This is a genomic window from Embleya sp. NPDC025285, assembly GCF_055558835.1.
Window position 1 is genome coordinate 1 of sequence record NZ_JBVHLU010000075.1, and the last position, 56,745, is coordinate 56,745.

At 71.8% G+C, this 56,745-nt stretch carries 50 protein-coding genes and 1 pseudogene (1 of these 51 only partly in view); 26 read left to right on the forward strand and 25 right to left on the reverse strand.

The window, feature by feature from the left end; genetic code table 11:
* The 11 genes and pseudogenes from ACZ4FV_RS36345 to ACZ4FV_RS36395 all read left to right on the forward strand — a co-directional run.
* Positions 1-141 (forward strand): annotated as a pseudogene (locus ACZ4FV_RS36345) (YciI family protein); the annotation flags it as partial.
* A gap of 8 nt (positions 142-149) precedes the next feature.
* Entirely contained in the window at positions 150-1,295 is a 1,146-nt protein-coding gene (locus tag ACZ4FV_RS36350) for an RNA polymerase sigma factor (protein WP_402237226.1), read from the forward strand.
* Between the two features lie 684 nt (positions 1,296-1,979).
* Positions 1,980-3,821: an asparagine synthase (glutamine-hydrolyzing) gene (gene asnB, locus ACZ4FV_RS36355; RefSeq protein WP_465324722.1), complete on the forward strand. Its 1,842-nt coding sequence runs from the start codon at positions 1,980-1,982 to the stop codon at positions 3,819-3,821.
* 110 nt (positions 3,822-3,931) lie between these two features.
* Complete coding sequence (locus ACZ4FV_RS36360) at positions 3,932-5,197, forward strand: cytochrome P450 family protein (RefSeq protein ID WP_465324724.1); 1,266 nt, start codon at positions 3,932-3,934, stop codon at positions 5,195-5,197.
* Positions 5,198-5,313: 116 nt separating this feature from the next.
* A complete protein-coding gene (locus ACZ4FV_RS36365) occupies positions 5,314-6,384 on the forward strand; it encodes an L-tyrosine/L-tryptophan isonitrile synthase family protein (protein ID WP_395865123.1) in 1,071 nt (356 codons plus the stop codon).
* Between the two features lie 214 nt (positions 6,385-6,598).
* Complete coding sequence (locus tag ACZ4FV_RS36370) at positions 6,599-7,681, forward strand: iron-siderophore ABC transporter substrate-binding protein (RefSeq protein ID WP_395865121.1); 1,083 nt, start codon at positions 6,599-6,601, stop codon at positions 7,679-7,681.
* Positions 7,682-7,703: 22 nt separating this feature from the next.
* A complete protein-coding gene (locus ACZ4FV_RS36375; protein ID WP_465324728.1) occupies positions 7,704-8,741 on the forward strand; it encodes a FecCD family ABC transporter permease in 1,038 nt (345 codons plus the stop codon).
* Positions 8,738-9,793 carry a FecCD family ABC transporter permease gene (locus ACZ4FV_RS36380; protein ID WP_395865116.1) on the forward strand — a complete coding sequence of 352 codons (1,056 nt, stop codon included), beginning with the start codon at positions 8,738-8,740 and terminating at the stop codon, positions 9,791-9,793. The genes ACZ4FV_RS36375 and ACZ4FV_RS36380 overlap by 4 nt, the downstream gene beginning before the upstream one ends.
* Positions 9,772-10,608, forward strand: coding sequence for an ABC transporter ATP-binding protein (locus ACZ4FV_RS36385; RefSeq protein WP_402237108.1), 837 nt, complete (start codon positions 9,772-9,774; stop codon positions 10,606-10,608). Before ACZ4FV_RS36380 ends, ACZ4FV_RS36385 begins: the two co-directional genes overlap by 22 nt.
* A gap of 78 nt (positions 10,609-10,686) precedes the next feature.
* Entirely contained in the window at positions 10,687-11,505 is an 819-nt protein-coding gene (locus ACZ4FV_RS36390) for a class I SAM-dependent methyltransferase (RefSeq protein WP_395865112.1), read from the forward strand.
* Between the two features lie 694 nt (positions 11,506-12,199).
* Positions 12,200-12,613, forward strand: a complete 414-nt coding sequence (locus ACZ4FV_RS36395; RefSeq protein ID WP_402237111.1) for a YybH family protein — start codon at positions 12,200-12,202, stop codon at positions 12,611-12,613.
* Between the two features lie 54 nt (positions 12,614-12,667).
* Here ACZ4FV_RS36395 and ACZ4FV_RS36400 read toward each other — a convergent pair whose 3' ends face one another.
* Positions 12,668-14,425: a hypothetical protein gene (locus ACZ4FV_RS36400; protein ID WP_465324734.1), complete on the reverse strand. Its 1,758-nt coding sequence runs from the start codon at positions 14,423-14,425 to the stop codon at positions 12,668-12,670.
* Positions 14,426-14,499: 74 nt separating this feature from the next.
* On the reverse strand, positions 14,500-14,994 hold the full coding sequence (locus ACZ4FV_RS36405; RefSeq protein WP_395865106.1) for a MarR family winged helix-turn-helix transcriptional regulator: 495 nt from the start codon (positions 14,992-14,994) through the stop codon (positions 14,500-14,502).
* A 163-nt stretch (positions 14,995-15,157) separates the two neighbouring features.
* Between ACZ4FV_RS36405 and ACZ4FV_RS36410 the strand changes: the two genes are divergently transcribed.
* A complete protein-coding gene (locus ACZ4FV_RS36410; protein ID WP_402237115.1) occupies positions 15,158-16,000 on the forward strand; it encodes an NAD(P)H-binding protein in 843 nt (280 codons plus the stop codon).
* Positions 16,001-16,080: 80 nt separating this feature from the next.
* Complete coding sequence (locus tag ACZ4FV_RS36415) at positions 16,081-16,500, forward strand: MarR family winged helix-turn-helix transcriptional regulator (protein WP_465324737.1); 420 nt, start codon at positions 16,081-16,083, stop codon at positions 16,498-16,500.
* Between the two features lie 38 nt (positions 16,501-16,538).
* On the opposite strand, the gene ACZ4FV_RS36420 is transcribed toward ACZ4FV_RS36415, so the two are convergent.
* The 13 genes from ACZ4FV_RS36420 to ACZ4FV_RS36480 all read right to left on the reverse strand — a co-directional run bounded on the left by ACZ4FV_RS36420 (position 16,539) and on the right by ACZ4FV_RS36480 (position 31,538).
* A complete protein-coding gene (locus ACZ4FV_RS36420) occupies positions 16,539-17,972 on the reverse strand; it encodes a M1 family metallopeptidase (RefSeq protein WP_465324740.1) in 1,434 nt (477 codons plus the stop codon).
* Between the two features lie 82 nt (positions 17,973-18,054).
* Positions 18,055-18,573 (reverse strand): nucleoside 2-deoxyribosyltransferase, encoded by a 519-nt coding sequence (locus tag ACZ4FV_RS36425; protein ID WP_331771768.1) that lies wholly within the window; start codon positions 18,571-18,573, stop codon positions 18,055-18,057.
* Positions 18,574-18,682: 109 nt separating this feature from the next.
* A complete protein-coding gene (locus ACZ4FV_RS36430) occupies positions 18,683-19,300 on the reverse strand; it encodes a class I SAM-dependent methyltransferase (RefSeq protein WP_395865095.1) in 618 nt (205 codons plus the stop codon).
* A gap of 44 nt (positions 19,301-19,344) precedes the next feature.
* On the reverse strand, positions 19,345-21,231 hold the full coding sequence (locus ACZ4FV_RS36435; protein ID WP_465324743.1) for a hypothetical protein: 1,887 nt from the start codon (positions 21,229-21,231) through the stop codon (positions 19,345-19,347).
* Between the two features lie 90 nt (positions 21,232-21,321).
* Positions 21,322-22,638 carry an MFS transporter gene (locus ACZ4FV_RS36440; RefSeq protein ID WP_395865092.1) on the reverse strand — a complete coding sequence of 439 codons (1,317 nt, stop codon included), beginning with the start codon at positions 22,636-22,638 and terminating at the stop codon, positions 21,322-21,324.
* Positions 22,635-23,876 (reverse strand): ATP-grasp domain-containing protein, encoded by a 1,242-nt coding sequence (locus ACZ4FV_RS36445; protein WP_465324746.1) that lies wholly within the window; start codon positions 23,874-23,876, stop codon positions 22,635-22,637. Before ACZ4FV_RS36445 ends, ACZ4FV_RS36440 begins: the two co-directional genes overlap by 4 nt.
* Positions 23,873-25,051 (reverse strand): DegT/DnrJ/EryC1/StrS family aminotransferase, encoded by a 1,179-nt coding sequence (locus tag ACZ4FV_RS36450; protein ID WP_402237127.1) that lies wholly within the window; start codon positions 25,049-25,051, stop codon positions 23,873-23,875. The genes ACZ4FV_RS36445 and ACZ4FV_RS36450 overlap by 4 nt, the downstream gene beginning before the upstream one ends.
* Positions 25,048-26,214 (reverse strand): arginine 2,3-aminomutase, encoded by a 1,167-nt coding sequence (blsG, locus tag ACZ4FV_RS36455; RefSeq protein ID WP_395865087.1) that lies wholly within the window; start codon positions 26,212-26,214, stop codon positions 25,048-25,050. Before blsG ends, ACZ4FV_RS36450 begins: the two co-directional genes overlap by 4 nt.
* A gap of 222 nt (positions 26,215-26,436) precedes the next feature.
* A complete protein-coding gene (gene blsF / locus ACZ4FV_RS36460) occupies positions 26,437-27,489 on the reverse strand; it encodes a CGA synthase-related protein (protein WP_465324748.1) in 1,053 nt (350 codons plus the stop codon).
* Positions 27,477-28,466 (reverse strand): cytosylglucuronate decarboxylase, encoded by a 990-nt coding sequence (gene blsE / locus ACZ4FV_RS36465; RefSeq protein WP_395865082.1) that lies wholly within the window; start codon positions 28,464-28,466, stop codon positions 27,477-27,479. Before blsE ends, blsF begins: the two co-directional genes overlap by 13 nt.
* A 70-nt stretch (positions 28,467-28,536) precedes the next feature.
* The gene (locus tag ACZ4FV_RS36470; RefSeq protein ID WP_395865079.1) at positions 28,537-29,745 is read right to left on the reverse strand and encodes a hydroxymethylcytosylglucuronate/cytosylglucuronate synthase; all 1,209 of its coding nucleotides are present in this window, start codon (positions 29,743-29,745) and stop codon (positions 28,537-28,539) included.
* Between the two features lie 211 nt (positions 29,746-29,956).
* Complete coding sequence (locus ACZ4FV_RS36475; protein ID WP_465324787.1) at positions 29,957-30,901, reverse strand: endonuclease/exonuclease/phosphatase family protein; 945 nt, start codon at positions 30,899-30,901, stop codon at positions 29,957-29,959.
* 217 nt (positions 30,902-31,118) lie between these two features.
* Positions 31,119-31,538, reverse strand: a complete 420-nt coding sequence (locus ACZ4FV_RS36480) for a MerR family transcriptional regulator (RefSeq protein ID WP_395865077.1) — start codon at positions 31,536-31,538, stop codon at positions 31,119-31,121.
* A 28-nt stretch (positions 31,539-31,566) separates the two neighbouring features.
* On the opposite strand from ACZ4FV_RS36480, the gene ACZ4FV_RS36485 reads away from it, so the two are divergent.
* The 7 genes from ACZ4FV_RS36485 (at position 31,567) to ACZ4FV_RS36515 (ending at position 37,431) form a co-directional block, all read left to right on the forward strand.
* Entirely contained in the window at positions 31,567-32,382 is an 816-nt protein-coding gene (locus ACZ4FV_RS36485) for a methyltransferase domain-containing protein (protein WP_402237135.1), read from the forward strand.
* 325 nt (positions 32,383-32,707) lie between these two features.
* A complete protein-coding gene (locus ACZ4FV_RS36490; protein WP_395865073.1) occupies positions 32,708-32,836 on the forward strand; it encodes a lasso RiPP family leader peptide-containing protein in 129 nt (42 codons plus the stop codon).
* A 239-nt stretch (positions 32,837-33,075) separates the two neighbouring features.
* Positions 33,076-34,896 carry an asparagine synthase-related protein gene (locus tag ACZ4FV_RS36495; protein WP_465324755.1) on the forward strand — a complete coding sequence of 607 codons (1,821 nt, stop codon included), beginning with the start codon at positions 33,076-33,078 and terminating at the stop codon, positions 34,894-34,896.
* A gap of 16 nt (positions 34,897-34,912) precedes the next feature.
* Positions 34,913-35,173, forward strand: a complete 261-nt coding sequence (locus tag ACZ4FV_RS36500) for a lasso peptide biosynthesis PqqD family chaperone (protein WP_465324757.1) — start codon at positions 34,913-34,915, stop codon at positions 35,171-35,173.
* Between the two features lie 2 nt (positions 35,174-35,175).
* Complete coding sequence (locus tag ACZ4FV_RS36505; RefSeq protein ID WP_465324760.1) at positions 35,176-35,598, forward strand: lasso peptide biosynthesis B2 protein; 423 nt, start codon at positions 35,176-35,178, stop codon at positions 35,596-35,598.
* Positions 35,595-36,611 carry an ATP-binding cassette domain-containing protein gene (locus ACZ4FV_RS36510; RefSeq protein WP_402237144.1) on the forward strand — a complete coding sequence of 339 codons (1,017 nt, stop codon included), beginning with the start codon at positions 35,595-35,597 and terminating at the stop codon, positions 36,609-36,611. Before ACZ4FV_RS36505 ends, ACZ4FV_RS36510 begins: the two co-directional genes overlap by 4 nt.
* Positions 36,612-36,615: 4 nt before the next feature.
* Positions 36,616-37,431, forward strand: coding sequence for an ABC transporter permease (locus tag ACZ4FV_RS36515; protein ID WP_402237146.1), 816 nt, complete (start codon positions 36,616-36,618; stop codon positions 37,429-37,431).
* Between the two features lie 62 nt (positions 37,432-37,493).
* On the opposite strand, the gene ACZ4FV_RS36520 is transcribed toward ACZ4FV_RS36515, so the two are convergent.
* Positions 37,494-37,931 carry a DUF6314 family protein gene (locus tag ACZ4FV_RS36520; RefSeq protein WP_395865061.1) on the reverse strand — a complete coding sequence of 146 codons (438 nt, stop codon included), beginning with the start codon at positions 37,929-37,931 and terminating at the stop codon, positions 37,494-37,496.
* A 74-nt stretch (positions 37,932-38,005) separates the two neighbouring features.
* Positions 38,006-39,676 carry a helix-turn-helix domain-containing protein gene (locus ACZ4FV_RS36525; protein ID WP_465324765.1) on the reverse strand — a complete coding sequence of 557 codons (1,671 nt, stop codon included), beginning with the start codon at positions 39,674-39,676 and terminating at the stop codon, positions 38,006-38,008.
* A gap of 344 nt (positions 39,677-40,020) precedes the next feature.
* Between ACZ4FV_RS36525 and ACZ4FV_RS36530 the strand changes: the two genes are divergently transcribed.
* Positions 40,021-40,161: a hypothetical protein gene (locus ACZ4FV_RS36530; RefSeq protein WP_402237152.1), complete on the forward strand. Its 141-nt coding sequence runs from the start codon at positions 40,021-40,023 to the stop codon at positions 40,159-40,161.
* Between the two features lie 35 nt (positions 40,162-40,196).
* Here the strand turns inward: ACZ4FV_RS36530 and ACZ4FV_RS36535 are convergent, their stop codons facing one another.
* From ACZ4FV_RS36535 to ACZ4FV_RS36550, 4 genes are all read right to left on the reverse strand, one after another.
* A complete protein-coding gene (locus ACZ4FV_RS36535; protein ID WP_465324767.1) occupies positions 40,197-41,420 on the reverse strand; it encodes a serine hydrolase domain-containing protein in 1,224 nt (407 codons plus the stop codon).
* A 548-nt stretch (positions 41,421-41,968) separates the two neighbouring features.
* Positions 41,969-42,247 (reverse strand): hypothetical protein, encoded by a 279-nt coding sequence (locus tag ACZ4FV_RS36540; RefSeq protein ID WP_078981015.1) that lies wholly within the window; start codon positions 42,245-42,247, stop codon positions 41,969-41,971.
* Positions 42,248-42,645: 398 nt separating this feature from the next.
* Positions 42,646-42,846, reverse strand: a complete 201-nt coding sequence (locus tag ACZ4FV_RS36545) for a hypothetical protein (RefSeq protein WP_402237157.1) — start codon at positions 42,844-42,846, stop codon at positions 42,646-42,648.
* A gap of 171 nt (positions 42,847-43,017) precedes the next feature.
* The gene (locus tag ACZ4FV_RS36550) at positions 43,018-43,767 is read right to left on the reverse strand and encodes a DNA-binding response regulator (protein WP_395865053.1); all 750 of its coding nucleotides are present in this window, start codon (positions 43,765-43,767) and stop codon (positions 43,018-43,020) included.
* A gap of 383 nt (positions 43,768-44,150) precedes the next feature.
* Here ACZ4FV_RS36550 and ACZ4FV_RS36555 point away from each other — a divergent pair, with 383 nt between their 5' ends.
* Positions 44,151-44,456: a hypothetical protein gene (locus tag ACZ4FV_RS36555; protein WP_395865051.1), complete on the forward strand. Its 306-nt coding sequence runs from the start codon at positions 44,151-44,153 to the stop codon at positions 44,454-44,456.
* Positions 44,457-44,542: 86 nt separating this feature from the next.
* Here the strand turns inward: ACZ4FV_RS36555 and ACZ4FV_RS36560 are convergent, their stop codons facing one another.
* From ACZ4FV_RS36560 to ACZ4FV_RS36570, 3 genes are all read right to left on the reverse strand, one after another.
* A complete protein-coding gene (locus ACZ4FV_RS36560; RefSeq protein ID WP_465324774.1) occupies positions 44,543-46,261 on the reverse strand; it encodes a carboxylesterase/lipase family protein in 1,719 nt (572 codons plus the stop codon).
* A 148-nt stretch (positions 46,262-46,409) separates the two neighbouring features.
* Positions 46,410-49,709 carry an ATP-binding protein gene (locus ACZ4FV_RS36565; RefSeq protein WP_465324776.1) on the reverse strand — a complete coding sequence of 1,100 codons (3,300 nt, stop codon included), beginning with the start codon at positions 49,707-49,709 and terminating at the stop codon, positions 46,410-46,412.
* Positions 49,710-50,048: 339 nt separating this feature from the next.
* On the reverse strand, positions 50,049-51,203 hold the full coding sequence (locus ACZ4FV_RS36570) for a tryptophan dimethylallyltransferase family protein (RefSeq protein ID WP_395865045.1): 1,155 nt from the start codon (positions 51,201-51,203) through the stop codon (positions 50,049-50,051).
* Positions 51,204-51,721: 518 nt separating this feature from the next.
* Between ACZ4FV_RS36570 and ACZ4FV_RS36575 the strand changes: the two genes are divergently transcribed.
* The gene (locus tag ACZ4FV_RS36575; protein WP_402237169.1) at positions 51,722-52,744 is read left to right on the forward strand and encodes an MBL fold metallo-hydrolase; all 1,023 of its coding nucleotides are present in this window, start codon (positions 51,722-51,724) and stop codon (positions 52,742-52,744) included.
* 154 nt (positions 52,745-52,898) lie between these two features.
* Positions 52,899-53,981 (forward strand): winged helix DNA-binding domain-containing protein, encoded by a 1,083-nt coding sequence (locus ACZ4FV_RS36580; protein WP_395865041.1) that lies wholly within the window; start codon positions 52,899-52,901, stop codon positions 53,979-53,981.
* A gap of 99 nt (positions 53,982-54,080) precedes the next feature.
* Here ACZ4FV_RS36580 and ACZ4FV_RS36585 read toward each other — a convergent pair whose 3' ends face one another.
* Positions 54,081-54,725, reverse strand: coding sequence for an HNH endonuclease family protein (locus ACZ4FV_RS36585; RefSeq protein WP_395865039.1), 645 nt, complete (start codon positions 54,723-54,725; stop codon positions 54,081-54,083).
* A gap of 537 nt (positions 54,726-55,262) precedes the next feature.
* On the opposite strand from ACZ4FV_RS36585, the gene ACZ4FV_RS36590 reads away from it, so the two are divergent.
* Together ACZ4FV_RS36590 and ACZ4FV_RS36595 are read left to right on the forward strand one after the other, a co-directional pair.
* The gene (locus ACZ4FV_RS36590; protein ID WP_402237174.1) at positions 55,263-56,441 is read left to right on the forward strand and encodes a serine hydrolase domain-containing protein; all 1,179 of its coding nucleotides are present in this window, start codon (positions 55,263-55,265) and stop codon (positions 56,439-56,441) included.
* Between the two features lie 303 nt (positions 56,442-56,744).
* Position 56,745, forward strand: a 1-nt sliver of a protein-coding gene (locus ACZ4FV_RS36595) for a hypothetical protein (RefSeq protein ID WP_465324784.1). The gene runs 701 nt beyond the window's last position; only 1 of the gene's 702 nt is visible here; the start codon is cut by the window's right edge — 1 of its three bases falls inside, at position 56,745; its stop codon lies beyond the right edge, outside the window.

The following is a 56,745-nucleotide window of genomic DNA, read 5'->3' on the forward strand; positions in this document are numbered from 1 at the left end:
GTGATCGACGTCGAGAGCTACGAGCGCGCCGTCGAACTGGCCGGGGAGTTGTCGGCCGCCCCCGGGGCGGGCGGGCGCCCGATCCACGAATGGCTGGAACTGCGCCCGTTTCTGGGCACGCACCCCACCGTCACGGAGTGACCCCACCGATGGACGAAGCCCTGCTCCGGAGCCTCACGCCGGGCGTACTCGCCGTCCTCGTGCGCCGCGGAGCCGACTTCGCGGCAGCCGAGGACGCCGTCCAGGACGCCCTGGTCGAGGCACTCCGCGTCTGGCCGGCCGACCGGCCGCGAGATGCGAAGGGCTGGTTGGTCACGGTGGCCTGGCGCAAGTTCCTGGACGCCACCCGCTCGGATGCCGCCCGCCGTCGGCGCGAGGACCGCGTCGACGAGGAGCCGGCACCCGGGCCCGCGCCCGCGGCGGACGACACCGTCCAGCTCTACTTCCTGTGCGCCCACCCCTCGCTGACGCCCTCCTCCGCGGTCGCGCTCACGCTGCGCGCGGTCGGCGGGCTGACCACCCGCCAGATCGCCCAGGCCTACCTGGTGCCCGAGGCGACCATGGCGCAGCGCATCAGCCGGGCCAAGCGCACCGTCTCCGGCGTGCGGTTCGACCGGCCCGGCGACGTCGCTACCGTGCTTCGTGTGCTCTACCTGGTCTTCAACGAGGGCTACTCCGGCGACGTCGACCTCGCCGCCGAGGCCATCCGGATCACCCGGCAACTCGCCGCCGCGATCGACCACCCCGAGGTCGCCGGGCTGCTCGCCCTGATGCTGCTCCACCACGCCCGGCGGGCCGGCCGTACCGCGCCGGACGGGAGCCTGGTGCCGCTCGCCGAGCAGGACCGCGGTCGGTGGGACACCACGTCGATCGCCGAGGGCGTCGTGATCCTCCAGGCGGCGCTCGCCCGGGACCGGCTGGGCGAGTTCCAGGCCCAGGCCGCGATCGCGGCGCTGCACGCCGACGCGCCCACCGCCGAGGAGACCGACTGGGTGCAGATTCTCGAGTGGTACGACGAACTCGTGCGCCTGACCGACAGCCCCGTGGTCCGGCTCAACCGCGCGGTCGCCGTCGGCGAGGCGGACGGACCGCGCGCGGGCCTGGCGGCGCTCGCGGCGCTGGAGGACTCGCTGCCTCGGCACACCGCGGTGGCGGCGTACCTGCACGAGCGCGACGGCGACCCGGCGACGGCGGCACGGCTGTACGCCGAGGCGGCCCACAAGGCGTCCAACCTCGCCGAACGCGACCACCTGACGCGCCAGGCCGCCCGGCTCAACTCCCGCCGAGGTCGCTGACGGGTCGCGCCGGGGTCGCGCCGGGGTCGCGTCGGATTGCGACGGGATCGTCCCGCGGTATTCGGCGCGGCCCTCGCGGCCTCGGGGCCGGAACGGTCGGCGTACGGTCGAAGCCTGCGGGCTTGAACGGTCCGCCGCCCCGCGAGGGGTGCGCCTGGGGGCGGCGGACCGTTCGTCTCGCCGCCGGACCTGGTTGGGGGGCAAGTCTCCGGCAGCCTGAAGAATGTAGCGGTCCGCTCCGACACCGCACGTCCCGGCGGACCGGACCGGGCCGGTCGCCCGGTTGCCCCTCGCCGCCCCGCTGCCCCTCGCACCGCCCCGAGCCGCCTTCCGCGCCGCGCCCCGCGCCGGCCGATCCGTCCGACGCGGCCTTTCTCCGGCGTTGACCCTGGCCGCCCGTGGTGCGCCGAGACGTGCGCCTTCGCGCCGTCGCCGCCGCGGGCCGGACCGAGCCGCGCGGGAAAACGGTGCCGAGTCCGGAACCGGAGGCGATCGCCGCCCGACTACTCGGATGCGTGTGCGGACGTGTGTGCGTGTCGGTGGTGCGATGGCTCCCTCGTCGCCGCCCGTGCGGGCGGATCGCCGCGAAGATCGAGACCGAGATCGACAACACGGGCCCGCCCGTCCCATCCCGAACCGATGTGACGGCTTCGCCCCGTCTCCCGACCGAAGGACGGACCACGTATGTGCGGTATCACCGGCTGGGTGTCCTTCCGGGACGACGCGCGGCCACGGCGCTCGACCCTCGACGCGATGACCGCGACGCTCGCCCGGCGCGGACCGGACGCCGGTGGTGCGTGGCTGGACGCCCATGCCGCCCTGGGACACCGGCGATTGGCCGTACTCGACATCGCGGGCGGCCGGCAACCCATGACCGACCGGCGCGACGATCCCGAAGTGGTCCTCGGCTTCAGCGGCGAGGTGTACAACCATCACGAACTGCGCGCGGAACTCCGGTGTGCCGGGCACGAGTTCCGCACGCGCAGCGATACCGAGACGGTGCTGCGCGCCTACCGGGAGTGGGGCCAGGGCTGCGTCGACCATCTGGAGGGCATGTACGCGTTCGCGATCTGGGACGTCCGTCGGGCACGGCTGGTACTGGTCCGCGACCGGCTCGGCGTCAAACCGTTGTACTGGGCGAAGGTCGAGGGCGGGATCGCCTTCGCCTCCGAGCCCAAGGCGCTGTTCGCACATCCCGAGATCGACCCTTGCGTGGACGCGGACGGGCTGCGCGCCGCCTACGGCCTGCTGTTCGACACCGGGCCGACCGTCTGGACCGGGATCCGCGAGATCGCGCCCGGCTCGATGTTGACCTTCGACCGCGACGGCATCCGCGAGCGTGCCTACTGGCAACTGGCGATACAACCCCACCACGACGATCGCGACAGCACCGTCGAGCGGGTGCGCGACCTGGTCGAACACGCCTGCCGCAGCCAACTGGAGGCGGACGTGCCGGTGTGCAGCCTGCTCTCCGGCGGCCTGGACTCCACCGTCGTCACCGCGCTGCTCGCCGACGAACTGCGTCTGCGGGAAAGCCCCGACGCGCGCATTCGCTCCTACGCGGTCGACTACACCGACCAGGCCCGCTCGTTCACCGCCGACGTGCTGCGCACCGGGCACGACACCCCGTTTGCGGCGGAGGCGGGCCGGTTCATCGGCACCGACCACGACACCGTCGTCCTGGACCCGCTCGCCCTGCTCGACCTCGACCACCGCCGTGCGGTCGTCGCCTGCCGCGACTCGCCGATCGGCGTGGGCGACATGGACACCTCGCTGTACCTGCTGTTCGGCGAGATCCGTCGGCACTCCACCGTCGCGCTCTCCGGCGAGGCGGCGGACGAAGTCTTCGGTGGCTACCCGTGGTTCCACGATCCGGCCGCGCTCGCCGCCGACACCTTCCCCTGGTTGCGGGTCACCGGCGACGAGGCCGCCATGCCGCTGCACCCGGATCTGTCCCGAACCCTGCGGATCGGCGAGTTCCGGGCGGACACCTACCGCGCCGCGCTCGCCGCCGTCCCGCACGCGGACCACGAGGACGCCGGCGAACATCGGCTGCGCGAACTGCGGCACCTGTCGCTGACCCGCTGGCTGCGCCAACTCCTGCACCGCAAGGACCGGTTGAGCATGGCCCAGGGACTGGAGGTGCGGGTGCCCTACTGCGACCACCGCCTCGTCGAATACGCCTACAACGCGCCGTGGTCGCTGCACACCTTCGACGGTCGGGAGAAGAGCCTGCTGCGGGCCGCCGCCGGCGACACCCTGGCCCCGCCCTCGGTGCTGCGCCGAGCCAAGAACCACTACCCGGCCACCCACCACCCGGACTACAACCGCGGCCTCCAGGACCTGGCCCGCGAGGCGCTCGACGCGCGCGGCGGCGAGATACGCGGCATCGCCGACGAGACGGCCATCAAAGCCTGCCTCGACGCCCCCGCCGACCGGCTCCCGTGGGGCCATCGGCTGCGCCTGGAACGTGTCGTCGACCTGGCTCTGTGGCTCGACGAGTACAACCCGCGCGTCACGCTCTGACCGCCCCCGCCGCGCCCCCCGCGCCCCGCGCGCACCCCGCACCCACCGCGTCCCGCACACCCGCCGCGCACCCGACCCGCCCCACGACCTCGTCAGGAAGGCGAACACCCGTGACCCAGGCCGAATCCGGCGCGAACAGCCTCGAACCGGTGGAACCGGTGGAACCGGTGGAACTGTACGGGGCCGAGTACAAGCGTGACCCGTACCCCCTGTACACCAAGCTCCGCGACGCCGGCCCCGTTCATCGGGTGCGCTTCCCGAGCGGGGTCGGGGCCTGGCTGGTCACCGGATACGACGCGGCGCACGCGACGCTCAACGACCCGCGTCTGGGCAAGAACCACGACCTGGGCAACGACCGGTGGCGGGCGCTGGCCTCGATCATGCCCGAGCCGCAACACGCCCAATTGCAGGTGCACTTGCTGCACCAGGACCCGCCCAAGCACACCGCGATGCGGCGCCTGGTCACCGACGCGTTCGCGCCGCGTCGGATCGACGCGCTGCGACCGCGCATCCAAGAGCTGGCCGACATCCTGGTCGACGCCATGCCCGCGGACCGGGGCGCGGACGTCGTCGCGTGCTTCGCCGCCCGCTTCCCGTTCCTGGTGCTGGCCGAAGTCATCGGTCTCCCGGCCGAGTCGGCCGCCGGATTTCGCCGCGAGTGGTGCAAGGTGGTCCAGCCGGTGGGTCCCAAGGACCCCGGACGCGCCGCCTACGAGGGCCGGTTGCGCGCGCTGCAGGCCTACATCGCCGACGTGGTCGCCGACCGGCGCGCGAACCCGGACGACGGGCTGCTCGCGCGACTGGTCGCCGCGCACACCGCCGGCGAGCTCACCGACCACGAGCTGGACTCGATGGTCTTCCAACTCCTGGTCGCCGGACAGGAACCGGTCACCAATCAGATCAGCACCGCGCTGATGACCCTGCTGCGCCATCCCCGACACCTGGCCCGGCTCCGCGAGGACCCCACCCTGCTCCCCGCCGCGGTCGAGGAACTGCTGCGGTACGACAGCGCGTTCGAGCTCACCACGTGGCGCTTCCTCGGCGCGGACGACGACCTGCACGGCACGACGGTGCCCGCCGGCGACTCGGTGATCGTCTCGCTGTGCGCGGCCAACCGCGATCCCGCACGTTTCCCGGACGCCGACACCCTCGACTTCGACCGCAGCCCCAACCCGCATCTGGCGTTCGGGCACGGCATGCACTTCTGCCCGGCCGCCGCCCTGGCCCGGGTCGAACTCCAGGTCGCCCTCGGCACCCTCCTCGCGCGCCTGCCCGGCCTGGCGCCGGCGGTACCGGTCGAGGACATCGCGTGGATTCCCGCCGTCCTCGCCCGCGGTGTCGACTCCCTCCCGGTCACGTACACCGAACGCGTCTGACCCGAGCACCCGAACCCGCCACCGCCGCCCGGGTCGTCCCGCCCGTGCCGCCCCCACACCGCCCGCCGCCCGCGCCGAGGCGTCCTGCCGCCCTGCCCCCGTGGAGAAGCCGACCCATGCACGCCACCCACCCCCACGATCCCGCGGACCGCGCGAACACGTCCGCGACCTGCGCCGCGATCCTGAACCTCCTGCTGCCGCACCGCCGCGCGACGGAGGAGGAACGCCGCACCGCGACCGAGGCCGGAGCCGGCGCCGCGGACACGGGCGGGGTGGTGGGCGAATCGGTCGCGGACTTCCCCATCCAACTCGACCGACTCGCCCGTTTCGTCGGGCGCGACGAACCCGTCGTGTTCACCCTGCCCGGCTTCCCGTGCAAGTCGCCCAACCCCGCCAAGGTCCTGGGCACGTTGCCCGACGAGGGCGAACGCCTGAGCCTGGCGTTCCTGCACCGCCTGTGCGCGGCGATCGCCGCCGTACACCCGCCCGGTGCGCGGATGGTCATCTGCTCCGACGGCCACGTCTTCGCCGACCTGATCCACGTGCCCGACGGGCACATCGACGCCTATGCCGACGAACTGCGCGCGATCATCGCCTGCGAGGACCTGCACCACCTGAGCGTCTTCGACCTGCGCGACGTGCGTGGCGAGGACTCGCACGACGACAAGCGCGCCTGGCTGCACGCGCGCCACGCGCCCACGATCGCGCAACTGCGGGCCCAGGTGCGCGCCGACGAGGACACCCTGCGCCTGTACCGGGGCATCACCCGGTTCCTCTTCGAGGACGCCGTCGACTTCCCCGGCACCCGCTCCGCGCTGCAACGCGACTGCCGCGCCCGCGCGTACGGCGTCATCCAACGCAGCCGCGCCTGGGGCGACCTGGTCGCCGAGCACCACCCGCACGCACTGCGGCTGTCCATCCACCCGCAACGACGCGGCGCGGAGAAGTTCGGCATCCGCCTCCTGGACGCCCCCGACGTGTGGGCCACTCCCTGGCACGCCACCGTCCTGCACCACCCCGACGGCCGCCCGCACCTGCTCCACCATGCCGAAGCGGCACGATCGGGCGTCCTGGTCCACCGGGACGGCCGCCCCAGCCACTTCCGCCGGGAGACACCGAGCCCCGCGCCCGCACCCGGTACGACCACCGGTGCGGGATCCGCCGGCGCGGGCAGTCGGGTCGCGTGACGCGCCTGCGTGTCGGTGACACGCAGTGATCGCCGCCCCGCCCCTCGCGGAGGTCGATGTGTCCGAGGAGGGGCCCATTGAGGCGCGATGGTCGTTTAGCTTAGGCTGACCTAACAAGCGCGACATTCTCGGGCTGTACGACACCGCCCATGCTCGGCTACTCACTGTAGTGGGTTGATGGCCGACTGTTCGGTTGGCAAGAAAGAGGTCATCGATGTCCCCGCTGCCCAAGGGCATGATCCGCCGCCGATTCGCGGTGCCGGTCGCCGCCGCCGTGCTCGCCCTCGCGCTGGGCGCCTGCGGCTCGAAGGACGACGACAAGAAGTCGGCCGGCACCGATGGCGCCGCGACCCCGGCGCCCGCCGGTTCGGGCGCGCCCGCCGCGTCGGCCTTCCCGGTGACCATCAAGAGCGCGCTCGGCGATGCGAAGATCACCAAGAAGCCCGAACGCATCGTGACCCTGGGCCAGGGATCGACCGAGACCGCCATCGCCCTGGGCCAGGTGCCGGTGGGCATCGAGAGCTACGAGTGGGGCAGCGACAAGTCCGGCTACCTGCCGTGGGTGCACGACGCGGTCACCAAGGCCGGCGGCAAGCTGCCCAAGCAGTTCAAGGGCGGTGAGGAACTGGACATCGAGGCGATCGCCGCGCTCGACCCGGACGTCATCCTCGCCCCCTGGTCCGGCATCACGCAGAAGCAGTACGACCTGCTGAAGGACATCGCGCCCACGGTCGCCTACCCGGACAAGGCGTGGAGCACCAACTGGGACCAGCAGATCGACATCGTCAGCAAGGCCCTCGGCCGGCCCGACAGGGCCCAGGAGCTGACCGGCAGGATCAAGCAGCAGCTCGCCGACGCGGCGGCCACCCGGCCCAACTACAAGAACGTCACGTTCTCCTACATCTACACGACCGGCCCCGGCACCCTCGGCGTCTTCAAGCCCGAGGAACAGCGCGTGTCCGTGGTGTCCTCGCTCGGCCTCAAGGTCGACCCGATCGTGAACACCTTCCCGGAGACCGACGGCACCGACTCGGCGCTCATCGGCTTGGAGAACGCCGACAAGCTGGCCGCCAGCGACGTGGTCTTCACCTTCTACACCGACGCCAAGACCCGCCAGGAGATCGAGGCCCAGCCGCTGTACGCCTCGATACCCGCGGTCAAGCGCGGCGCGGTGGTCGCGAGCAACGACAACCCGTTCGTGACCGCGTCGTCGATGATCAACCCGCTGACCGTGCCGTGGAGCATCGAGCGCTACCTGCCGCAGATCGACGCGGCGGTCGCCAAGGCCGGCAAGTAGCCGCGGCCGAGAAACGAATCGGATGACCGCCGACACGCGCGTGCGTCCGGCCGGAACCGGGACCGGTGCCTCGCGCACCGGTCCCGCCGGTCGCGTCGCCGCTCTCTTCGCCGGATGCCTCGTGCTGCTGGTCGTCGCGCTCTTCGCGAGCGTGATGTTCGGCAGCAGGACGACGTCGTTCGGCGACGTCGTGGACGTACTGACCGGGCACGGCGACCCGTACCTGACCACCGTGGTGGAGAGCCGCTACCCGCGCACCGCGCTCGGCGTGCTGGCCGGCGTGTGTCTGGCGGTGGCCGGCGCCCTCATGCAGGGCGTCACCCGCAACCCGCTGGCCGACCCCGGCCTGCTGGGCATCAACGCCGGGGCCGCGGCCGGCATCGTCACCGGCACCGCGTTCGCCGGTGCCACCGGCTCCTGGGCGGCCCTGTGGTGGGCCCTGCCCGGGGCGCTGCTCGTCGGCGTGTTCGTGCACGTCCTGGGCGCGGGCGGCGGCCCGGTGCGGCTCGTGCTGGCCGGCGCGGTCCTGTCCGCCGTGCTCGGCGCGTACATCCAGGCGGTCACGCTCGGCAAGCCAAAGGTCTTCGACAGCTATCGCTACTGGGTCGTGGGCGCGCTGGGCGGGCGCGGCTGGGACGTCTTCTGGTCGATGTTGCCGTTCGGCGTACTCGGCGTGTGTGTCGCGCTGTTGCTCGGGCCCGGCCTGAACGCGCTCGCCCTGGGCGAGGAATCGGCCACCTCGTTGGGCGCCGATCCCGCCGTGCTGCGCGCGGCCGGCCTGGTGACCGCCACCGTCACCAGTGCCGCCGCGACCGCCGCCGTGGGGCCGATCGCCTTCGTCGGCCTGGGCGTCCCGCACATCGCCAGAGCCCTCGTGGGCGGCGACTTCCGCCTGCAGATCGGCTTCGCGGCGCTGCTCGGTCCGACCCTGCTGCTGGCCGCCGACGTGGTGGGCCGGATCCTGCTGCGCCCCCAGGAGTTGATGGTGGGCGTCGTCACCGCGTTCGTGGGTGCGCCCGCCCTGCTGTTCGCGGTACGCCGGATGCGGGTGAGCACATGAGCACCACACCGCGGACCCGACGCCCGGGCGGCTACCTGCGGATCGGGAGCACGATCGCGCTGCCCGTGCGCGGGGCGACCGTGCTCGTGGCGATCGTCATGCTCACGCTGACCGTCGCGGCCGCGTTCGCCACGCTGACCATGGGCCGGCTCGGCATCGCCCCGGGCGACCTGCTGCCCGCGGTGTTCGGCGGCGCGGAGGGCAAGGAGAAGTTCGTGCTCAACCGGCTGCGCGGGCCGCGCCTGGTGGTGTGCCTGGGCGCGGGTGCCGCGTTCGGCCTCTCCGGCGCCCTCTTCCAGACGGCCACCCGCAACCCGCTGGCCAGCCCGGACGTGATCGGGCTCAGCAGCGGCGCGGGCGCGGGCGCGGCGATCTTCGCGCTCGTGGTGCCCGGCGACACCCCGGTGTGGATCGGCGCCCTGCTCGGCGCGATCGGCGCGATGGCCATCGTGTACCTGGCCACCGGCACCGGGTTCCGCGATCCCGGACGCCTGGTCGTCGCCGGGATCGGCGTCGCCGCGATCGGCACGGCGCTGACCCAATACGTCGTCTACGTCGTCGAACGCGACAAGGCGAGCGCGCTGAGCGCGTACGTCAACGGCAGCGTCGCGGCCCGGTCCTGGGACGACGCCGGCACCATCGGGCTGGTCCTGCTCGTCGTCGCCGGCCCGGCGGTGGCCCTGTCCCGGCATCTGGACCTGGGCGAGATGGGCGACGAGGTGGCCCGCGCGCTCGGCGGCAACCCCGGCCGGGCCCGCAGCCTGGCCGTCGTACTGGCCGTCGTACTGTCCGCGGGCGCGGTCACCGTGGCCGGTCCGATCGCGTTCATCGCGCTGACCGCGCCGCAGATCGCCCGCCGGCTCACCCGGGGCACCGGCCCACACCTGGTGTTGTCCACGCTGACGGGCGCCCTGCTGCTGACCGTGGCCGACCTCGCCGCGCAACAACTGCCCTGGGTCGAGCCGCTGCCGGTGGGCATCTACACCCTCGCCTTCGGCGGGGCCTACCTCGGATTCCTGCTGACCCGCGAATGGAGGAGTGGACGACTGTGAACGACCAACCGGCGCCCGCCCCGGCCGGGCTGAGCGCCCGCGACGTGACCCTGTCGTACGGCCGCAAGCCGGTTGTCGAAGGCGTCGACCTCGACCTCCCGCACGGCGGCCTCACCGTCATCGTCGGTCCCAACGGGTGCGGCAAATCCACCCTGCTCAAGTCGTTCGCCAGAGTGCTCAAGCCCGTGCGCGGCACGATCACCCTCGACGAGAGGGACGTACACGCGCACCGCGGACGCGAGTTCGCCCGCCGGGTCGCGCTGCTGCCGCAGAGCCCGATCGCGCCCGAGGGCATCAGCGTGCGCGGCCTGGTGCGGCGCGGCCGGCACCCGCACCACACCCTGCTGCGTCAGTGGTCGCCCGACGACGACCGCGCGATCGCCTTCGCGCTGGAGCGGACCGGCCTGGTCGACCTCGCGGACACCCCGGCGGGCGACCTGTCCGGCGGGCAGGCCCGGCGGGCCTGGATCGCGATGGTCCTCGCCCAGGAGACCCCGATCGTCCTGCTGGACGAGCCGACCACGTTCCTCGACATCGCCCACCAGTACGAGCTCCTGGAACTGTGCGCCGAGTTGAACGCCGAGGGCCGCACTGTCGTCGCGGTGCTGCACGACCTCAACCAGGCCGCCCGCTTCGCCTCCCACCTGGTGGTGATGAAGGCCGGCCGAGTCGTCGCCGAGGGCCCGCCGGGCGAGGTGCTGACCGCCGCCCGCGTCCACGACGTGTTCGGCCTGGCGTGCGACATCGCGCCCGACCCGATCACCGGCACCCCCATGGTGATCCCGCACGCGCGGCGCGGCGCGGTGGTGGGGTGAGCGCGGCGGCGTGCGCGCGAGCCGGCCCGCCGTATATCGGTTGAGCCGTGCGGCCGCGGCCGGCTAGCGTGGCTGGTCATGACGAAGATCGAGGCCGCGGCCGACTGGCGGGACGTCAATCGGGCCAATTGGGACGAGCGGGTCCCGATCCACAGTGCCAGCCGCTTCTACGACGTTCCCGGCTTCGTCGCGGGCAAGGACGCGCTCCGGGACTTCGAACTCGCCGAGGTGGGCGACGTCGACGGCCGTACGCTGGTCCACCTCCAGTGCCACATCGGCCTGGACACGCTCTCCTGGGCCCGGCGCGGAGCCACCGTCACCGGCCTGGACTTCTCCGAACCGGCCGTGGCCGAGGCCGGCGCCATCGCCGCGCGGATCGGTGCGAGCACGGCCCGATTCGTCACCTCCGACGTGTACGACGCCGAGGCCGCGCTCGACGGGGCGACCTTCGACATCGTCTACACCGGCCTGGGCGCGCTGTGCTGGCTCCCGGACATCGACCGCTGGGCCCGTACGGCGGCGGCACTCGTCGCGCCGGGCGGCTTCCTCTACCTGGCCGAGTTCCACCCGTTCACCGACGTCCTGGCCGAAGACGGCCGCACCGTCGAACTGGACTACTTCCATCGCGAGCCGACCGTCTGGGACGAGCCGGGCACCTACACCGACGCGGACACGGAGACCTCCGCGAACATGACGGTCGAGTGGCAACACGGCATCGGCGACGTGGTCAGCGCCCTGATCGCCGCCGGGCTGCGCCTGGAGTTCCTGCACGAGCACGACTACTCGCTGTTCGCCCGCTTCCCGATCCTGGAACACGACGACGGTCGCTACCGCTTCCCCGCCGGACAGCCGCGTGTTCCGCTGATCTACTCGCTGCGCGCGACGAAGGCGGCGTAGGCCCGCCGGCCTCGTACGCGGACCTGCGCGAGCGGCCGGCCGACGAACCGGGACCCGGCGCGTGGACCGGGTTGCTGACGCGGTGTCAGGGGAGACCGCTGCGGCGGCGTCGCCTGCGGCGGTATTCCGGGTGTCATCCCGGCGAGGGGCGCGTTCACCCGAGCGGCCCCAAGGCCGGCACCGGGTTCTTCCCCGTTCGGGTGGGCTTTCAGGGGCGCCGGCCCCGGGTCCGAGCGTGCGCGGCGCGGCGCCGGCGGCTTATCTGGTGAGGGCGACGGCGCTACACCTCATCGAACAGGAGTGCACATGCGCGGGACGAGAGCGACCGGGAACACGCCGGGTGCCGGCAGGCGGGCGACGGGTCGTGCGGGTACGAAGCGGAGCGGCGGCGCCACGCCGCCGCGCGGGCACGACGACGAGGGCCGACGCCGACGGGAGATGTTCTGTCCGCGATGCATGGGCGTGACGGAACGCTGTACGCACGCGATCGGCGAACTCTCCGCCGCACGCCCGGGATTCCTCCTCGGAGCCGACCCGGCTCGCGGCGTCGAGCACCCGTGACGAAGCGGCGCCGGGCCCGGGGACGCCCGGCGCCGCACGAACACCCCTCGGCCCGGGCCCGCACCGCCGCGATGAGTTCTCGCCATCGCGCGAGTCCTACCCGGAGCCGGCGCCGCCGAGGAGGAGCCCACCCATGACCGACGAGCAGCAGATCCGCGATCTCATCGAACGCTGGGCCGGTGCCGTGCACGACGGCGACCTGGCCACCGTGTCGGCCGACCACGCGGCCGACATCGTCATGTTCGACGTCCCGCCCCCCGAGCAGGGCGTGCGCGGCATCGAGGCGTACCGCGAAACCTGGCCCGGCTTCTTCGAGTGGCAGGCGTCCGGCGCCGTCTTCGAGATCGAGTCGCTGGAGATCACCGCCGGCACGGACGTCGCCTTCGCGATCGCCCTACTCCGCTGCGGCGACCCCACCGACCTCGCACACCACCCCGACCGCCGCCTACGCCTGACCCTCGGCCTCACCAAGCCGAACACCCACTGGACCATCACCCACGAACACCACTCCTTCACCACCCCACCCACCCCGACCCACCCCGACTAGCCACCCCGCCCCACCCCGAGCCGAACCGACTCACACCCGGGATCCGCGTCGCGATCAGCGTTGTCGGATCGGACCGAAGTCCTCGGTCGGGCTGCCCCCTTCGGTCAGGTCGAGAGGTACGACAAGGTCGCCCAAACGTACGGAGAGCGTTGTGGGATCGCCTCCGCCCGCGGACCGGCCGTAGACGGCGGAGGCGACGACCGCGGCCGACATCCTGGGGTCGGCGGATTCCCAGCGCACGGTCGCGCGCCAACCGGACGACGTGCCCACGACACACGCGCGGACCCCGTCCGGGAGCGCGGCGACCCGGCACCCCGGGTGGGCGCGGAGCAGTTCCGCGAGGTGTCCCGCGGAGGCCGGCGGCCGACCCACGACGACATCGGCCCGAAGTCGGAGGCGGTCGTCGGGCTCCGCCTCGTCGACCACGAGATGAGCGTCGGTCAGGTGTGCGTCGGTTCCGCCGGCAAGGTGCGCGGGGTAGCGGCGCAACGCCACGACGTCCCCCTCGAAGGTGACGGCCGACATCGACGCGGGCGCCACGGGTGATCGCCGCGACTCGACCACGGACCGGGCATCGGGCACTTCGACGGGCCGCACCACCACCGGTTCCGCCGGTTCGTTCAGGCCCAGCCGGTCGTAGAACAACGTGCGCAGCGTGCGTGCGGATCCGCCGGGTAGGGAGGTCGCGTTGGCGGTGACCTCGGCGACGGCCGGATCTGTGCGCAGGCGACGCTCGGCCGCGTCGAGTTGACGCGGCAGGGGTAGCGTCGCGTCCACGCGTGGCAGCAGCGGAAGCAGTCGGGCGATGGGGGAGCTTTCGGCCAGGGTGCCGTCGGCGGGAATTCCGGACAGGAGGGTGGGCAGTCCGAGAGCGGCGCCGTAGAAGGTCACCGAGCCGTAATCGCCGATGAGCGCGTCGGCCGCCACCAGCGCGGCCTTCCATCCGTCACCCTCGGGACGCACGAGCGTCAACCCGGCGGATTGCAGGGGAGCGAGCCAGGAACGCACCTGCCAGGGACTGTGGGCGTACCAGACGTTGGGATGGATCACCGCCGCGACGCGGAATTCGTCGCGGGGCAGCGTCGCCAGCACGTGCCGCAGGACGTCTCGGGATTTCCCGAGCTGCGATTCCCGGCTCCAAGTGGACGAGACGACCACCAGCTTTTGGCCCGAAAGCATCCCCCAGGCGGCCCGATAGTCGTCGCGAAACGGCAGGCCGGCCCGTAACTCGTCCAGGCAGGGGTCACCGGCGACAACGGCCGAGGGCAATGCCTCCGGGCAACCTTCGGCGAGTCGCGACAACTGCTCGTCGTGGGACAGGACCACGGCCGACGGGACGACCGCACCGTCGTGCGTGAGCCACTCCGCCGTCAGGCCGAAACTTCCCGGACTCGCGGTTTCGCGCGGCCGTGGGCTGCTTCCGGCCTCCTGCCGCAGGATCTTGTTGTAGCCCATTCCGTGCGGCGTACCGATGATCGGCGCATTGATCCGATGCAAATCTCCGCCGCGACTCGTCGTGATGGCCAGGTCGAACTTCGTGGCAATCGCCTGAGCCCAGGGAAGGCACACGAGCCCGTGGTCGCGAACGAATTCCGGAATCCCGTGTTCGAAGGCCGAGGAGCCCGTGCACGTGAAGACCGTCTGTATGCGGGTGTCGCCCTCGAAGAGCCGCAGAAGATCGAGCAGGCGGGTCGCCGAGGTGACGTTGTGGATGACGCCGAGAACGGTCCGCTCGGGCCGTACGGTCAGCCACCGGTCGGCGGCGGCGCCCACCGGAAGTGCGATCGGGTCGTCCCACGGTATTCGCGGCATGCGTTCCCCCAAGCTTCCGGCGTCCGGGAGACCCTAGCCCAACCGAGCCGACGTACACGCTCTTCGGTGTGGGATCAGGTGTGGGGCTTGGGGGTTGGGGGGTTGTGGCGGAGGGTGTTTTGGGAGGTTACGTATTTGAGCATGAGGCGGGCGAAGTCGAGGCGTTCCTGGGCGGGCCAGTCGGCGGTGATGTATTCGTAGGCCGAGCGTTGGTGGCGGCGGAAGCGCTTCATCAGGTCGATGCCGTCGGGGCTGAGGTGGAGGACCGTGCGGCGGCCGTCCTGTTGGGAGGCGGCGCGGATCAGGTAGCCGGCGGAGATGCAGTCGGAGACCATGCGGCTGGCCACCGACGGATCCACGCTCAGGTGGTCGGCCACCGCGCCGACGGTGACCTCGCGGGCGTCGTCCTGTTCGGCCTCCAGGACGATGTTGAGTACCAGGGTGCGGCTCAAGTCCTTTTGGGAGATCGGGTTTTCGACGTCCAGGAGGGAGGAGCGCCGCAGCTTCCCGAAGGCCGGGCCCACGGCGTCGAGCAGCTCGTCGGCTGTGCGCGGCTCGTGCTTCGTCATGTCCTCATCGTACACATACGTGACCAACCGAAGACATGTGTTGACGCGAAAACGTATGCATGACAGCATGCATATGTTGGCACGGTCGAAGCGACGTGCAGACCGCAACCTTCAGACCATCGAACGTGCAGATCATCCGAGAGCAAACGAACGGGGCCTTTCCATGACCATCCTCATCACCGGCGCCCGCGGCAAGGTCGGTCGCGCGATCATCGAGCGCCTGCACTCCGCCGGACACGCGTTGCGCGCCGCCAGTGCCAACCCCGCCGAGCTGACCGTTCCGGCCGGCGTCGAGGTTGCCGAGCTCGCCCTCGACCGTCCCGAGACCTTCGAAGCCGCGCTTCGCGGCGTTCGCCAGGTCTTTCTGTATCCCGAGCCCGCCGGCATCGACGAGCTGATCAAGGCCGCCGGCACGGCCGGCGTCGAGCATGTCGTCCTGTTGTCCTCGTCCTCGGTCCTGGGCCCGGGCGCCGAGAACGACCCGCTCGCGAGCCACAGCCTCCGGGTCGAGCGTGCGCTCGCCGACTCGGACCTCTCCTGTACATTCCTGCGCCCCGACGCCTTCGCGAGCAACGCGCTCGGCTGGGCGTACTTCATCGGCAAGGCGATGCCGATCCAACTCGCCTACCCGGACGCGCGGATCGCCCCGATCCACCCCGAGGACATCGCCGACATCGCCGTGGAGGCGCTCACCGGCGACTCCCTCACCGGCCGCCGGGTCACCCTGACCGGTTCGGAATCGCTCTCCTTCCGCGAGCAACTCGCCGTCCTCGCGGGCACCATCGGCCGTGAGATCCCCGTCGAGCGGATCACCCGCGCCGAGGCCGAGCAGCAGATGGGCCACCACATGCCCGCGCCGATGGTCTCCTCGCTGCTCGACCTGTGGGAAGCCGCCGACCACGGCCCCGCGGCCATCGCCGACACCACCGAGTCCCTCCTCGGCCGCCCAGCCCGCACCTTCGAACAGTGGACCCGCGAGAACGCCGCCGCCTTCACCGGCCGCTGAGCGAACGAGCACGTGCCGCACGCCCGTTCGTCCCGTCGCCCGCTCGACCCCGGCATCGCCGATCCACTCGGGAGCAGGACATGAAGCCCATCGGCTACTGGCTCAACCGCACCGACAAGGCGATCACCGCCGCCATGGACTCGATGGTGGCCGAGTTCGGCCTCACCCGGCTCGCCTGGCAGGTCCTCAACGTCGTGCAGGGAAACCCGCGGGCCACCGACACCGACGTGCGCACCGTCCTGGCCGCCAACGCCGACGTCGCCGACCTGACCGCCGCAGTCGAGACGGTCCTGGCCGACGGCTGGGTCTCCCGCCCGGCACCGAGCAGGCTGGCCCTGACCGACGACGGCCGCGCTCGGCTCGCCGAGGTCGCCGAACGTGTCGGCACCTTCCGCCAGTTGTCGACGGCCGGCATCACCGACGAGGAATATCGGATCGCGGTGAGCGTCCTCGAACGCATCACCCGCAACCTGGAGACCGGAGCGGAACACCGCGACTGACAAACCCGGTTCGTGCCCGGGCGGCCGCGCAGGCCGGTTCAACCGTCGATGCGGTGCCGTGCCCAGAACGGTGTCAGGTCGTGGGTGGTGGCCGCCTGGGCCGCGCGCTTGAACCCGGCCGTGGTGGAGATCCCGTACCAGTGGTCCGCGGCATACCGGCGCAGCAGCGCCTCCATCGGGGCATCGCCGATCAGTCGCCGCAGCTCGTGCAGTGCGCACTTGCCGTAGTCGTAGACGACGGCCTCGTAGCGGGACGGGTGGGCGTCCCAGTACCGCATCGAGTCGGTGATCCGTTCCGTCGGCGCGGCCCAGGAGAAGCCGTCTCGGCAACCGTCGCCGGTCCTGCCCAGGGCGAGGTCGGTGGCGTACTCGGAGAACGACTCGTCCAGCCAGGGGTCGTTGTACTCGTCGTTGCCGACGATCCCGTACCACCACTGGTGCGCGATTTCGTGGACGAGTGCCGTGGACCGGACCCGGTCCAGGACGAAGCCCGGGTACTCCATGCCGCTGAACCACAGATCGTCGTCCAGGACGACGTCCAGTTCGGCGTACGGGTAGGCACCGAAGCGCCCGGCGTGGGCGTCGACGCTCGTCAGCGCGACGTCCAGCATGGCCCGGGCGTCGGACGGGTCGATGCCGGCGTCCGCGTGGACGTTGATCCGGACCCCGCCGGCGGAGGTGCCGGAGACGCCGGCGAACGGCCCCGCGGCCCACACGAAGTCCCGGACCTCGCGCGCCGTCGCGATGGTGACCGTACGACCGGGCGCGCCCGGGGACTCGACCGAGGTGCCGGTGGCGGGCACCCGGAGCCGCGCGGGGTGGTCGAGGGTGACGTCGAAGTCCGCGGCGAGGGAGTAGAAGGACTCGCCGTGGTTGGTATAGGGGTCCAGATGCGTGCCCGCGGCGTCCCGAATCGCCAGCAGTGGCAACGCGTTGCCGAGTACGGCGTACTCGCCGTCGTGGCCGAACCGGTCGACGCGGTCCGGGACTTCGATCCGCAGATCGAAGGCGATCGAGGTGCGCTCGCCGCGGCCGAGCGGCTTGGGCAGGACGACCCGCAGGGCCGTGCAGTCGACGGACAGGGCCACCGGGGTGCCGCCGGTGACCTCGGAGACCGTGATCGGCGGCGCCGCACACGTGCCGTGCGCGTTGTCCCACAACCGCAGGTACACCTCGGGGAGCGGATCGACCGAGGCGTTGGTGAAGCCCACCCGCTCATGGCCGGTCCACACACGGCCCGTGGCGTCGGCGGCGAGGTCGACCGTGTACGAGGGCGCCGCGGGTGTTCGCACCCGGTCCGCGGCCGTCCACACCCTCTCCGCCGGCGTCCGGACCGCGTCCGCGGCCGGCACCTCGTCGCGCACCGACGCGACGCCCACGACGGGGCCGGGGCCGGCGCCCGCTCCGGAGCTCGCGCCGACCCCGCCGAGCAACACGGCGACGGCGGTGAGCACGGCCGTGGCGATTCTCATCGGCTGATCCCCGTCGGGTCGGCGGCGTTCGGAGGCAGGCGGCCGGACGTGACCCGGCCGCCTGCCGATATGGCGGCGCGGGTCAGCCCGTGCGGGTCGTCTCGCGGTGGCGCGACACCGCCCGGTGCAGTGCCAGGTCGAGTTCGGGCAGGGCTTCCGCGACGTCCGTGTACTCCACGTACTCCACGGTGGCCACCGTGTGCAGCCCCTGGACCAGGAACGTGTACTCCCGGCCCCGCTCCAGCATCAGCACGATGGGTTTGTCGAAGGCACTGGCCCAACCCACCTCGATGTGGGTGCCCGGCGAGGCGGGGAAGCCCGGGAGCGCGACGAAGACGTCGGCCTTGCGGATCTCGTCCTGGTCCAGCCGGGTGCACTGGTCCGGACGCATCAGCTCCGCGCCCCACGCCTCGCGGCGGTGCGCGTTGTGGACGGCGAGCCCACGCGCCTCGAAGTGCTTGATCAGGATGTCGAAGGGGGCCCGTGCGTGCTCGGGCATCTCCCCCGTGGCCGGGTCCAAGAGTTGGATGAAGGGTCCGGCCAGGAACAGCGAAGCCACGTCGAGGCCGCACAGGTAGTCGGTAGAGGGGGCGGTGGTCATACGGCTGCCTCCGGATTGGGGCCGTGGGGATGGCATGGGACGAGATGCGACGCCGTGGGGCGCGCCGCCGGCCGCGGGCGCCGGGCCGGCGGGCGGCACCGGCTCGTGATCAGGTCTTGCGGAAACACTGGATGTAGGCCTGGCCGCTCGTGCCGTAGGTGTACTCGGTGGTGTCGTACGCCCGGTACGGGTGGGACTCGACCCGGATGCTCCGGAAGTGCGGCAGGTACTGCCAACGCAGCTCCGGCTTGGTGCTGAAGAAGGGGATGAACACCCCGCCGGGGCGCAGCGCCCGGACGACCTCCGGCATGGTCTTGGCCCACAGGGCCTCGTCCTTCCAGACGTCCATGTCCAGGGCCGGGTCGAAGAACATCCCGTCGAGGCTCTCCGAGGGCAGTTCGAAGACCCGCTCGAAGAAGTCGCCGCGCTCGATGGCGAGGTTGTCGGGCAGCGAAGGGTGCCGGCTCCGGAAGAGGTCCTCGACCTCGCCGAAGAGTTCGAGCACGGTGTGGCTGCGGGTGGCCGGGTTGCCCGCGATCCGCAGTGCGGACAGCCCAAGGCCCAGGCCGACTTCGTAGAAGTCCCGGCCGTACTCGCACAACATGTCGGCGCTCGCCCACATCAGATCGCGCTCCCAGGCCTGCATCGCCTGCTCGCCGCCGATGTTCAGGGTCACTTCGCCGTCGGTCTCGACGAGTTCGATCTCGGGCTTGGAACGGGTTTCCATCGCATTCGTCCTTTGCTGTGGCGGGGTCGGGAGTCGGGTTCGGCTCAGGTACGGCGCGGCACGACGCCGAAGTGCCGGCGGGCCGTGGAGACGGCGAGGTCCTGGACGGCGAAGACGGTGAAGTAGTACGCCTGTGGCGCGGTGTCGGCGGCGAAGCGCACCCGGAAGGCCACGTCCTGAGGCCGGTCGTGCCCGGCCCGGATCCTGACCACGCCCGGTTCCACCGTGGTGTCCTCGCGCAGGTAGGTGGGTACGAACAGCCCCAGCCGCACGGGTCCGGTACGGGCGACCGTGAGGGCGGCGCGCACCTCCAGCACGCCGCCCTGCTCGACCTCGTCGGAGGCGTAGGCCAGCAGGGAAGGGGCGTCGGGGACCCGGAAGGTGACGTCGCCGCAGCGCATGCAGACCGCGCAGATCGTGTCCGACACGTGCGGGAGCAGGCCCCGCCGGGTGAACTCCTGGGCGGGACGACCGCAATGGCAGGTCACCTCGCGCACGTGCGGGTCCAGCGAACTGCGGTCCCCGAAGTGCGCGGGGTAACCCATGATCTCGTTCTCGGGGTTCGCCGCGACCTGTTCGGTGATCACGTGGTCGAGCGATTGCAGGTCCGCCGTGAGCGAGGAGCGAATCTCGTCGGGCGACTGGTCGGCGAGATGGGTAGGGCGGGACACCCACAGGTCCACCTTGCGCGCGAGCTTGACCAGCCTCGGGCGCAACGCGTGGTTGTGCGGCAGTAGTTCCGAGCCGAGCAGGGTGGTCAGGCGTCGTCCCACGGTCAGTACGAGCGGGTCGGGGCGGTGCTCGGCGGGCGGCGGTGCGGCGGGCGCGTCGCCCTGCGGGAGGCCGAAGCGCATGAACGCGGGGTAGGGGTGCGACCCGGCGAGGCTGGCGTTGAGGGTGTCCACGGAGTCCGCGCCGGACAGGGCCGCGCGCATCCACGCGACGTTCTCGGGCCGGTCGGAATCGTGCACCGAGACCGCGGAGACGACGGTGCGGGCCGGGCCGTCCAGGGCGTTGAGCAGCAGTTGGTACCTGGGGTCGTACAGCGCGAGATCGGCGAGCGGGCCGCTGTTGCAGGCGCTGAGCACCACCTCGACGGCTTCCACCCGATTGAGCGGGACCAGCTTGTCCTCGGGCTTGTAGCAGGGCAGTCCGTACGCGCAGCGTGGGCCGAGCAGTCCCGCGCGGGCGGGGGCGGCGGGGTTCAAACCGCAGATGGTGAACTCGCCGAGGTTGACGCTGTCGTCCTTGCCGTGGCCCTGGAACGCCACTCGGCGCCAGCGCGTGCCGAGGATTTCGGCCTGGATGTCGACGCGTTCGAAGTCGCGGTCGTCGAAGACCCGGACGCCGTCCGGGTGCGGCGGCCGGTCGGTGTCGGTGAACAGCCCGATCGCGTGGACGCCGGTCGCGGCGGTCGCGTACTGCTTGGCCACGTTCCAGGCCACCGAGGCCGCGTCGCGTCCGCTCAGCAGCGTCAGTCCGGGCTCCCGGTCACGGTAGGTGGTCAGCAGCAACAACGCCCGGACCGGATCCAGGTTGAGCCGGTCGTAGCAGCCGACCATCAGCAGCGTTCCGGGGTGGCGCCGCCGGAACTCGGCGGCGTCCGCCAGTTCCTCCTCGGCCACCCAGGTACGGGCGAGCGGGCGGGCGAGCGCCGGTACGCCGTCGGGCAGGTCACGTGGGCCGAGCAGGACTCCGACATCCAGCGGTCGCGGGAGTTCGACGCCGGCGTACAGGCGGGCGGCCAGGTCGACGGCGTGTGTGAGATCCGGGCGTCCCAGGCCCGGCACGGGGATCGGAGTGTGCGCGGGTGCGGCGAGGAACTCCGCAACCGCCTGCGGCAGTTGCTCGAAGTCGAGCACACCGAACAGCGCAGGGGCCGGGATTGCATCCGGGCGGTCGTGTGCTTCGGTGACGACGGGGGCGTTCATGACGGGTGACCTCGTGTTCTGTGGGCTGACCCGGCCGGGAACGGGTCGGCCGGGGTGGGGCGGACGGGCTTCACGCACCGTCGGCGGCGATCAGGTCGCGCACCGCGCGGGGGCGGCGGCATCGGGCACCGGCAACCGGCGGCCCGCGAAGGCCAGTCCCGCTCCCGCCAGGGCCACGCCGAACGCGAGGGTGAACACGCCGCGCGGGCCGATCGGTTCGATCAGCAGACCGCCGACCTGCTGGCCCACCGCGTCCCCCAGAACGGTGGCCAGCGACGCCCAGGTGAACGCCCGCGCCAGCAGACGCTTGTCCGCGAGCGCGCCGACCAGGGTCATCTCGGCCGCCGACACCAGGGCGATCGGCATGCTGCCGACGGCCAGGGCGATCGCCAGGGTCAGCGGGGAGGTGCTCAGCACGGCCAGTCCCGTGCCGGCCGCGAAGGCCAGCACCAGGCGCGGGAAGCGCACCCGCATCGGGATCCGCGACGGGGCACGCCCCAACCACAGGGCGCCCACCGCGCTGCCGACGCCCCAGCACGCGTAGACCACACCCGTGCCGTCCGGTGATCCGTGGGCCGACACGAAGGCCGGGATGGCGAGCGTCATCAGTCCGATCGGGACGGCGCACGCGGTCATCACGCCCAGGAGCACCAGCATCGAGGGATCGCGCAGCGGGTGGCGCGGTATGCCCAAGGCGTCGGCGCCGGCCGTGTGCGGGCCGGTCGGGGCCGCGGCTTCGGTGCTCGCGGGCAGCCGGACACAGGCCAGGCCGAGGGCTCCCGCGCCGCCGATGACGGCGACCGTGGTCAGCGCCGTCCCGGCGGATCCGGACCACATCAGGGCCGCGAGCATCAGCGGCGCGCCGATGACCAGGACCTCGGTGAGCAGCGCCTCCCACAGGTAGGCGGTCTCGCGTTCCTCGTCCGTGAGCGGCATGCGCGCCCACAACGAGCGCATGCACGCGTTCGTCGGCGGGAGCGCGACACCCGCGGCGACGGCCAGGACGGGCTGCGCCCACGAGCCCGGCCGGGTGGCCCACACCAGCGTCGCGAGCGCCGCCGGGTAGGCGAGGCCGGTGACCACCAGGACGCCTCGGCGGCCGCTGCGGTCGAGGTGACGGGCGATCAGCGGGCTGCCCAGGGCCATGCCGAGCGTGTACAGCGCGGCGATCAGGCCGGCCTGCGCGTAACTGCCGCCCTGTTCGCGGATGGTCAGCACCATGGCCAGGGACATCAGGTAGACGGGCAGCCTGGCCACGACGCTCCACCCGGCCGCCGGGGCGACCTGCGGGCGGGTGAGCAGGTCGCGGAAGCGCCCGAGCAGGCCGCCGGTCCCGGAGGGCGCCGGTGGTTCCGGTGGGCTCTGCGCGGACGCGGGTTCGCCGTCTCGGCGCGGATCGGCGCTCATCGGGCCACCGGATCGGGCTCGCGGGCCGGGACCACCTCGATCGTGAAGGCGTCCAGGACGGCCCGCATGCGTTGTTCGACCCGCGCGATCGAGTCGCCGACGACATGGACGTGGCCCGAGGCGTTGTGCGAGGCCCGGCGGGCCGCCACCGTGTCGCCGACGCCGGCGCGCAGGACCGCCTCGACGACGCCCGGCAGGCGCAGGAGTTCGTCCGCCGAGGTGACGCGGCGCACGGTTCCCGATCCGGGCAGGGGCAACAGCAGGTCGCCCGCGCAGCGGCGTTCGCGGTAGTCCAGGCGTGGGCGGTGGCCCAGGTAGACGTCCAGCGTGGCCGCGAACACGTCGAATCCGTAGGCGTGTCCGTGGTTGGCCGGGATCTCGCAACCCGCCAACCGGATCCCGATCTCGCCCGCGAACACCTGCCCGTCGACCACGAAGAACTCCATGTGCGCGTACCCGTGGTCGATGTCCATGCCGGTGACGATGCGTTGGAGCAACTCGCGCAGGTCCACCGGAGGACCCTCGTCGGTGCCGACGCTGATGTTGGCGTTCATCGCGCCGTCCACGATGTCCAGCGGACGGCAGGGCATCGCGCTGGGCCAGGCGGTCAGCACCTCCCCGTCGTGGATGAGCCCGCACACCTCCCACTCGGTGCCGCCGAGATACTCCTCGACCATGAAGTCCCGGGTGCCGTAGTCGATCTCGGCCGCGGCGGCCGGTCCCGGGAGCAGATAGGTGTCCACGCAGGCGAACGAGTCCACCGGCTTGAGGACGAGCGGCCGCCCGTAGCGCGCGGCGAACCGCTCCACCTCCGCGGCCGACCGCACCTGGGCGAACGCGGCGGTACGCAGACCCAGTTCGCGGAACCGCTCCTTCATGGCGACCTTGTCGCGCACCCAGCCCACCTGGCGTTCGTCCAGATGGGGCAACCCGACCAAGGCGGCGAAGCGATGCGCGACGTGCTGGCGCGGCTCGGAGGGATTGCAGAACCGGGTCGGCGGCTCCCGCAGTTCCGCCGCCCACTCCCGGTAGCGTTGCGCCTCCTCCGCCAGGGACACCCCTTCGCGGACCCAGAACGCCGGCAGGTGCGCGGTCTCGCGCAGGTAGTCCTCGCGCAGGTCGCCGCGAAGCTCGGCGAAGCGCAGCAGCACCAGATTCTCGGACAGCGCGCGGGCCGCGTAGCGGGTGAACGAGGAGGCCCGGTCGTCCACCATCAGCAGCACGGGACGCGGGCTCACACCGCCTCCAGCACGCGCCGGATCGCCTTGACCGCGCCGACCTGCTCGGACTCGGGCAACTCCGGGGACAGCGGTACGCACAGGGTGCGGTCCAACCGGTCCCGGGTGCGCACGAATCCGTCGTGGCTGAGCGCGAGCGAGCCCTCGGGGGCGTGGTTCCAGGGGAAGCCGTCGGCGTAGAGCGAGCGCCGGCCGGTGAGCACCGGATGCTCGGGCAACAGGTACTTGTTCAAAGTCCAGTTGGCGATGCCCTCGGCGGTCAGCGCGGCCACGGCGGCGTCGCGCAGGGCGCGGTCGCGGCAGCGGAAGCGCAGACTGACCTTCACGTCGCCTGCCGCGCGCGGCCGTACCTCCAGGTCCGCGCGGTCGGGGAGTTCGCGCATCGCGATGGCGTACATGCGCTCCAGCCCGTCCAGGAGCTCGCCGAGATGGCGGAACTGTTGGCACTGGACGGCGGCGACCTGCTCGCTGGTGACGAAGTTCTCGCCGTAGTAGGCGTCCTGGTTCCAGGTGGGATAGCGGCCGGGTACGCGCGCCGAGCCGTGGTCGTGATAGCAACGCATCGTTGCCCACGCCTGCTCGTCGTTGGTGACCACCAGGCCGCCCTCGCCCGAGGTGAGCACCTTGTTGTGGTGGAAGCTGAAGGTCCCCGCATAGCCCGCGGTTCCCACCGCGCGTCCGTCCGGGAAGCGGGCGCCGAGCGACTGCGCGCAGTCCTCGATCACGTACCGCACGCCCTGGGGCAGCGGCGCCACCGTGCCCTCCATGTGGGCCACGATCACCCGCTCGGCGTCCGGCGGCAGCAGCGTGGGGTCCAACGACAACGAGTCGTCGGTGTCGACCAGCACCGGGATCAGGCCGCAGGACAACACCGCGCCGGCCACGGCGACGAAGGTCACGGCGGGGATGTACACCCGGTCGCCGATGGACGGGCGGGTGGCGATCAGCGCGAGCCGCAGCGCCTCGGTGCAGTTGTGCACGGCCAACGCGTGGGCGGCGCCCAGGTGTCGGCAGGTCTCACGTTCCAACCGCGAGGCCATGCTTTCGGTTTCCGTCTGGTAGCGGAACAGCACCCGGTGGTCGATCGCCTCGCGCAGTTCCGCCATGTCGGACCAGTCGAGGTAGTTCGCGCCGTAGGGCAGGAAACGTTGTCCGAGACGCTTGTCCAGGGTCATCGTGCGTCCGCCTCCGTGATCGGGCATGCCGTGGTGTCGAGGAGCATCTCCTCGCCCCGGAAGTTGCGCAGGCGCAGGCCCTCCGGGGTGACCGTGAAGTACGGCTGTGCGATCGGGATCTTGCCGATCCTGGTGGTCAGCACGTATTGCGGCACACCGAAGCCGGTGATGTGACCCTGTAGGCCCTCCATGATTTCCCAGCCCTTGGCCACGGAGGTCATGAAGTGCGAGACGCCGGTGACGTTGTCGCAGTGGTAGAGGTAGTACGGCCGCACCCGGATGCGCAGGAGGTCCGTCATCAGGGTGCGCATGGTGGCGACGTCGTCGTTGATGCCCCGCAGCAGCACGGTCTGGTTGCCCACCGGGATCCCGTGGCGCAACATGCGGTCCACCGCCGCGGTCGCCTCCGGGGTGATCTCCTTCGGGTGGTTGAAATGGGTGTTCACCCACACCGGGTGGTGGCGCGCGAGCATCGCGCACAGGTCGTCGGTGATGCGTTGTGGCAACAGGACCGGGAAACGGCTGCCGATCCGGATGATCTCCACGCTCGGGATCGCCCGCAGCCCGGCGATGATCTCCTCGAGCTTGCCGTCCTGATAGGAGAGCGGGTCCCCGCCGGTCAGCAACACGTCCCGGATCTCCGGGTGGTCGGCGATGTAGCGCAGATCCTCGTCGAACGACTCGCCCTCGTCGTCCCGGAAGTACGTGCCGTTGACGTCGGTGGTGTGGAATTTGCGGGTGCAGTGCCGGCAGTAGACCGGGCACGCCTCGGTGATCAGCATGATCACCCGGTCGGGGTACTTGTGCACGACACGGTTGGTCTTGCGGTAGTACGTGTCGCCGACCGGGTCGACTTCGGCACCGGAGAACTCCATCAACTCCCCGGCGGCGGGCACGGCTTGCTGCCGGACCGGACACAGAGGGTCGTCCGGATCCATCAGCGAGGCGTAGTACGGCGTGACGCTCCAGCGGTACTTGCCCGCCACCCCGGCGATCGCCTTCTCCTCGTCGGGGCTGAGGTTGATCCATTGTCGGGCCTTGTCGACGTTGGTGATGCGTCGCCGCATGTGCCAACGCCAGTCGTCCCAGTCCGTGTCGGGGACGCGGGGTCGCGCGATCCTGGGATCGACCGAGGTGGTGGCTTCGAGGGGCGTGGCGGACATGGCGGACTCCAGGGTTGACGGGCCTTCGACGACGCGAGGCGTTCGGCCGGGGCGCAGGTGGCGGCCGTGCCGGCGTCGTGGGGCGGTGGGTGGTTCGCGGTGTCGCGGGCCGTTCGGAGGAGGCGTCCACGGCGAGATGTCCGTGCGAGATGCCTACGGCGAGATGTTCACGGCGGGCCGTTCAGTGGAGCCGTTCACAGTGGGCTGTTCACATTGGGCTGTTCACAGTGGGGCGAGCGAGAGTTGGCGGAGCGTACGGGCGACGCGTTGCGCGCCGCGCAGGTCGTCCAGGTCGGGGTCGAGCACGCTCCACAGCGCGGTGGCGTTGCGCGCGGGCGGTACCCACATCGCGTCGTCCTCGGGATCGTCGGCGGGCGGAACCGGAACCAGGTGTCGTACGCGCGCGGCCAGATCGCGCTGGGTGTCGCCCAGCGCGGGCAGGAACACCAGGGGTGCGCGCCGAGCTTGGGCCAGCGCCAGGGCACCCAGGGTCGGCGCGGCCAGGAACACCTCGGCCCCGGCGTGCAGCGCGTCCACGTCGACGTCGACCGCGCGGCTCACCCGCACCTCCGGGCGGCCGGCAAGTCCCGCCAGCGCGGCGCGGATCGGCGTCAGCCGCGTGTCGCCGACCACGTCGCATCGGCCGGTGCGACGCAGCGCCTCCCGGACCAGCGTGGGCAGCGTCCCGGTGATGAACGTGTCCGCCTCGGCGTCCGGCACGTCCCACGCGGACAACAACAGCAGGGTTCCCGCGCGTTCGCGCTTGCGGGCGGAGCGGGCGGGGGCGAGCAGCCCGGTGGGCCGAACACCATTGGGGCGCGGGGCTGTTGACGTGGTTGCGGGGTCGGGCAGCCAACCGGGTCGGTGGACGCGATGCAGTGCCCGGCCGGCGGCGCCGTCCGCCGCGGTCGTCCCGCTTGCCGCGGTCGTCCCGGTCATGGCGGTCGTCCCGGTCGTACCCTCGTGACCCGAGGTCAGGTGCACGACCGGTACGCCCGATTCCAACAGCCGGTTCGTGGCTGCCTCGTCGTCGCAGACCAGGGCCACGTCCGGGACCGGGAGTGGTCGCCCGGTCGCGTCGTGCACGGGTCGCAGGTCGCCGAGATGGGCGGCGACGCGTCGCCGGGCGAGCAGCGAGTCCAGGTGGTCGTCACGCGAGACCAGCAGGATTCGGCGAGTCGGCTCGGAGGGCCCGAGTTCGGACCCGTCGGTGGCCGTTCGTCGCGGGTCCGGCCGTCGTGTGTCCGGCCCTTCCCGGGGAGTCAGTACTGCCATGGGTTCACCGACCCCAGCCGGGCGACGTCGTCGCTGTAGCCGGCGGCCGTGGTGGAACAGCCGTTGCACACCAGGGGTCCGCGTTCGCGGTAGAAGTCGGCGTGCTCACGGAACGCCGGTGTGTCCAGGCCGATCACCCCCGCCTGGCGCAGCGGCGCTCCGCCCGGGCCGTCCTCGCCCTCGCGGTGCGGAATGCAACTGCACGCGTACATCCGCCCGTACTTGCCGTCGATGTAGATCACGTCGTCGGTGACGTGGCACTGCGGCAGCGACGCGCGCGGGGTGACCGATTCGGCGAAATAGCGAGCCTGTTCCTCCGGGTCGTCGCCGTAGAAGCGCTTGCCCATCGGCACCAGCAGGGAGTTCGGATCGGCGTCGTAGACGCGGTCGCCCACCCGGCGCACGTCGTCGGGATCGGGGTAGGTGATGCTGCGATCCAGTTTGAGCGCGGACAGTTCCCACTGTCGGACCCCGGCGCGGGTCAACACCTCCTGGAGCAGCGGCATTTCGCCGTAGTTGTGCGGCCCGACCACGGTGTTGACCCTGGGCAGGATCCCGAGGTCCGCGGCGGCGCGCAGTCCGCGCAGCCCGTTGTCGAACATGCCGGGGGAACGGCGGTAGACGTCGTGGGTCTCGGCGGACGCGCCGTCCAGGCTGACGATTACCTGGGCCAGGCCCGCCTCGGCGAGGCTCTCGGCCATCCTCGGCAACATCGAGCCGTTGGTGATGAGGGACATCCGCATTCCCGCCGCCGTGCCGGAGCGCACCAGTTCGACCACGTCCGGATGCATGAGCGGTTCGCCGCCGGTGAACCGCACATAGGCCACGCCGGCGTCGCGGGCCTTCGGCAACAGATCCTCGAAGTCCTCCCGGGAGAAACGGAACGTGTCGCGCGACAGCGCGAAATCGCACATGAAGCAGTCGGCGTTGCAGGCTTCCAGGATCCTGACGAAGAGATATCGGTGACGCTCACGCACAGGGGGACCCCTTCGGGCCGGTCGCGGGCAGGACGGGTCGAGGTGAGGGCAGGGCGGGTCGAGGCGAGGGTCAGGCGGGTCCGGGCGCGCCCGGCAGGATCGCGAGCAGGGCGTCGGCCACCTGGGCCGCTCCGTCGACACCGACGGTCGCGGTCAGCGCGCCCCAGTCGGTGCCGTCGGCGGGGCCGCGCAGCGCGGTCAGGATGTCGTCGCGAAGTGCGACGGTCGTTCTCCGGCCGTCCGGGTCGGCGGCCACCGCGGCGATCGCCGCGTAGATCAGTTCCAAGGCGTGGTCCTCGCCGCGGGTGCGCAGCGACAGCGCCTCCTCCTCGGTGAACACCCCCTTGGGCCAGGCGATTCGGGTCTCGGCGCCGATCGCACGGCTGTGGAATCGTCCGTTGAAGATCTGGCTGAGGTTTTGCGGCGGCAGGCAGATGGTGGGCACGCGCAACCGGCCGGCCTCGAGCAGCGTGGTCAGTCCCGGGGAGGTGAGCAGGACGTCGCAGCCGGCCACCCGATCCAGGAATTCGCCGTGCGCGAGCGCCCCCGTGCTCACTCGCGGGGGTGTGATCGACGCGTCCACGAGCTGCCCGGCGAGATCTGCGGGCAGGTTCCCGGCGACGTGCACCTCGTGGATCCCGTACGCGGCGAGCGCCTCCAGGACGGCCGGAACCACGATGCGCGGGTAAGCCGTCCAGTCGGCGAGGGAAGGCGCGCGCAGACCGCCCAGACTGACCACAGCCGTGCGGTACGGGCCGGCGACGGGTGCGCTCGGCCCGGCGACCGACGGTGCGGCGACGACGGCCTCCACCCAGCGCAGGGATCGGACGGACGCCAGTACGTCCCGGCACTCGGAGGGAAGTTCGACGCACTTCTGCGCGCAGTAGGCCGTGGCGTCCAGAGGCAGCGCGGCCCGGTCGCCCTCGGTCCACAGGAAGGGCAGGCTGTCCACGAACACGGTGGGTACGCCGGACGCCTCCAGCGTCTTCGCGAGCGCACCGTCCAGGACGACCACCGCGGCCGCCGCCCGTTCCGATCGGGCGATGGCGTCGATGCCGGCGGGTACGTCCTCTTCGGCGTCCGGCAGGTCGTACCAGCGGTCGATGGCGTGTTCGGACAACACGGGGCGGCCGAGTTCGGAGGCCAGGCCGACGAAGCGCAGCGGCTCGGCCGATCGTTCTCGTGCGGCCGACAGGATCGCGCCGAGTTTTCCCGTACTGCCCCAGCCGAATTCCACACCGGAGACGACCACGGTTCGTGCATTGGAATCGGTGCGCATTGAATCCGTCTCGACTTCCGGGCGGGCGAGTTGGCGGAATCAATATAGGTCGATATTCCGGATCCATGCAACCGGTTTGTCGGTCACGGTCGAGGTGTGTAATGGATATGCCGAAAACGCATTCAATGATTCGATGCGAAGGATTGTTTATACGACGAATAACGTCGATGGGGATTTCATGGAGCGGTTGCGTCGGCGGCGACCGGCCCGGTCAGTAGGCGAGTCGAGCGAATACCGGTGCGTGGTCCGAGCCGGGCTCGCCCTGCCGCTCGGCGGGCCGGGCGCTCACCGACGGCAGCGGGTGGTCGGCTCCGGTGCCGGCGGACTCGACGCGGGCGAGGAGGGCGTGGCTGACCAGGATGTGGTCGATGAGTTCGCCCTGGCCCTCGAACACGCGCGAGAAGCGTTGGTCCTCGGGTATGCGCGGGGCGAGGTTCCACAGCCGGGAGGCGTCGCCGCGATCGGGGTGGGTGAAGCCGGGTGTGCCTATCTGCGAGCCGGGCGGGCCGTACAGGATCTGGGTGGTGGCGGCCTGCGGCTGGTCGTTGAGGTCGCCCATCAGCACGACGTCGTGGGTGCGACCGTCGCCCGCGAGGAGTCGGTCGGCGAGGGCGCGCATGGTGGCCGCCTCGGCGCCGCGCCGGGACAGGGCGTAGGCGGCGTAGCGGGCGCGTTCGCCTTCGTCGCGCGGGGCATGGCGGTTGCCGGGGTAGGTGAGCAGCTTGGACTTGAGGTGGCAGACGGCCGCGGTCAGGGGTCGGCCGGCCGCGGGTTCCGTGGTGACGGCGAGGCCGCCTCGACCCATGCCGCTCGCCGGGGCGCCGGTGTCCTGGGTCTGCACGGGCGCGAACAGGGCGGGGAACGCGGTGACGTCGGCGACGGTGGTGAGCGGCGTACGGGCGATGAAGCCGACCCGGATGCCGCGCTCGTCCGGGTGGGCGGACAGCGCGGTGTGCCAACGGCCGGGCAACAGGCCGACCAGGTCGGCGAGTGCGTCCGGGTTGCCGACTTCCTGGATGCCGAGCAGGTCGGGTTCGAGCCGGCCGATCGTGGTCGCCGGCGCGGCCAACTTCATCCGATAGGTCGCGTCGTCCTCGGGGCCGTCCGGGTCGCCGGGGCGGAAGAGGTTCTCCAGATTCCACGTGCCGATGGTCACCCTCACGGGCTGCTCCTGACGATGCCGAGGACCGGAGCCTCCAGTGTTTCCGCCCGCGCGGGCCGCAGGTAAGGCCCTCGGCGAAATTCACGCCCGCGCCGCGGCGAACGCGCAGGTGGCGTCGCGCAATTGCGCGGAACCGAGGGTGGGTCACCGATCAGCCTTCCTTGATCCCCTCCTCGATCCCCTTCCTCGATTGCCGTTCATCGATCACCGTTCACGGGGACGGGATCCCGGTATCGATCCGGTCGGCGAGCACGCGGCGGAAATGCGGACACCGGGCGACATCCTCGTGGTCGCAGTCCAAGGCGCATTCGATGAGATCGAGTCTGGATCGGGCGGCGGCGATCGCGGACCGCGCGGCCTCGGCTTCCCGGCGCAGGATTTCCCGGCGCGCCGCGGAGTCGGCCGTGGTCAGGGATCGAATGCCCACCAGGCTCAGCCCCGCTTCCTTGGCCCGCAGGATCACGGCGACGCGGGTGAGGGCGTCGGTGTCGTATCGGCGCCGACCGGCCGTGTCGCGCGCCGGGCTCAGCAGACCCATCGTCTCCCAGTGGCGCAGGACGTGTGTGGGCAAATCGAAACGCCCCGCGACGGCGCCGATGCTCAGGGTCTCGTTCGAGTCGCTTGACTTCATGCCGACATTAAGCCGGAGCCTTGGGGACATGTCCAAGGAACGGAACGAAGAACGCGCGACGCCTGCTCTCGTCGCCCTGCTCGACGCGGCCGAGGAATTGTCGGGCGCCCGACAACTACGCAGGCGAGCCTACGAGTTGCTGGACGCCGGGCCGGGATCGAGGGTGTTGGACGTGGGGTGCGGCGCGGGTCGCGCGGTCGACGAGTTGGCCCGGCGCGGCGTCGAGGTCGTCGGGGTGGACCCGGACGGGCGAATGATCGAGGTGGCGCGAAGCCGGTGGCCGGAGCGGGACTTCAGGCGTGCCGACGCGCGGCGGCTGCCGCTGCCGGACGCCTGCGTCGACGGGTACCTGGCGGACAAGGTCTACCACGAACTGCACGCGCCTGAGGAGGCGTTGGTCGAGGCCCGGCGCGTGTTGACCCCGGGTGGGCGGATCGTGCTGGTCGGTCAGGACTGGGACGCCTTCGTGATCGACTCCGACGACCCGGCGCTCACCCGCACGATCGTGTGGGCGCGCGCCGATTCGATCGCCGGGCCGCGGAGCGCGCGGCGCTATCGAAATCTGCTTCGGGATGCCGGATTCGGGGATGTCACGGTGGAGGCGCGGATGGAGATCTTCACCGATGCCGCGATGCTTCCCATGGTGGCGGGGCTCGCGGAGAAGGCCCGCGCGACCGGCGCGGTGACTCGCGTACGGGCCGACGCGTGGATCGCCGAGCAGCGCGAACGCGCGGAAGCCGACCGGATGTTCCTGGCCCTGCCGATGTTCGTGGCCGCGGGCACCGCCCCGCGTCGTGCCGACAGCGATCTCACCCTCGCGGATCCGGACGCGGAGCGTCGGTGACCGCTCGGCAACCGGGCCGGGCGCAACTCCCGAATTCTCGTCGGGTGGAGGTCGATCCGAGGTACGCCGCCGGATTCGCGCGTTTGATCGGGCAGGAACGGCTCGACGATTGCGCCGGTTTCCTGCGACCCGTCGAACTCTTCGACGAGCCGCCGCCCTGGTCCCGCCACGATCGGTTGTCGTGGGACTCGAGTGGGACCTGTGCCCCGGGTGCCCGGGACAACGGGCGGCCTAGCGTGGCGGGGGTCCGGACGAGGAGGGGACGCCGATCCGATCGACGTCTTCCGCTCGCGACATCCGCAGTACGCAAGGGATGGAGAAGATCATGACGTACGACGACAGCTACGAACCCCCGGCGCTGGTCGAGGTCGGCGACTTCACCGAACTGACCCTCGGCCTCTGGTGGGGTTGCCCGCACGACGTTTTCGGCGGTCCGACGCCGCTCGCCTGCTGACCTTCGCGTCGGCAGGTCGCCGGGGCATCGGGTGCGGGGGCGTCTCACGCGCCTCCGCACATCCTCCGGCCGCCGCGCACCTCGCGCGCATCCCGGGTACGCCGCGCACCTCGCGCGCATTCCGGGTACGCCTCGGACCCCGCGCACGTCCCGCGTACTTCCGCCGACCGTGCGCGTCTTCGCGTAGCCCTCGGACCCGGTAGCGCAACCACACCGGATCACCACGCCTGGAGAAGGCCATGGACTTTCTGATCCTTCCGGACGTCTCGGTGCCGGCGTCGATCACCATCGGGAACGCCGGACAACCCCCACTGCGGTGCATCGCGCACGCCTCGGCCCGACCGTGGCTGGTCGGTCATTGGGCGGACGAGGACGTCACCGTGCTCGTGGCCGGCACCCGTCGACTCGTGGTGTTCGGACGGACCCGCCTCGACATCGACGCCGCGACCCGCGAACTGGCCCGTGCCCGCTCACCGCACGATCTGGACGCGGTGGCCCGCACCCTCCCCGGCAGCATCCACCTCCTTGCTTCGATCGACGGCCGGATCCGCGCCCAGGGCGCCCTGTCCGGCACCCGACAGATCTTTCACACCCGGTTCGCGGGCGTCACCGTGGCGGCCGACTCGCCGCGGCGGCTCGCGCACCTCGTCGGGGCGCCCCTGGACCGGGACGTCCTGGCGCTGCGCCTGGCGACCCCTGGGGCACCCTGGCCGCTGAGCACCCGCACCATGTGGACCGGCATCGACCAACTCGACGCCGGTTGCCGGCTGGACATCGACACCCGCGGCACGCGGAGCACCGTGCGTTGGTGGCAGCCGCCCGCGGCCGAAGTCCCGCTGCCCCGGGCTGCCGACACCGTGCGCGCCGTGATCCGCGACGCCGTCGCCGTACGTACCGCGGCCGGACGCACGGTCAGCGCCGACCTGTCCGGCGGACTGGACTCCACCGGCCTGTGCTTCGTCGCGGCGGCCGGCGAGGGCACCCTGCTGACCCACCACTGGCAGCCAGTGGACGCCGCCAACGACGACACGACTTGGGCCGAACGGGCCGCCGCACTGCTGCCCGCGGCGCGGCACCGCGTGGGCGGTCCCGCCGACGGCCCGGGCTGGCTCGACGAGGTCACCGATCCGGGCATCGTGGACGGCGCGCACGGTCCACTCCCATGGAGCCGCAATCTGGCCCGGATGGAACACGTCGCACGCGACTCCGCCGCCCGGGGCGCGACCGTGCACCTGATGGGCGTCGGAGGCGACGAGTTGTTCTCCGTCACCCCCACCCACCTGCGGACACTCCTGCGCACTCACCCCCTCACGGGCCTGCCGGCCGTGCTCCGCTGCCGGTCGCTGAACCGCTGGGGCCTGCTCCCCACCCTCCGCGGTCTCACCGACAACGGCTCCTTCGCCGACGCGCTGCTCGCCGGCGCGCGCGACCTCCGCGCTCCCGCGCCGCGGCCGTCGCAGGTCTTCATGGGCTGGGCCCCCCACCCGCGCCTGCCCACCTGGGCCTCCGCGAGCGCCGCAACATCCGTACACCGGCTGCTGATCGACGCGGCGGCGGACGACCCTCTGCCGTTGCACGCCGATCGGGACCGGCACCAGATCCTCGAGGGTGTACTCCACGGCGGGGCCGCGATCCGCGGCATGGGGGCGGTCCTGTCCCGGTTCGGCATCGAACTCGCCGCACCGTACCTGGACGACCGGGTCGTCGAGGCGGCCCTGTCGGTCCGGACCCGGGACCGCATGTCGCGCGGCGGCTTCAAGCCGGTCCTGACCACCGCGCTGCGCGGACTGGTACCCGACGAACTCCTGGCCCGGCGCGACAAGGGCGACTTCAGCGCGGAGTTCCACGCGGGCGTGGAGCACAATCGGCGCCGGCTCGCGGAGATGTGTGAGGACCTGCGCCTGTCCCGGCTCGGGCTGGTCGACGCGGGAGCGCTGCGCGCCGCGCTGCTGGGGCCCAAGCCCGACACCGCGGCACTGGCGCCCTTCGAGAACACCCTGGCCTGCGAGAGCTGGCTGCGCTCCGCCGAAGCGTGCCGGTCGCAACCGGTTCCGCGATAGCCACAGGAGGATTCCGATGACCATCACCCTGGCCCCGGACGTCACCGCAACGGAGGTGCCGGACGGGCTCGTCCTGCTCGACCAACGCAAGGGCCGATACTGGCAGTTGAACCCGACCGGGGCGCGCACGTTGCGCCTGCTCCTGGACGGTCACACCGCGGCCGACACGGCGGCCCGATTGGCGCAAACGTCCCCGGCCGCCGCCGCACGGGCGCATGACGACGTACGGAACCTGCTGCGCGCGCTGCGCGACGCCCGTCTGGTGGTGGCGTATTGACGATGCCCGTCGTCGCGGAACAGCCGGTGCCCCTGACCTGGCAGCGACACGTCACGGCACGCTGGGCGGTCGCGGTCGCTCGGCCGTTGGCGCTCCTCCCGCCGCGGCGGCTGCGCCGGGTGTTGTGGGCGGTGGGCCTGGGAACCCGACCCGCCGGCGCCGCCGAGACGCTGGAGGCGAGGCGGGCCGTGGTGTCGGTCAGCGCGCGCTGCGCCGGTCAGGGATGCCTGCAACGATCGGTGGCCACGCTGCTGCTGTGCCGCCTGCGGGGCGTGACTCCGGACTGGTGTACGGGAGTTCGCACGCAACCGTTCCGCGCGCACGCCTGGGTGGAGGCTCGGGGCGTGCCGATCGGGGAGAGCGCCGACATGGCACTGTTCCACACGGTGCTCAGTGTGCGACGTCCCGACCGGCGGTCGTCATGAGCATCGCCGCCGAGGAGGGAACGGCCGCCGCCCATGGGGTCGTCGACGATGCGATCGCCATCCGCGCCGAGGGGCTCGGCAAGCTCTACGGCGACACCGAAGCCGTGGTGGGGCTGGATCTGGAGGTCCCGGCGGGCCGGATCTTCGGTTTCCTCGGCCCCAACGGCGCGGGTAAGAGCACCACCATCGGCATGTTGTGCACGCTCGTGCGCCCGACGCTGGGCCAAGCCCGGGTCGCCGGCCGTGACGTACGCACGGAACCGGACGAGGTGCGGCGCCGGATCGGGCTGATCTTCCAGGAGTCGACGCTCGACGTGGATCTCACCGCCGAGGAGAACATGCGATTCCAGGCCGACCTGTTCGGGATCCCGCGACGGCGTTCGCGCACGACGATTCCGGCCCTGCTGGACCTGGTGGACCTGGCACGGCGCGGGAACTCACCGGTGCGCACACTCTCGGGCGGCATGCGGCGCCGGCTGGAGATCGCCCGGGGTCTCCTGCACGCCCCCCGCGTGTTGTTCCTCGACGAGCCCACCACCGGGCTGGATCCGCAGACCCGCGCGGCCGTGTGGGAGCACCTGCACCGCCTGCGACGCGAGCAGGGCATCACCATCTTCCTGACGACGCATCACCTGGAGGAGGCCGAGAACTGCGACCTGATGGCCGTCATCGACGCGGGTGAACTGGTGGCGCAGGGAACTCCCGCCGCGCTCAAGGCCGTTGTCGGCGCGGATCTGGTCACGCTGCACACCGGCGACGACGAGCGGGCGGCGCATGCCGTACACGAGCGGTTCGGCCTGACGGCGGAGGTCCACGAGGGAGGTCTGCGGCTGAGGGTGGCCGACGGCGCGGCGTTCGTGCCCCGACTGTGTGCCGAACTCGACGTGCCGGTGCGGTCGGTGCGGGTGACCGCACCCTCGCTGGACGATGTCTTCCTGCACTACACGGGCCGCACGATACGGGAGGCCGACGGCGGTCCGAGCGCGCCGTCCGGCTTCGGACCGAGGAGGTGAACCCATGGCGAGCATCGAGGCCGCGCGGGATCTACGCACCGTTCGGGTGCTGTGGCAGCGCGAGATGATCCGGTTCGGCCGCAATCCGGTCCGGCTCGCGATGGGGCTGGTCACGCCCCTGATGTTCCTGCTCATTTTGGGAACCGGACTCGACTCCCTGGTCGGCGGCTCGGCGGACGGGTTCGGCGACTACCGCGCGTACCTGTTCCCGGGCGTGCTGATCATGGCCGTGCAGGCGCCCGCGATCGCCGTGGGGGTCACCATCGTGTGGGACCGCCAGGCGGGATTCCTACGGCAGATGCTCGTCGCGCCGGTGCGCCGTGGAGTGTTGTTGACGGGCATCTGCCTCGGGGGAGCCGCCACGGGGGCGGCCTACGGCGCGCTGGTGCTGGCCGTCGCCGGAGCCGCAGGAGTCCCATATCGTCCGCAACTGCTGCTGGTGCTGCTGGAGTTGACGCTGATCGCGTTCGCCTTCACCGCGCTGGGGGTGCTCGCGGCAGTGTGCATTCGCCGGATCGAGACCTTCCAGGTCGTGGTCGGCATGTTCATGATGCCGCTGCTGTTCCTGTCCGGCGCGATGTTCCCCGCGCGCGGACTCCCCGGGTGGCTGGGCGGAGCGGTCCTGATCAACCCGCTGACGTACGGCGTCGACGCGCTGCGGCGCACCCTCCCCGGGGATGCGGCGGCTCCGGGCGGGATGGCGACCGGACCACAGTGGTGGGGGTGGGCGCCGCCGGTACTGCTGGAGGTGTCCTTCCTCGCCGCCGCGGCACTGATGGCGTTGAGCCTGGCAACACGCCGCTTCTCGCACACCGAGTAGCCGGGCGAGCCGATCGGCTCGGTGTCGGTGGGGAGCGGTCGCACCCGGCCCGGGTGTGTCGTTCAGGACACGGTGTGTATGCGTCGGTACACGGACGTCAGCGTCTGGGACTTCGTCGGGCCCTCCACGCGCCACAGCAGGTGCCACTCGTCCTGCGACACGATGGTGAACTCGCCGTCGTAGCGATCGGCGGCGCAGGGGTGTCGGGTAGTCCATCTGCCGGTGCGCAGGTCGAGATGGTGGAACGGTCGCCCGTCCGCGAAGAGCACGTCTGCCGTGCCGTCGGCACGTGGTACGAGGCGGTGGGTGCGGCTCGCCGGGTTGGCCGTCCCGGCCCAGACGAACTCGCCGGACTCCACTTCGAGCAGCTCGTCGTCGGTGCGGCGAAAGACCGCGGTCCCCACGAAGGTGCCCCGCGCGCCGGAGCGCTCGTCGGTCACGGCGCGGTCGATGGACCAGCGGCCGACGAGATAGGCGGCGGTGTCGGGAACGGGACGCATCCGCCCATGATGCCCGGGCCGGGCCGCTCGGATCACACCCGGTGTGCCGTGCGCCGGCCCGAGCGGCCGTCGGGTCAGGTGTAGTCGATCAGGAGCGGTCGTTCCGTGACCCGCACGGTGTCCCGCGAGTCCACGCTGCGGGTGCTCCCGTCGAGCCGACGCACCCGTGTCGCCCCGGCGCCCACCCGGACGTCCGCGGTCCCGGAGTGGGTCCAGCGGATTCGCACGCCGCGCGGGGTGCCGTGCTCGTCGGGGACGACGAACTCGCACTGCCACACGTTCTCCGGCAGGCCGATCTGGTCGCCGTTGCCGCAGGAGACGATTCGCGCGTGCGCGAGCCACTGCTGAAGGCGGTCGACGAACAGCCCGGCGCGGGTGGGTTGCCGGCCTTCGGCCTGGAGCACGAGCGGGATCTTGCCGTTGCCCCACGCATAGAAGTACATGCGTTCCAGGCCGCGATTGCGGGCATACAGGCCCGTCAGGTAGAAGCGCACCGCGAAGTCCGCGGCGGTGTCCGGGTCCAGCGGGTCGTTCAGCGGCAACGATTGGGTGGTGCCCGTGTTCCACAGCGGCAGGTGGTAGCCGGCCTGCTGGAAGGTCCGGTCCACGTCGTTCACGGCCGTCAGCATGGTTTCCGGCGGGTCGGTGACCTGCCGCTGGTAGAGCTTGACCCCGGCGGCGTCGCAGTATTGGTAGCCACCCAGTTCGGCGAACCTCAGCAGGTAGTCGTGCGACTGCCGCTTCCACAGCTCGGTAATGGACGGGCACACCACGGTGGCGCTCGGGTCGTCGGCCCGGACGATCGCGCTCGCGCGGCGCGTCATCTCGACCAGGGTCTCCACGCTGCCGTTGTAGTGGTGTTCGTGGTTGGCCATCACCCACAGCTCGTATGCGTCGATCCGGTCGCCCGCATGTCGCACGAGGGACCGTACGAAGCCGTCCCAGTCCGCCAGGTCGTCCGGCGGCGCCGCTCGCGACCCGTCCGGATAGGCGGCTTTGCGGGCCTCCGGGGCCGCCCAGGCCGGCGTACCACCGAACACGAACAGCGTCGGCAGGCCCTGTTGTTGCGCGCCGTCCAGGAGTCGGTCGAGCGTGGACCAGTCGAACTCGTCCCGGCGCGGCTGTACTTGCGCCCAGCGGGTCTCACTGTCCCACAACCGCAAGGCGCCGACCCGGAACGACGGCATCGCCCCGCTCGAACTGTTCATCGTGACGCCGAAAAGCTGGGCGGGCACCGCTGACGGAGCCCGTGTCCAACTCGTGGCCTCGACGGGCACGCGCTCGGTCCGCCGCCCCTGCTCCTGCGAGGTGCTCGCGACGGCGGTGGCGAGTACGACCAGCACCACACCCACCGCGGCCGCGACCCGCACCGCCGAGCGGCGCCGACGCGTCGGCGGGCGGCCCCCCACCGGCGTGCCGGCCGTTGTCGCGGGGTCGGTCGGCGCACCGGGCTCGGCGACCACCGGGGAGGGAACCGGGGCTTCTCCCTGTCCGGTCGCCGCGTTCCAGCACTTGAGCAACGTGTTCAGGTCGTCCGGGTCGGCCCCGCACTCCTTGGCGATCCGGACGACGAGGGCGTAGTCCGGCGGTACCGACTCGCCCCGACAGTACCGGTGCAGGGAGGAACTGCTCGTGAAGACCCGCTGCCCCAGGTCCTGGTAGCTGAGACCGCTGCGCCGTTTCAGTGCCGCCAACACGGCGGACAACTCGCGAACTGCTGCTGCTCTGCCCTGTGCCTCGTCCATGCGGCCCACCCCCGTGACGGCGCTCTCCATTTCCCGCGTCAGTATGGCAAGCCCGTCCCGGCCCTGCCGCGATTGTGCAGGTCAGCCGTGGGATGCCTGTCCCATGCCGGGATGGGATGCGATCACCCTGGTCATCGGCCCTACCGGGGACCACAGTTGATCCCGCCGCGCCGACGGGGGAGACCGGACGGGGGCCGTCGGCGGCGGCTTCAACACTGCGCACCGCGAGACCGCGGGTATGCGCACGGCGCTCGTCGTCATCGGGCGACGGCGGCGGGCCGTTCGTGTTGTGAGGTCGGCCCGCGACGTCGAATCGCGAAGTCGGCCCGCGAGGTCGGCCCGCGATGTCGCCCCGCGAACTCAGGTCGTTGCCGTCGGGTCGCCGCGTCGTGTACGCCGTGCCGCACGGCCACATCAACCGCCTGGTCGACGAGGCCCTGCGCGTCGCCGATCACCGCATCGGCAATCTCCCACCGCACGACTGACCCCGGAGCCCACCGCCCCGAGGCGCCGACGCACGTCAGGTCGTGGTCGCGGTCAGGGCGAGGAGGTCGAGGGAGAGTTCGCGGTCCTGTTCCTCGAGGTTCCATTTGCCTTCCCGAGCCACGTGGTTGCTGACCCAGAAGACCATGGTGCGGTCGGCCGGACGGATCAGGAAGCGCGCGTAGGACCAGTCGTTGCCGCCGTCGTGGGTGGCGATCGGGCCGGACGCGGAGGGCAGGACGCTCCAGCCGTAGCCGTAGGACTGCGGTGTGTCGGGGCCTTCGGGGACGTGCGGACTGAACATCTTCGCCTTCGCGGCGGCGGGCAGGATCGATTCGCCGTCCAGCGCGCGGTACCAGCGGTACATGTCGCGCGCGGTGGACAGCAGGCCGCCGTTGCCGCGCAGGTTCCAGTACGGGCCGTCCGGCGCCCACGGGTGGTCCAGCGGGATGCCGTGGGCGTGGCCGTCCGCGTCGTACTCGACGGCTATGTCGTCGCGGCGCGGGTCGGCAAGACGGTAGCCGGTGCGGGTCATCCCGGCCGGGGTGAACAGGTTCCGGGTGAGGAACTCGGAGTAGCTCGTGCCGGAGGCCTTCTCGAGGATCGCGGCCAGCAGCGAGTAGCCGACGTTGGAGTACCCGAACGTCTTGCCCGGCGCCGAGTCCAGTGGAGCCGCGAGCGCGCGGGCGAGCATGTCGTCGCGGCTCACCGGATCGTAGTCGTCGCCGAGGCCCTCGGGCAGGCCCGAAGTGTGGGTGAGCAGGTGGTGCACGGTGATGCCGCGCTTGTCGGCGGGGACGGGTCCCAGATAGGTGCCGATCGGTTCCGTCACCCGCAGCGCACCGGTCGTCTCCAGCTTCAGGATGGCCGCGGCGGTGAAGGACTTGGTGATCGAACCGATGTCGAAGACCGTGTCGCATCCGGCGTCGACGCGCGCCTCGATGTTCGCTCGGCCGCGCCCCTGGCAGCTCACGAGTTCGCCGTTCCGAGCGGTGGCTATCGCCCCACCCGCACCGGACGGCCAGTGCTTGTCGAGATGCGCGGCGACGGCGGTCGCCCGTGCGGACGTCGGCGGGGCGGCCGTGGCGGTGCCCGCCGCAGTGGCTTGCGCGGTTGCGGTGGGTGCGCCGGCTGCCCCGCTCGTACTCGCGGTGGGCAACCCCGAGGGCCCTTTGTCGTGGTCGTTCGCACCCGAGCAGCCCGCCAGCATCAGCGCGGCTGCCGAGGCCCCGGCCAGGAACGCGAACCGACGTCGTCGCACACGTGAGATTCGTGGCATGGCGTTTCCCCCGAAGTCCGGACGCGGACGTTCCGCGTCGTCCCCGACAACGCTATGAATCCGCGAACCGCGCGTCTTCCCGCATCCGAGCCAACCTCGGTTCCCCGCTCGGGGGGAAAGCAGGGCACAGGGATCCCCCGGCCGAGGGACCTACCGGCCGGGTGTGGGTACGGAGTGCACGTACGCGGCTGCCGCCGCCACCCTCGCGCGGGCACGCGCGGACGATCGCGACGGGCAGACCGCGCCCACTCACCGGCGGTCGCATGGTCGGGCAACCAAAGTCACCGAAGTACCCTACCGGTGGGGCGATTTCCGTAATGCCCGACGCGTCGGTAGGCCGCACGGCCGTTCGGCACGGCCGGTGCGGATCCGCCGTCACGCTTGGGGACGGCCGATTCGGGCGTCGTCCCCGCCGAATGTGTCGGCGGGGACGACGCCCGAGTGGCGGCGGCACGGCCCGAGGAGACCGTGGGGGCCTCGATGCGTACGGAGTGCGTGCCGGGGTGCCGGGAGTGCCGGGGTTTCGAGGGCTACTTCACCCACAACTCGTAGTTCTCGAACTGGCCGCCACCGGTGCACTGATAGGTCGACCAGCGATGGGCGTTGATCCCCTGGTTGCCCGTGTCGTTGCACGCACTGGCCCAGTAGTAGTCGGTGATGTAGGTGTAGCCGGGGCTGGCCGGCGGGTGACACGGATGGTCGCAGGCGACCGTCGCGGGGGCGGCCTGGGCGGGAGCCGCGCCCAGCACGGTGCCGGTGAGGATGGCGCCACCGGTGGCGAGACCGAGTACGAAGTTGCGGAGACGCATGACGATGTCCCTTCGAAGCGCAATGTGTGGACATCCCGTACACGGTCGGTGACGGCTTTCGGTATGACACGGGGAATGTGACCTGCGTCACATTCAGGGCAAATATGGCTTTACCGGGCCACCGCCTCGGCTGTCGCGGGCAGTTCCGGGACGGTGCCGGTGAAGTCCGCGAACAGGTGCAGGCCACGGTCCACGCCGCCGGCAGGTCCCAGCGCGACGCGTGTGCGGCCTGCGCGGCGCTGCCGCGCACGGCGTACACCTGGTCGCGCAGGCGCGGTGTCAGGCGGCCGTACGGCAGCAACTGCCGTACCCCGCGGGGGTCCAGGACCGGAATCATCGCCCGCGTCGCCTCCTCGGGCGCGCGGCCCGGGACCCGGCTTCGCTCCGGTCGGGCTCGCTCAGTCCGGGACGGCCGTCGACGTGTGCTCGACGGGTGTGCGGCGGATCGCGATCACGGCGTCGTCCGAGCCTCGGTAACGCCTCGGGGCGGGTGGGCGCAAGGTGTAGTCCGGGTCGCGGGTGTCCCGTACGCCGCGACCGGTGGCGCCCGCCCACGCGATCAGCACGAGGGCTGCCATCCAGAGCAGGGTCACCGCCATGCTTCGGTCCCCGGGAACGCGGTCTCGACTGTGTTCATACGTCGACCCTGTCGGCCCTGTGGTCTGGTGCCCAGGTCCACTTCCCAAGCGGTCGACCGGTCCATTGCGTCCGAGGCAGGCTTCCTCCGGTGAGCATCGTCGGCGCGCCGGCGCGCCGACGGGCGAGTGTCCTCAGGCCCAGCCCTTGCGGGCCGCTCGGGCGCCGGCCTGGAAGCGACTGGTCGTGCCCAGGAGGGTGAGGAGGTCGCCGACCCGGCGGCAGTACGTCCGCGCGGACAGGCCGATCCGGGCGGCGGCCGCGTCGTCGGTCAGGCCGGCGAGCAGGCAGTCGAGGACCGGGACCAGGTGGGCCGGCAGTTCCTCGTCGGACGAGGTGGCGTTCGGATCCTCGCCGGACCGCCACGAGCACTGGTGGGCCCGGACCAGGGCGCGTACGACGACGGGATCGCGGACCAGGAGCATGCCGTTGTAAAGGACGTCGAGATCGATCGGGACGAGCGCGACCGAGCGGTCCATGACGCCCATCCGGAAGGGGATTCGGTCGATCACGCGAGCCTGTGCTCCGTGCCGCCAGCGGATGGTGCCCACGTCCGCGTCCTGGGCGAGGCCGCGTCGCGAGGTGATCTGGCGGACCTCGGGCCCACGATCCACGATCCGACCGATGCACGCCGCGGCGTGGACGAGCATGCGCTCGGGGACGCCCTGACCGATACAGCCGGACGGGTCGTCGAAGGTGAGCAGTTCGTGCCGGGTGGCGGCGGCGAGCCGAGCGGCGGCCGTACCGACGTTTTCCGGCCGTACGCACTGCGCGGGTGGCCTGATGCCGCGATCGGCGTGAAAGGCGGACTCCTCGAGCGTTTCACTCAAGGTCTCGCGCAGCACCGAGCGCGTGGGCACCCGACCGGAGGCCACCACCGACACGCGCTTCCTCCTCGTGTGAGTACGACAGGCCCGTCATTACCAAGAGTACGCATTCATATGCGTCACGTGTCGACTCGTTTCCGTGGCCCCGTCCCCACCGAGGCCCGTTCGGGTGGGCGACGCCGGGCGCCGGATGTCGGCGGCGGCCGGCGAGTCGTTGAAGCCTGTACCAGTGGCGCGTTCACGCCACCGCGGCGCGCGAGCGGTCCCGGCCCGGGCACTGTGATCCCGGGGCGCACATCCGGCCACGAACACGATGCGACAAGGCGCCGTGGCCGGGACCGCCGGCGGGCGCCACGGCGCCGGCCACGCGAGAAACGAAACCCCATCGTGAACGACCCCGCCGAGGCCAAGACCTCCGGCGACAACGACAAGGAATCACCATGACTCGCCTGCGTACTACCCTCGTCTCCGTCTCCGCCGCCGCGTTCCTCGCGATCCCGGCCACGCTGCTCACCGCCCCGATCGCCGCCGCCGGCCCCGGCCTCGCGGTGGAGGGACCCGGGTGCGCGCAACTGGGCGACCACGGCCCCGGCTGGGCGAACATCAGCAACGACTGCTCGCACGGGATCAACGCCTCGGTCGAGGTCGACGGCTACGACCCGGACTGCGTCGCGATCCCCGCGAAGGAGTCGCGCCGGGTCACTTTCGCGGCGGACGCAGCCGCCTACTACGCGTACGAGTGCTGAACACCCACTCCCCGCGGAGGTGCCCCGACCGGCCGCAACGGCCGCGCGGGGCACCTCCCTTGGCTGCCCGGGCCATCGGATCCGGGTCACCGGGGCGACGGTTGCCCCGCGCAGCCGGTGCCGTTCGCGTTCCAGAAATCGAGGTTGTGGATGCTCGCGTAGTCGACGGGCGCGATCCGGTCCGGAGCCAGCGACTGGGTGCGCGGCGGAGTGGACGGATGGTGCGCGTCGTCGAACCGCGGCCAGTACGGCAGGCTGGGTCCGTTCGGACTGCCGCCGGTCGCGAACGCCGCCCAGTAGTCGCTCATCGTGTTCGACAACCGCACCTGGGCGGGCGTGAATCGGGGCTGGGCCTGCGGATCCTCGAAGAGGTACGGCGTATCCGAGGCGTGGTAGGCGCCGAAGTCGAAGGACGCGGGAAACGGCAGGTACATCGGCGCGTCCCGATCGGCGAACTCGTAGGCGTACGTCGGCACGAAGCGGCTCAAGGCGATGTGCTGCGCGTAGGTCCCCCTGGCCCACATGCGGTCGGTCACCACCGCGGACCAGGCCAGCGCCGGCGAGGAATGGTCGCGGACCGGGTACTCGGCGAGCACACACTCCCGCATGCCCGGGAACGCCGTCTCCACCGCCCGGCCGAACTGCTCGTCGGTGAAAGGCTGTTGCACCGCGTCGTGCGCGGCGCCGACGAACAGGCGATGCTCGTCCCGAGTGGCCCCGGACAACACCGGAACGCGGTGGAATCGGCCCTCCCGCAGCGCCTGTTCCGGCAACTCGGGCAACACCTCGTTGCCGAAGGCGAAAGCTTGGAAGGCGTTCATGATGTACGGAACGCGCAACAGGCGCTCCACCGGCAGGGCCCGCAGGCACCGCAGCGCGGCTTCGGGATCGGGTGCCGAACACCCCAGCGACGAGGCCGTCTCGGTCCCGGTGTCCTGCATCTCGCGCGTGGTGCGCCAGCCGTACCACGGGTACGCCGGTACACCCGCGCCCATGGCGCCGGCGGGCATGTCCATCATGCCCTCGCCGCTGGACAGGGCCGCACGCTGGAACAGCCCCCGGGCGGACGGCGAGGTCAGGTGCGCGGTGATCGCCGTCGCACCGAACGACGAACCCGCCACCGTCACCCGGTCGGGGTCACCGCCGAACGCGGTCGCGTTGCGCCGTACCCAGCGCAGCGCGGCCTGCTGGTCCTGGAGCGCGAAGGTGCCCGAACCCGGCAGACCCGGATGGGCGAAGCCGCCGAAGACACCCAGCCGGTAATTGACGGTGACCACGACCACCCCTCGGTCGGCGAGTCGGCGGCCGTCGAAGAACTCGCCCGCGCCGACCGTGCCGTCCCCGTGGATCCACACCAGCACCGGCGCGGTCCGTCCGGGCGCGCGGGTCCGCGCGGGGGCGGTGACGTTCACGACCAGGCAATCCTCCTCGACGGCGGCCAACTGCGCGTGCGCGGCGGGTACCTGCGCGCACAGCGGGCCGGGCGCGGTCGCGTCCCGAACCCCCGGCCACGGCGGGACCGGCCGCGGCGCGGCCCAGCGAAGGTCGCCGGTCGGGGCGGCGGCGTACGGGATGCCGCGGAAGGTCCGGTGGGCGGCGGTACGGACGCCGCGCACCAGACCCGCGTCCGTGCGCGTCACTGCGCTACCGGCGGGTGTGGGCGATGCGGTGTCGCGGAGGTGGCCGAGTCCGGTCGCGGATCCGGTCGACGCGGCGGTTGTCGTCGTCGTGGTCGTCGCCGCGGTCGTCGCGGACAACACCGCGGCGGCCAGTGCCGCCACCGCAAGGGCTCGTTGTGCTCGCAAGGTTCTTCCTCTCCTGGACCCGGGCTCTGCCGGTCCTCCCATCCGGGCGGTGATGAATCGGCTTCGTGGCGGGGCTCCGACCCCGGGGCGAGCCGGCCCCGTGCGTTGTCGATCGCAACGGCCGACACACCCGGCGCTCCGGCGTCGGTCACAATCGCCAACGCACCCGCGGATCCGGCGTGTAGCAGCACGTCGACCCGGTCGACACACTCGCGCGCAGATGCGCCGCCAGCTCGGGATGTCGCTCGTCCAGGCGCCGCAGCGTGTCGCGGATGCGCGCGGTGATCGTCTTGCGGGCGCGCTCGCCCTGGTCGCCCAGACGGCGTACGCGCCCGGCGAGGCCGGCCGCGCGGCGCAACTCCGCCAACAGCGCGGCCCGCTCCCGGTCGTACTCCGCCGCCCGTACGTCGTCGCCGCACCGCTCGGCCCGGGCGATCTCCTCGTCGAGCCGATCCAGATGCCGGCGGTAGCGCCTGCGCGCCTCGTCGTCGAGGAGCGCGTCCGCGCCCATGGCTCCCGCGGCCGACACCGCCGCCTCGCCGTCCGGGTCGAGCAGTCGCGCCGCCGGGACGGGCGTACCGGGCCGTTCGAGCAGGTGACGCACGTCCCGCAGGCCCTTGGCATCCGGCACGTGCACCACCCGGCCGGCGAAATCCAGCCGCCACACGGCCCCCTCGCGACGGAACTCGGCGGTACGCTCCACCGGTTCCGAGTGAGCGGCCGGCGGCGGGAGACTCGGCCGACGGGCGCGGTCGACCAGGTGCGCCATGCCGAGTTCGTGCGCCTCCGCTCCGGCGTCCGCCAGGAGCACATCGGCCCGGGCGCGATCGTCGCCGAGGTGCCGGGCCAGCAGGGCCTCGGCCAGTTCGATCCGGGCGCGCACCGACCAGGGACGCGCGTGCAGGCGGTCGGCGGAGCGGCGCGCGTCGTCGAACGCCTCCACCGCGTCGTCCCAGCGCTCCTGGGCGGCGTCCACGATGCCCGTCCACAGCGACGCGGGACCGCCGATGTCCCATCCGTAGAGGGATACCAACCACTGCCCCCGGTACGGACCCAGCGCGGCGCGGGCCTGTTCGCAACGCGCGGGATCACCTTCCGCGGCGGCGGCCTGCGCCTGGTGGCGCAGCCACAGCGGAACGACGCTGCGATGCGCCACCGTGGCCTCGCCGTCGCCCACCGGCACGGGACACGGAAACCGCGGACGCTCGCCCGACTCCAGCGCGGCGATGTTCGCCAACAGGTCCGCGAACGGATGGTCGTCCTCCCGCAACGCATCGTGCACCGACGGCAATTCCGCGAATCGGCCGCGCAACAGCGTCAACGCCCAACGGTGGTGACCGCCGAAGTGCCGGTAGCTGGGGTGCGGCCCGTCGAGCGTGGCGAGTTCGGTGAGCAGGGTCTCGGCCTCCTCGAAGCGGCCCTGGCAGGCGTACACCACGCTCCGGTCGATCAGCGCGGTCAACCGCATCCTGGGCGAGCCGCCGGCCCGGGCCACCGCCACCAGGGACTGCAATTGGTCCAGGTAGCGCGGATCGGCCAGTTCCAGCAGCGCCACCCAGCGCAGGGACATCGCGATGTGTTCCATCCAGCGGTCGCCTCGGCGTCGGGACACCTGGCTCAACTCCGCAGTCAGCGAAGCACGTTCGGCTACGGCGTGCGGCTCACACGAGGCCTGCACGGCGGCCCACAACCCGGTCTGGAGGGCGTCGTCGTCACCCGTACGACGGGCGGCGGCGATGACATGGCGGGCCACCTCCGCCGCGCGGGGGGTGGGGTCGTCCTCGGGTGGCGGTAGGCACGGGGGTTCCAAGGGAGCGGGTGGCGCGGCAGCGGGAGGTGGGGGAGCGGATGGTGTCGGGTCGGCGGGCGGGGGTGCGGGGTGGTCGGGACGGGCGGGTCGTGCGTTCGGGCGGGCGGTGGTCAGGGCGGTGTGTGCCTCGTGGGTGAGGCGGGACTTGAGGCCGGACACGTCGCCGCGGCCGTCCATGCCGAGCAGGGTGAGCGCGACCATGCCCAGCAGCACGGGGTCCTCGTCGCGGGCCGACACGGCCGCGTCCTCGAACACGAGCCACGAGCGTCGGTAGTCGCCGGTGAGTTGCAACGCGAGAGCCAGGTCCAGGGTCAGCGTCACTCGCCGGCGCCCTGTGTCGGAGCCCAGCCGCTCCAACGCGCGCCGATAGTGGCGCACCGCCTCCTCGTTGGCCAGCCGGTTCGCCGCGTGCCGGGCGGCGGCCACCAGGAGGTCGACCACCGTGCCGCGGTCGAGGTCGGCTCCGGCGAGATAGGCGTGGTGCGCCGCCTCGTTCGGCCGCGCCGGGTCGGTGACGGACGCCGCGACGGGCAACTCGCGTACGACGGCGGCATGCAGGCGACGGCGGTGGTCCTCGGCTGCCGAGACGTACAGGGTCTCGCGCACGAGATCGTGCCGGAAGGCGAACTCACCGCTCGCGGACGGCTCCACCAGGTGTGCGTCCACCGCGTCCGTCAACAACCGCCCCACCGTGACCGCGCCGACACCCGCCACCCGCGCGAGCAGGTCGGTCTCGAAGCGCCGACCCAACACGGCTGCGACGCGGAGGAGTTCCACGACGGACTCGTCCAGGAGTTCGAGTCGTCGCCGGACCGCGGCCCGCACACCGGCGGACATCGCGGTGACCGGTTGCCCGGCGGACCACAACCGAGCCGTCTCCTCCACGAAGAACGGATTGCCGCCTGTGCGCCGGTGGACCTCGTCGACGACCGCGTCCGGCGGCGAGGTGCCCACCGTACGGGTGATCAGCTCCGCCACCTCCACGCGGGTCAGACCGGCCGGCCGAACGATCGCCGTCTCCGCGCCCGCCGCCGGCAGCCGCCGCCCGGCCTGCCGGGCCTCGAACTCACGGCAGGTGCCCACCACCAGCAACCGCTCGAACCAGGTGTGCCGTGCCACGAACTCCACCAGGTCCAGCGACGCCGCGTCGGCCCAGTGCAGATCCTCGAGGACGACCAGGACCGGTCGCGTGCGGGAGACGGTGGTCAGCATCGTCGTCACGGCGTCGCCGATCGCGAAGCCGTTGGGCCGCCCGTCCGGATCCCTGTCCGGTTCCGTGTCCGGACGCCCGTCCGGACTGCCGTTCGCGATGTGCTCGGGTGGCAGGACCGGAAGCGCTCCGCCGGCCACCGCCGTCATCCGGTCCCACTCGTCGGCGGCGACCTCGCTCCGCAGGCTGCGCAGGGCCTGGGTCCAGGGCCAGTAGTCGGGCGTGGCGCCGGAGTCCCAGCAGGTCCCGCGCAGCACCAGCATCCCCAGGCCCGGCGCCTCGTACGCGATGTGGCGCACCAGGGTGGTCTTGCCGATCCCGGCCTCCCCGCCGACCAGTACCAGCCCGCCGTGCCCCGTGCGGGCCCGCTCCACGTGCGACCGCAACACGTCCAGACAGTCGGCCCTGCCGATGGGTGCGGAAGGCACGACGTCCTTTCGCTCTCGGGCGGGACCATGAGGCGGCGATGAACCGCCGCATGCCGCGTCGGACCGGTCGGCCGCCGTCGACTCCGGACTGTCGACAGGATGTCGACTCTAGGAAGGCGGCGCGTCGGTGTGCCGCACGCGGCGCTTGGATTCGCTCGAAAGGATGGTTGGGCGGTGGCGTCGGTTCGGGAGGGATCGCGGTGTGTCGGGTCGACGACATTGCCCGGGGAGGGCGCTTCTTCTCTCGGTGACAGCGTTCCTCCCGGTGCGGCGATCCTTCGGTGACGGCATTCCATGGGTGGCGACGTTCCTTCGGCGCGGATTCGGGAGGGTGCTCCGCTACGACTTCTCCGGGCGGGGCCGCTGCGTGCGCGGTGCCCCGACTCGGTAGGCCTCGGAGGAGAGGTAGGCCGTCACCCTCGGTGGGTGGCCTGCGGCCTGCACGAGGGAGAGGTACGAGATCAGGCCCACCCCGTCGGCCGGGCGGCGCCTGGACACCGCGCCCAGCGCCCGATCGAGCAGGGCCGTGGGCAGACCTTGGTCGCGCAGTACCGACGCCGCGCGGTCGCGGGCGCACGCGTCGTCCCCGACGTAGTCGCGTACCGGCAGGTGCAGCGTGTAACCGGTGGGGCCGCATGTGTCGGGGCCACCGTTGAAGGACAGGCACGACAGCAGGGGACGACCGTCGAAGCGGTTCGTGGCGCCGGCGACGCGGGAGAACCGCACCACCTGCTCCGGACATCCGCCCCCGTACAGTCCGGCGACGCGGCGGACACCGTCGAGGTCGAAGCGGTGATGGGCGACGTAGACCTTCACGCGTGGCGCCGCCCACGACCCCAGATCCACCCCGACGAACGCGAACCGATCGTCGTCGGGCCGGCGTGCCGCGACGTGCGCGCGTACCGCCGCCCAGGCCCGCGCGTACCCGAACCGGGCCATGGCCTCGTCGATCACCTCCGCCGCGGGTCCGGGCCCGTGCGCCCCGGGATTTACGTACGCCTTGAACCCCGGGCCTTCGTGCGCCCGCAACTCCATCGCGCACCACAGCGCGAAGGCACCCTGCGGCGCGGCCGGGAAGAAGAGGGTCTCGACCCGACGCAGCGGCTCCAGGGAGAATTCCCAACGACCGGCCAGCCGGCGCAGCGCCGCCCACCCCGACCTGCTGTTGCCGGCGAGTGTTGCCGCACCACAGCCGGGCTCGGTCAGCACCCGCACACTCGGTGGGCCGCCGCGCGGGACCGTCACCGAGAACTCGGCGGGCGTGTGATCGTCGGAGACGAAGGACGGCCAGGCGGGCGGCGCGCCGAGGGGTCGGTCGGCCGAGGTGCCGAGCAGGTCGGTCAGCGAGTCCGCGTATCGCCTTTCGGGATCGGCCACCCCGGTCACCCGACACAGCCGGTCGAGTTGTCCTCGGACGTGACTTCCCAACGTGGCGGGGCGTCCCGCCGCACGCCAGGCGGACAAGATCTCGTAGGGGTTGACGACAAGGGTCACGACTGCCTCCCGGTGCTCCGTTCTCCGTCCCGCGGCCCGGTCGGCTGCCGCCGACCCGCCCGGGAGTGCCGGGAGCGCGGATCGGTGTCGGCGGTTGGCCGGCCCCGGGCCCGGGCTCCACCTGGAAGGCGCGAGATCGGAGCCGGCACCTGCTGGGTCGGAGCCGGCACCCCTTGGATCGGAGCCGGCACCTCCCGGATCGGAGCCGGAAGCCGATGGTGCGGTCGCGGCATCCGTGAGCCGGGAGGGGGGCGCCGGTGACCCGGAAGCGGGGCGGCGACGGATGCAGGGTGATGGGGGCGGATGCGGCTCGGAGCCCGCCTCCGGTTCGGTCGCCGATGGGGTCGGGCGCACGGACGTCCGGGGCGGATTGCCGGGCGGGGCCTGCGAGGTGGGCAAGTCCGCCACCAGCGGCGATAGTTGATTGCCTATGGCTTCCGGTCGGATCCGGTCTTGGACACGTGGCGACGGCCCTTGATGTGCTGCCCCCGTAATCGCAACGGAACGGGGAGCACGAGATGTGTGAGAACTGCACGACCGCCGGTGGGCAGGCGGGCGCGAGTCGTCGAGGACTGTTGCGAACGGCGGTGATGGGTGGTGCGGGGCTTGCCGCGGCGGGGCTCGCGGTTGCCGGCGGCGCACCGGTCGCGGCGGCGGAGCCCGAGGTCGCGGTGGAAGCGGCTCGCGGACCCGTGGGGGTGGGTCTGCGGTGGCTCGGCGTGGCCGGCTGGGAAATCACCTTCGACGGGCGCGTGTTGTACTTCGACCCGTACCTGAGCCGCTTCGACTATCGCCTCCAGGGCGGCGCGTTGCGCACCGACCCGCGCGTGATCGAAGGGCTGTTGGCCTCCGGTCGACTGGCGGGACCGCCCGAACTGGTCATGGTGAGCCACGGTCACTGGGATCACATGGCGGACGTGCCCTATTTGTTGACCCGCAAGGAGTGGGCGGCGCGCACGATCGACACGATCGGCACGGAGACGCACGCCCATCTGCTGCGGGCCATGGGCGTCGAGCGCCCGGTGATCGTCGCCTCGGGTGGTGAGTACCTGAGCTTCGGCGGCGGCGCCTACACCGTCGAGGTGATCCGTAGCCTGCACAGCCAGTCCGCCGGCCACGGCTTCTTCGCGCCCGGCTCGCGCACCGCGCCGCCTCCGCCGCCGACGACCACGGCCGACCTGGTCGAGGGCGGCACGCTCGCGTACCAGGTCACCGTGCCGGGCCGGCTGAAGGTGATGCTGTTCGGCGGCACCAACTTCGTGGAGCGGGAGATCGCGGGGATGCGGCCGGACGTGGTGATGGTGTCGATGACGGATTACAGCACGGTCCACGAATACCTGCCGAGGCTGCTCACCGCGCTCGGCGGGCCGCGCTACGTCATCCCCAGCCATCACGACGACATGATCACGGGCTACGACGACCCGGCCCTCCCCGGGACCGTGAATCCCAAGGCGGTCGCCGAACTTCGTGCGACGATCGCCCGGGCGGGGCTTGCCTCCAAGGTCGTTCCGGCCGTGCATCTCCAGCGCTTGAATTTCTGACCGGGCCGCGATCGGGAATCGGGTCGGCTCCCGATCGCTCACCGGAGCCGATGCCAACCAGACGCGCTGCCAACGACGTTCCGTCATCCGCACGATATGGTCCGACCCGGGCGGTCGGTCCCATTCCCACAGATGAAGACGCGAGGCATTGTCGATGCTCGACCCGGAGCGGATCCGCAGGACGCGAGCCCGTGCGCAGGCCTTGGCGGAGGGGGTCCGGGAGGACTCCGTCGAGGCGGTCGTGCGGCGGGTCCTGGCCATCCAGGCCCAGGACGCCACCGCCGCCGACCTGGGCATCCGCGTACGAGGCAGGGGCATCGGAGCGCGCGACGTCCGCGCGGCGTACGAGAACGAGCGCAGTGTCGTGCGCACCTGGCTCATGCGCGGGACCCTGCACACCGTCGCGGCCGAGGACGTTCGCCGGCTCCTGCGGCTGCTCGCGCCCCGCCTTCTCGACGGGACCGGTCGCCGTTACCGGGAACTCGGCCTGGACGAGGGCCTGCGCGAGCGCGCCGACCGCCTCATCCGGGACGCCCTCACCACACATGGGCCGCTCACGCGCCAGGAGCTGACCGACCGCCTGGGCACCCTCGGCGTCCCGCCGGAAGGACAGGCGTCGTTCCACCTGATCCGCCACGCGGCCCTCACCGGCATCGTGTGCCACGGTCCCGAACACGCGGGTGAGGCGACCTACGCCCTTCTCGACGACTGGGTACCGGCGCAACCCGACGACTCCGGAGGGGAGTCGGAGTCGGACCTCGCCGAACTCGCGCTCCGCTACCTGAAGTCGCACGGACCCGTCGACACGGAGGACTTCGCGACCTGGTCGGGCCTGCCCATCACCTGGGCCCGCAAGGCATGGAAGGCACTGGCGTGGTCGGGCGCGATCACCGACGACGGCGTACCGACCGGGTCCGTCGATCCTGCGGCGGACTCGGCCGCCAGGTCGTCCGAGGCGCCGGACGTGCGGATGTTGCCCGCCTACGACGGCTACCTCGTCGGCTATCGCACCCGCGAATCGGCCGTTCCCGCCGCCTACGAGCACCGGGTTCGCCCGGGCGGCGGGCTCATCCGGCCCACGATCACGGTCGACGGGCTGGCCGTTGCCACCTGGACCCGCCTCGCCGGCGGACGCACCGTCGAGGTGAGCGCGTTCGAGCCGCTGTCTGCCGTGGTCGAAGCGGGCATCGAGGCCGAACGGTCGGAGGTCGTCGGCTTCCTGCGGCCTGCGGTATGACCGTGGCAGCGGTTCTCGCGGTGGGCGCGGCGGTGGCGGCGTCCGCGTGTGCCGTCCGCGGCTTCCGACGGCACACGTGCGGTCGGCGTGCGGCAGGGGTCAGCAGGCGTTGAGGAGCGTGGTGAGGGCGCTCTTCTCGGTGGCGTCGACGGTCAGTGCGTAGTCGTGCTTGACCTGGACCCAGGCTCGGGCGTAGGTGCAGCGGTAGGAGGCCTGGGGGAGCCATTCGGCGGGGTCCTTGTCGCCCTTGGAGCGGTTCGACGAGGCCGAGACGGCGATGAGTTGAGGGGCGTTCACGTCGTTGCCGAAGGCGCGGCGCCGGGTCGTGGTCCAGGCCCAGGCGCCGGACGCCCAGGCCTCGGACAGCGGTACGACGTGATCGATGTCGAACGTCGACGGGTTCGTGGTGACGGCGTTGTCGTAGGCGCTGGTCCAGGTTCCGGAGGTGGCGGTGCAGGCGCTGTTCGTGGTCACGCCGTTGCCGTCGCGCTTGAGGATCCATTCGCGCGTGTCGCAGGTCCCGGAGATGGTGATCCAGGTCGGGAACAGGTCGCGGTCGTAGCTGTCACCGTGTGTCTCGGCGGTCGCGGACATGCCGGACAGGTAGGAGCGGGCGGTTGCCGCCGATATCGGTGTGGGCAGCGCGGCCTGCGCGGGGGTGATCGCGGTCGCCGTCGCGGCCAGGGCAAGACCGGCTATACACAGGGGGGTTGCGGCGCGGCGCAGCACGGTCGCAGTGGTCATGGCGGGGTCCTCCCGAGGGTCGTGGTGACGTCCGGCCCGGGACGGGCACGGATCGGCGCGCCCAGCGTGCCCGAGTCGTGTGCGTCACCGGGACCCCACGCGGCGTGAATTCTTCGTGACGAGCACTGCCGTCCCGACCGATTCGCCGCCCCCGGAAGCCGGCCGAACGCGGCGCCGCGGCACCGGCATCCGGGACCGGCACGGGCCTCCCCCGATTCGTTTCCGGCCGCACACCCGGCCGGCCCGCGCTCGACGGCCGGCAACAGGCGCGGTCTCGACGGCACTTCACCGCGATGCCGGGGTGTGAACGGGACACGATTTCGGCAACGTGGCCGCACTACCGGAGCTCGCGGCCCGCCGTGTGTGAATCACCATGGGCCATCCGGTGCATCCGCTCGTTTCCCATCGGCTGAGCGCGTCGGGGGTTAGCCCTACCCGGAACCCGGCGGGTAACGGGATCGTTCGGAGTGGCCGCGTCCGGACATGCTGGGTCCTGCACATACGGTTGGTTTTCGGCGATTCCACAGGAGTTGGCTCGTGCGTAAGCAGGCATGGCAGGGATTCCGTTCTCCCACGCGGCGTGGTGGTCGGCGCAAGGCGGTTTCGGCCGCGGCCGCAGTGGCCGCGGGCGTCGTGACGATGGGCATCCTGGCGCCGCCCTCGGCGTCCGCCGCCGGTAGGCCCGACAACGTCCAGCGGGGTCTGAACGCGCTGATCCAGCCGGAAGGGCCGCCCGGCGCGCTGGCGAGCGTCCAGGGCCGCGACGGCCACGACCGTACCTACACCGCGGGGGTGGGCGATCTGGCCACCGGCTCGAAGGTGCCCAGGGACGGTCAGGTTCGGATCGGCAGCAACACCAAGACGTTCACCGCGGTGCTCGTGCTGCAACTGGTCGCCGAGGGGAAGATCGGCCTCGACACCTCGATCGATACCTACCTGCCCGGCCTCGTTCACGGCGAGGGCATCGATGGTCGAAAGATCAAGGTCCGTCACCTCCTGCAGCAGACCAGCGGGCTGCCCAACTACAGCAACCATCTCGGCGACGAGGTCCGGTACTTCGAGCCCCGCGAGCTCGTCGACATCGCGCTCCGGCACCCGGCCGACTTCGATCCCGGGGAGAAGTGGGCGTACAGCAACACGAATTACGTGCTGGCCGGCCTTCTCGTCGAGAAGGTCACCGGTCGACCCCTCGCCAAGGAGATGGACCAGCGCATCTTCAAGCGCATCGGATTGCGTCACACCTACTTCCCCGCCCCCGGTGACGTGACCATCCGAGGGCCCCACCCCAAGGGCTACTACCAGGATGCGCCGGGCGCGCCGCTGCGCGACGTCACCGGAACCGACCCCTCCTGGGGCTGGGCGGCAGGTCAGTTGATCTCCACCAACTCCGACGTCAACAGGTTCTTCACCAAGCTCCTGTCCGGTCACCTCCTCCCGCAGGCCCAACTCACCGAAATGCGCTCCGCCACCCTCCCCGCCGATGCCACCTTCGGTGCGGGCGCCCGCTACGGGCTGGGGATCGTGAGCAAGCCCCTGCCGTGCGGCGGCGGGGACCGGCTCTACTGGGGCCACGGCGGCAGCTTCCCGGGTTACGAGACCCGCGGCGGCGCCACGGACGACGGCCGTGCCGGCAACGTCGCGGTCACCATCCAGCTGAACGACGCGGCATCCAGGAAGCGGGTGGACAACGTGGTGGAAGCGGCCCTGTGCCGCTGAACCGCGCCCGGTGAGGCCCATCCCGACGGTCGGCCCGCGCATCCGACCTCGAACCGCGCCCACGGTGCCGTGCCTCCGTCGCGCTCGCCAACTGAACTTGCCCCTCACGCACGGGGTTTGCGGCCTCCGGGCATGCGGCCCACCAACCTCCTCGATGGCCCCGGGTGAACGTGTCGGGTACCGCCCGGGATCATGTATGCGGGTCACGGTCGGTGGGGTCGGGGCGGGAACGGATCGGGGACGTCGATGGCGCGCGTGGGTTCGGCTGTGCGGGTGGTGGCAGCAGCGGTGGGGATGGCGTTGA

Bases quoted from the DNA above. Each gene is read 5' to 3' on its own strand.
- ACZ4FV_RS36505 (WP_465324760.1), top strand. From the start codon at position 35,176: ATGCCCGTCGTCGCGGAACAGCCGGTGCCCCTGACCTGGCAGCGACAC.
- ACZ4FV_RS36410 (WP_402237115.1), top strand. From the start codon at position 15,158: ATGACCATCCTCATCACCGGCGCCCGCGGCAAGGTCGGTCGCGCGATC.
- ACZ4FV_RS36400 (WP_465324734.1), bottom strand. From the start codon at position 14,425: ATGCCGCGAATACCGTGGGACGACCCGATCGCACTTCCGGTGGGCGCC.
- ACZ4FV_RS36480 (WP_395865077.1), bottom strand. From the start codon at position 31,538: ATGAAGTCAAGCGACTCGAACGAGACCCTGAGCATCGGCGCCGTCGCG.
- ACZ4FV_RS36470 (WP_395865079.1), bottom strand. From the start codon at position 29,745: ATGCGCACCGATTCCAATGCACGAACCGTGGTCGTCTCCGGTGTGGAA.
- ACZ4FV_RS36515 (WP_402237146.1), top strand. From the start codon at position 36,616: ATGGCGAGCATCGAGGCCGCGCGGGATCTACGCACCGTTCGGGTGCTG.
- blsG (WP_395865087.1), bottom strand. From the start codon at position 26,214: ATGTCCGCCACGCCCCTCGAAGCCACCACCTCGGTCGATCCCAGGATC.
- asnB (WP_465324722.1), top strand. From the start codon at position 1,980: ATGTGCGGTATCACCGGCTGGGTGTCCTTCCGGGACGACGCGCGGCCA.
- ACZ4FV_RS36580 (WP_395865041.1), top strand. From the start codon at position 52,899: ATGCTCGACCCGGAGCGGATCCGCAGGACGCGAGCCCGTGCGCAGGCC.
- ACZ4FV_RS36375 (WP_465324728.1), top strand. From the start codon at position 7,704: ATGACCGCCGACACGCGCGTGCGTCCGGCCGGAACCGGGACCGGTGCC.
- ACZ4FV_RS36520 (WP_395865061.1), bottom strand. From the start codon at position 37,931: ATGCGTCCCGTTCCCGACACCGCCGCCTATCTCGTCGGCCGCTGGTCC.
- ACZ4FV_RS36385 (WP_402237108.1), top strand. From the start codon at position 9,772: ATGGAGGAGTGGACGACTGTGAACGACCAACCGGCGCCCGCCCCGGCC.
- ACZ4FV_RS36530 (WP_402237152.1), top strand. From the start codon at position 40,021: ATGTCGCCCCGCGAACTCAGGTCGTTGCCGTCGGGTCGCCGCGTCGTG.
- ACZ4FV_RS36495 (WP_465324755.1), top strand. From the start codon at position 33,076: ATGGACTTTCTGATCCTTCCGGACGTCTCGGTGCCGGCGTCGATCACC.
- ACZ4FV_RS36350 (WP_402237226.1), top strand. From the start codon at position 150: ATGGACGAAGCCCTGCTCCGGAGCCTCACGCCGGGCGTACTCGCCGTC.
- ACZ4FV_RS36540 (WP_078981015.1), bottom strand. From the start codon at position 42,247: ATGCGTCTCCGCAACTTCGTACTCGGTCTCGCCACCGGTGGCGCCATC.
- ACZ4FV_RS36380 (WP_395865116.1), top strand. From the start codon at position 8,738: ATGAGCACCACACCGCGGACCCGACGCCCGGGCGGCTACCTGCGGATC.
- ACZ4FV_RS36510 (WP_402237144.1), top strand. From the start codon at position 35,595: ATGAGCATCGCCGCCGAGGAGGGAACGGCCGCCGCCCATGGGGTCGTC.
- ACZ4FV_RS36365 (WP_395865123.1), top strand. From the start codon at position 5,314: ATGCACGCCACCCACCCCCACGATCCCGCGGACCGCGCGAACACGTCC.
- ACZ4FV_RS36485 (WP_402237135.1), top strand. From the start codon at position 31,567: ATGTCCAAGGAACGGAACGAAGAACGCGCGACGCCTGCTCTCGTCGCC.
- ACZ4FV_RS36575 (WP_402237169.1), top strand. From the start codon at position 51,722: ATGTGTGAGAACTGCACGACCGCCGGTGGGCAGGCGGGCGCGAGTCGT.
- ACZ4FV_RS36440 (WP_395865092.1), bottom strand. From the start codon at position 22,638: ATGAGCGCCGATCCGCGCCGAGACGGCGAACCCGCGTCCGCGCAGAGC.
- blsF (WP_465324748.1), bottom strand. From the start codon at position 27,489: ATGGCAGTACTGACTCCCCGGGAAGGGCCGGACACACGACGGCCGGAC.
- ACZ4FV_RS36450 (WP_402237127.1), bottom strand. From the start codon at position 25,051: ATGACCCTGGACAAGCGTCTCGGACAACGTTTCCTGCCCTACGGCGCG.
- ACZ4FV_RS36555 (WP_395865051.1), top strand. From the start codon at position 44,151: ATGACTCGCCTGCGTACTACCCTCGTCTCCGTCTCCGCCGCCGCGTTC.
- ACZ4FV_RS36395 (WP_402237111.1), top strand. From the start codon at position 12,200: ATGACCGACGAGCAGCAGATCCGCGATCTCATCGAACGCTGGGCCGGT.
- ACZ4FV_RS36405 (WP_395865106.1), bottom strand. From the start codon at position 14,994: ATGACGAAGCACGAGCCGCGCACAGCCGACGAGCTGCTCGACGCCGTG.
- ACZ4FV_RS36420 (WP_465324740.1), bottom strand. From the start codon at position 17,972: ATGAGAATCGCCACGGCCGTGCTCACCGCCGTCGCCGTGTTGCTCGGC.
- ACZ4FV_RS36545 (WP_402237157.1), bottom strand. From the start codon at position 42,846: ATGGCGGTGACCCTGCTCTGGATGGCAGCCCTCGTGCTGATCGCGTGG.
- ACZ4FV_RS36370 (WP_395865121.1), top strand. From the start codon at position 6,599: ATGTCCCCGCTGCCCAAGGGCATGATCCGCCGCCGATTCGCGGTGCCG.
- ACZ4FV_RS36390 (WP_395865112.1), top strand. From the start codon at position 10,687: ATGACGAAGATCGAGGCCGCGGCCGACTGGCGGGACGTCAATCGGGCC.
- ACZ4FV_RS36585 (WP_395865039.1), bottom strand. From the start codon at position 54,725: ATGACCACTGCGACCGTGCTGCGCCGCGCCGCAACCCCCCTGTGTATA.
- ACZ4FV_RS36490 (WP_395865073.1), top strand. From the start codon at position 32,708: ATGACGTACGACGACAGCTACGAACCCCCGGCGCTGGTCGAGGTCGGC.
- ACZ4FV_RS36500 (WP_465324757.1), top strand. From the start codon at position 34,913: ATGACCATCACCCTGGCCCCGGACGTCACCGCAACGGAGGTGCCGGAC.
- ACZ4FV_RS36430 (WP_395865095.1), bottom strand. From the start codon at position 19,300: ATGGAAACCCGTTCCAAGCCCGAGATCGAACTCGTCGAGACCGACGGC.
- ACZ4FV_RS36435 (WP_465324743.1), bottom strand. From the start codon at position 21,231: ATGAACGCCCCCGTCGTCACCGAAGCACACGACCGCCCGGATGCAATC.
- ACZ4FV_RS36415 (WP_465324737.1), top strand. From the start codon at position 16,081: ATGAAGCCCATCGGCTACTGGCTCAACCGCACCGACAAGGCGATCACC.
- ACZ4FV_RS36525 (WP_465324765.1), bottom strand. From the start codon at position 39,676: ATGGACGAGGCACAGGGCAGAGCAGCAGCAGTTCGCGAGTTGTCCGCC.
- ACZ4FV_RS36425 (WP_331771768.1), bottom strand. From the start codon at position 18,573: ATGACCACCGCCCCCTCTACCGACTACCTGTGCGGCCTCGACGTGGCT.